Below are 54,469 nucleotides of genomic sequence, written 5' to 3'. Positions count from 1 at the left end.
GAGTTCTTCAACAACCTGGGCCAACAGGCCCTGCAGCAGGGCCAGCCGGGCCAGGCACGCCTGGCCTTCGAGCGTGGCGTGCAATACCTGCGCAAGCAGCCTGAGCCCAAACAGTATGAAGAGCAGCTGACCTACCTGGAAAAACTGCTGGCTCGAGCCAATGCCCAGGTGCTGGACCAGATGGAACCTGCCGAGAACGACGAGAACGCGCTGACCCAGGGGCTCAAGACCGACGAGGATGAGACCTGGAAGAAGAAGGCGATCTACGACTGATTGGTTGCCTGACATATCCTGGGGGCGCTTTGCGCCCCTTTCGCGACACAAGGCCGCTCCTACAGGGGATCGCGGTCGCCTGTGGAGCGGCCTTGTGTCGCGAAAGGGCTGCGAAGCAGCCCCCAGCGATCTTGATATAGAAAGGGGCCTTCGCAGGCCCCTTCTTCATTTCAGCAATTGGTCAACTCGAGGAACACCTCGACCAACCGCTCCAGCCCCGCCTGGTCGGCCGCGCTGAAGCGTGCCAGCTTCGGGCTGTCCAGATCGAGCACGGCGATCAACCGCCCCGCCTTGACCAACGGAATCACCAGCTCGCTGTTGGACGCGCTGTCACAGGCGATATGCCCGGCAAATGCATGCACATCCTCGACCCGCTGGGTTTCGCGCGTCGCCGCCGCCGTGCCACAAACGCCCCGACCGAACGGGATGCGCACGCAGGCTACCTGGCCCTGGAACGGGCCGAGCACCAGCTCTTCGTCGCGGTTGATATAGAAGCCAGCCCAGTTCAGGTCCTCGACCTGGTTGTAGAGAAAGGCCGAGAACTGCGCGGCATTGGCGATGAAGTCGCGCTCGTCGGCAAACAGCGCCTGTACTTGCGCGGCCAGCAGGTCGTAGCCATCGAGGCCCTGGCCACTGGCGTTGAGGTCGATCATTTATTTCTGCTCCAGCAATTGCAGCCCGACCCAGTAGCGGGCGAACTGATAGGCACAACGGCCATTACGGTTGCCACGGCCGGTGGCCCAGCGCACGGCGAGAATGTCCAGGGCTTCGTCACGCTGCCAGCGCAGGCCGGCAGTTCGCGCCAGCTGGCCGATCCAGTGCTCGACCACGTTGAGGAAGTGCTCCTGGGAGAACGGGTAGAACGACAGCCACAGGCCGAAACGATCGGACAGGGCGATCTTGTCTTCCACCGCCTCGTTGGGGTGCAGCTCGCCGTCGACCATCTTCCAGTTCTCGTTGTCGCTCTGTTTCTCCGGCACCAGGTGGCGGCGATTGGAGGTGGCGTACAGCAGCACGTTGTCCGGCGCCTGCTCCAGCGAGCCGTCGAGCACGCTCTTGAGCACCCGGTAGTCGCCCTCCCCGGCCTCGAACGACAGGTCGTCGCAGAACAGGATGAAGCGCTGCTCGAGCTTGTGCAGTTGCTCGACCACCCTTGGCAGGTCGGCCAAGTGGTCGCGCTCGATCTCGATCAGGCGCAGGCCCTCTGCGGCATGCTCGGCCAGCAGCGCGCGCACCAGCGACGACTTGCCGGTGCCGCGCGAGCCCCACAGCAACGCGTGGTTGGCAGGCATGCCGCTGATGAACTGGTGGGTGTTGCGGCCCAGTTGCTCGCGCTGCTGGTCGACGCCGATCAGGTCGGACAGGCGGATATCGAGGCTGACCTCCAGCGGCATCAGATAACCGCTGCGGCCGTCGCGCTGCCAGCGGGCGGCCAGGGTGCGAGTCCAGTCGATGTCCGGGCGCGGGGCCGGCAGCAGGGGTTCGAGGCGGGCGAGAACAGATTCGGCGCGGTCGAGAAAAGCGGTGAAGCGAGCGTCCATGATGGCTCCTAGCAAGTCAGGTTTCGATACCGTGCCGGCCCCTTCGTGGGTAAACCCGCTCCCACAGAGGGAGATCGACCTTGTGGGAGCGGGTTTACCCACGAAGGGGCCGGCACGGTCAGAAGCTGAATGTTCGACAGACCCGCCAGCAGCCAGGGCTGATCGGCTATGCTTGCGCAGCGCAGGAGCAAGTAACCGGCTTGGGACCCATGGATATAAAGTTCACCAATCGCCTGTCATACAAGCAAGCCCGGTTGACAGTCCTGGTCGGCTTCATCCTGGGAACATTGCTCAGTCTCATCCAGATCGGCATCGATTATGCCAGCGAAGACGCGTCCATCAACCGTGAAATTCAGGCGCTGTTGAAAATCAGCCACGACACGGCCTCGCGCATCGCCTACAACATCGACAGCGAACTGGCCCAGGAGCTCACCGGCGGGCTGCTGAAATCACCCGCCGTGATCCGCGCACGGCTGATCGACAACAACGACACGGTGCTGGCCGACATCCAGCGCCCACGCCAGGAAAGCCGCTACCGGCCGCTGTCGGACTTCCTGTTCGGCGAGCAGCGCCAGTTCCAGGACCGGCTGTTCCTGGCCCACATGCCCGAGGAATACCTCGGCACCCTCTACCTGGATGTCGACACCTTCGCCTTCGGCGGGCGCTTCCTCGACCGCGCCGGGGTGACCCTGGTCAACGGCTTCGCCCGCAGCCTGGTGCTCACCGGGATCCTCCTGGCGCTGTTCTACCTGATGCTGACCAAGCCGCTGGTGACGGTGATCGGCGCGCTCAGCGGCAACGACTCGCGTACCCCCAGGCAAAGCCGCGTGGACTGCCCCAAGGGCCATGAGCACGACGAAATTGGCGTGCTGGTGCGGGTCGCCAACCAACAGTTCGTCAGCATGGCCACCGAGATCCAGCAGCGACGCAGCGCGGAAAACCGCCTGACCCACTATCTCAACGAGCTGGAAGACATCGTCTCGGCCCGTACCGACGAGCTCAAGGCCAGCAACAGCCGCCTGAGCCTGTCCAACCAGGAGCTCGACGAGGCTCGCCAGCGTGCTCTGGACATGGCCCAGGCGCGGGCCGCCTTCCTGGCCAACATGAGCCACGAGATCCGCACGCCGCTCAACGGCATGCTCGGCATGATCGCCCTGGCCCTGGACAGCGGCCTGGCCGCCGAGCAGCGCCAGCAGCTGTCGATCGCCCACGACTCGGGCAAGGTACTGGTGGAACTGCTCAACGATATTCTCGACCTGTCCAAGTTCGACGCCGGGCAACTGGAGCTCGAACGCATCCCCTTCGATCTCGGGGCGATGGTCGAGGACACCGCCAACCTGCTCTCGCAGAACGCCGCGCCCAGCGTCGAGCTGACCTGCCTGATCGCCCCGGACTTTCCCAGCTCGGTGCTGGGCGACCCGACCCGGGTGCGACAGATCGTCAGCAACCTGCTGTCCAACGCGCTCAAGTTCACCCGCTTCGGTCGCGTCGATGTGCGCCTGACCACCATAGTCGGCGGCGTGCGCCTGGAAGTCTGCGACACCGGCATCGGCATTCCCGAGGAAGCCCAGGCGCGGATCTTCCAGCCGTTCACCCAGGCCGGCGCCGGCATCACCCGCCAATATGGCGGCACCGGCCTGGGCCTGGCCCTGACGCGCAACCTGTGCAAGGCCATGCAGGGGCACCTGAACATTCACTCCGAGACCGGTTTCGGCAGCCGCTTCAGCGCCGACCTGCCGCTCCCCGCGCACACCGAGGCGATCCCTCCCGCCCCCCTGTCCGGGCGCGTGGTGGCCCTGGGCAACCGTGGCAGCGGCCTGGCCGAGCTGCTGCGCGAGCTGTTGCCGCGCTGGGGGCTGGACTATGTTCGTCACGACACGGCCAACGAGATGGGCGACAGCCCCGTCGACCTGCTGATCACCGACGACCTGGATCATGTGCTGGACCTGCGTCCCGCCGTGCAGGCGCCGATCCTGCTGGTGACCGCCTACGGCAACTTCCTGCCCAGCGAACAGGCCATGGAACTGGCGCCGTTACAGCAACTGGCCCGCCCCCTGGCGCGCAACGCGCTGTACCAGACCCTGCGCCGCACCCTGCAGGGCGAACCCAGCATGCCGCTGCCCCATGAGGTGCCGGCAACGCCGGAGCGCCGCGCGCGGATACTGCTGGTCGAGGACAACCCGGTGAACCAACTGGTGGCCAAGGGCATGCTCGGCAAGCTCGGTTGCCAGGTGCAGGTGGCCGCCCATGGCGTGGAGGCCCTGGAGCTGCTCGAACAGGGCGCGTTCGACCTGGTGTTGATGGACTGCAACATGCCGGTGATGGACGGCTACGAGGCCAGCCGGCGCATCCGCCAGAGCGGGCGCTGGCCGGAGCTGCCGATCGTCGCGCTGACCGCCAACGCCATGCCCGAGGAACGCGAGCGCTGCCGCGCCGCGGGCATGAACGACTACCTGGCCAAGCCGTTTCGCCGCGAGGAGCTGCTGGCGCTGATCGATCACTGGGTGCCGGTCAGCGGCTGAGCAGCGGCTCGATCGCCGACTTCAGCGCCTCGGGCTTGGTGGTCGGGGCGAATCGGCTGACCTTGCCGCTGCGCGGGTCGACCAGAAACTTGGTGAAGTTCCACTTGATCTTCTGCGTCCCCAGCACGCCCGGCGCCCGGCGCTTGAGCTCGGCGAACAAGGGGTGGGCGCCGGGGCCGTTGACCTCGATCTTGCGAAACAGCGGAAAACTCACGCCGAAGTTGAGTTCGCAGAACTGCGCGATCTCCTTGGCATCGCCCGGTTCCTGCTTGCCGAACTGGTTGCAAGGGAAGCCCAGCACCACCAGGCCCTGGTCGCGGTAGTCCTGCCACAGGCGCTCGAGGCCCTTGTACTGCGGGGTGAAACCGCACTGGCTGGCGGTGTTGACCACCAGCAGCGCCTTGCCGGCGTAGTCGCCCAGCACTTTCTGCTCGCCACCCAGGGTGACGCAGGGGATGTCCAGCAATGCATCGGCCATGCTCGTGCTCCTTCAGTCGCGCGGTTTGAGGTCCAGGCACACCGAATTGATGCAATAGCGCAAGCCGGTCGGTGGCGGGCCGTCGGGGAACACGTGCCCCAGGTGGGCGTCGCATTGCGCGCAGGTGACTTCGGTGCGGATCATGCCGTGGGAGGTGTCGCGGATCTCGATCATCGCGGCCTCTTCGATCGGCTCGTAGAAGCTCGGCCAGCCGCAGCCGGAGTCGAACTTGGCCTTGGCGTCGAACAGCGCCAGGTCGCAGCAGATGCAGTGATAGATGCCGTCGCGGCGCTCGCCGTTGTACTTGCCGCTGAACGGCCGTTCGGTGCCCTTGAGCCGGCACACCTGGTACTGGGCCGGATCGAGCATCGCGCGCCATTCTTCCAGGGTTTTGTCGATCTTTTGCATGGTGGGACCTCGGCAGGCTGAATTTCACCTCGCGCTGTCTTTTCCCTGGCGCGGGTGGCACGTATATTAGTTGGCTTCGTGTGCAAGACAGCAAGTCTGGCACCCGCGCCGCGCCCTTTCAAACCTTTGCACGGCGGCGCAACGCGTATTCTCACTCGGGATCTCATCATGCAGTTCAGCAAATCGAACAAGCTCGCCAATGTCTGCTACGACATTCGCGGCCCAGTGCTCAAGCACGCCAAACGCCTGGAAGAGGAAGGCCACCGCATCCTCAAGCTGAACATCGGCAACCCGGCGCCGTTTGGTTTCGAGGCGCCGGACGAGATCCTGCAGGACGTGATTCGCAACCTGCCCACCGCACAGGGCTACAGCGATTCCAAGGGCCTGTTCAGCGCGCGCAAGGCGGTCATGCAGTATTGCCAGCAGAAGCAGATCGAAGGCGTCGGCATCGAGGACATCTACCTCGGCAACGGTGTGTCGGAACTGATCGTCATGTCGATGCAGGCACTGCTCAACAACGGCGACGAAGTGCTGATCCCGGCGCCCGACTACCCGCTGTGGACCGCCGCCGTGAGCCTGGCCGGCGGCAAGCCGGTGCACTACCTGTGCGACGAGCAGGCCGACTGGTTCCCGGACCTCGACGACATCAAGGCCAAGATCACCCCGAACACCAAGGCCCTGGTGATCATCAACCCGAACAACCCCACCGGCGCGGTGTACTCCAAAGAGCTGCTGCTGGGCATGCTGGAGCTGGCGCGCCAGCACAACCTGGTGGTGTTCTCCGACGAGATCTACGACAAGATTCTCTACGACGAGGCCGTGCACATCAGCACCGCGTCGCTGGCCCCGGACCTGCTGTGCCTGACCTTCAACGGCCTGTCCAAGTCCTACCGCGTGGCCGGTTTCCGCTCCGGCTGGCTGATCATCTCCGGGCCCAAGCACCATGCCCAGAGCTACATCGAAGGCATCGACATGCTGGCCAACATGCGCCTGTGCGCCAACGTGCCGGCCCAGCACGCGATCCAGACCGCCCTGGGCGGCTACCAGAGCATCAATGACCTGGTGCTGCCGCCCGGCCGCCTGCTGGAGCAGCGCAACCGCACCTACGAGCTGCTCAATTCGATCCCCGGGGTGAGCTGCGTCAAGCCCATGGGCGCGCTGTACGCCTTCCCCAAGATCGACCCGAAGGTCTGCCCGATCCACAACGACGAGAAGTTCGTGCTCGACCTGCTGCTGTCGGAGAAGCTGCTGATCGTCCAGGGCACCGCGTTCAACTGGCCGTGGCCGGACCATTTCCGCGTGGTGACGCTGCCGCGGGTGGATGACCTCGAGCAGGCCATCGGCCGGATCGGCAATTTCCTGCGGACCTATTCGCAGTAAGCGAAATCGCTATCGCGGGGCAAGCCCGCTCCCACGCTGTCCAGCGTGGGAGCGGGCTTGCCCCGCGATGCTTTTGCCTTACATCCTGCAACGCTCTCTCACAAAGCCCTCACGGCATCCTCTGCCATACTCCGCCGTACACAGTTTGAAATAGTCGCCCGGTTGAATAGCCGCGCCCTCCCCCTTATATACCCCGCAGTACGCAACGAACTTATCCGTCAGGAGAACGTAACAACCATGATGCGCATTCTGTTGTTTGTAGCCACCAACCTCGCGGTGGTGCTGGTTGCAAGCATTACCCTGAGCCTGTTCGGCTTCAACGGGTTCATGGCCGCCAACGGGGTCGACCTCGACCTCGGCAAGCTGCTGGTCTTCTGCGCCGTGTTCGGTTTCGCTGGCTCGCTGGTCTCGCTGTTCATCTCCAAGTGGATGGCGAAGATGACCACCGGCACCCAGATCATCACCCAGCCTCGCACCCGCCACGAGCAATGGCTGCTGCAGACGGTCGAGGAACTGTCCCGCGAAGCCGGCATCAAGATGCCCGAGGTGGGTATCTTCCCGGCCTACGAGGCCAACGCCTTCGCCACCGGCTGGAACCGCAACGACGCCCTGGTGGCGGTCTCGCAGGGCCTGCTCGAGCGCTTCTCGCCCGACGAGGTGCGCGCGGTGCTGGCCCACGAGATCGGCCATGTGGCCAACGGCGACATGGTCACCATGGCGCTGATGCAGGGCGTGGTGAACACCTTCGTGATGTTCTTCGCCCGCATCATCGGCAACTTCGTCGACCGGGCGATCTTCAAGAACGAAGAAGGCCACGGCATCGCCTACTTCATCACGACCATCGTCGCCGAGCTGGTCCTGGGCATCCTCGCCAGCATCATCGTCATGTGGTACTCGCGCCGCCGTGAGTTCCGCGCCGACGAAGCCGGCGCGCAACTGGCCGGCACCGGCGCGATGATCGGCGCCCTGCAGCGCCTGCGCTCGGAACAAGGCTTGCCGGTGCACATGCCCGACACCCTGAAGGCCTTCGGCATCAATGGCGGCCTCAAGCACGGCCTGGCCGGCCTGCTGATGAGCCACCCGCCGCTGGAAGAACGCATCGACGCACTGCGCCGTCGCGGCTGATCCTGGCAGCAACAAGAAAGGGCGACTTCGGTCGCCCTTTTGTTTGTCATGTCGCCACCCCCTGTAGGAGCGGCCTTGTGTCGCGAAAGGGCTGCGTAGCAGCCCCGGCAATTTCGATGGTGACTCAGAATCTGGGGCCGCTGCGCGCCCCTTTCCGACCGGTCCGACGCCTCGGCCGCTCCCACAGGGGACAGTTCCCAGCGCGACAGTGCCAGCTCAGCGTCCTAGCCGATAGACTCGCTCTACCAGGCTTTCAACACCAGCCTTCAAAAACTTCGGACTCTCGCCCAGAATCTCCCGCGCCTCCACCTCATCGACCCACCACCCGGCAAACCCAGCCCGCACTTCGGCGTCCGGCACCGAGAACGGCGGCCCGTCGATCAATCCCTGATCGTAATCCAGGGTCACCAGCAGCCCCCGACAGGCCGCCGGTAACTGCTCGCCCAACAACGCCATGTAGCGCTCGCGCATCGCCAGCGGCAAAGCGATCAGCGCCGCCCGGTCATATACCCCTGCGCAATCCGCCAGATCCTCGGCGCGCAGCGCGAACACGTCCCCGCACCACAGCTCCACCTCGTCGCTGCGCCACACCTCGAAGGCACCGTGCTGGGCAATCTGCGCCACCAGGCCATGTTCGGTGAAGAAGTCCGCCACCGCCCTGCGCGACAGCTCCACCCCCAGCACCCGATAGCCTTGGGCGGCCAGCCAGAGCAGGTCCAGGCTCTTGCCACACAGCGGCACCAGCACCTGCGAGCCCTGGGCCAGGCCCAGCGTCGGCCAGTGCGCCTGCAGGTACGGATTCACCTGGGGTTGGTGAAAGCCGATCTGGTTGTCCGCCCACCGCTTGTGCCAAAACGCTGGCTCCATGAACCCTCCCGCTTTTTCGATAAGTAGCTGTAAAAACTTATATTGGATCTCGATCGTAGGCTGATCGAAGATGGCAGCATCTTACCTGCCAGGACCCCGCCATGCTGCCCAGCCTGTTCATTTCCCACGGTTCGCCCATGCTCGCCCTGCAACCGGGCGCCAGCGGCCCGGCGCTGGCCGGGTTGGCCCGCGCCCTGCCCCGGCCGAAGGCGATCGTGCTGGTGTCGGCGCATTGGGAGAGCCGCGAGCTGCTGGTCATGGCCAATCCGCAGCCACGGACCTGGCATGACTTCCATGGCTTTCCTGCCGCGCTCTACGCCGTGCAGTACCCGGCACCTGGCGAACCGGCACTGGCCAGTCGCATTGCCGAGCGGCTGGGGGCCAAGCTGGATGACCAACGGCCATTCGATCACGGCGCCTGGGTACCGCTGTCACTGATGTACCCGCAGGCGGATATCCCGGTGATCCAGGTGTCGCTGCCCAGCCAGGCCGGCCCCGCCCTGCAACTGAAAGTCGGCCAGGCCCTGGCGGCGCTACGCGAGGAAGGTATCCTGCTGATCGGCTCGGGCAGCATCACCCACAACCTGGGTGAACTGGACTGGCATGCAGGAGCGGATGCGGTCGAGCCTTGGGCGCGGACTTTTCGTGACTGGGTAGTGGCACAACTGGGGGCCGATGACGAGGTCGCACTCGTGGACTATCGGCGACAGGCGCCGTTTGCGGCGCGCAATCATCCCAGCGATGAACATCTGCTGCCGTTGTTCTTTGCCATGGGGGCTGGCGGGCAGTTTGGCATCGTGCACCAGGGGTTCACGCTGGGGGCGTTGGGGATGGATATCTATCGGTTCGACTGACGGGCCTCTTCGCGGGTAAGCCCGCTCCCACAGGCTCCAGCCTGGCGCGACACCCGCGAAGAGCTCGGAACAGGCAAAAAAAATCCCCGACCAACAGGCCGGGGATTTTTCATTGCAGCGCCAGGATCAGTCCTCGCGGTAGCGGCGCAGCTTCAGCTGCTTGCCGGCAACGCGGGTGTCCTTGAGCTTGGTCAGCAGGCGCTCGAGGCCGTCTTCCGGCAGCTCGACCAGGCTGAAGCTGTCACGCACCTGAATGCGGCCGATGGCATCACGCGCCAGGCCACCTTCGTTGAGGATCGCGCCCAGCAGGTTCTTGGCGGCGATGCCATCACGGGCACCCAGGGCGGTACGGCAACGCACGCGGCCTTCGGCCAGCGGCATCGGCGCGCGGCGCTCGCGGTCACCACGGTCCGGACGCTCGCCGCGCTCGGTACGCTCACCACGCTCACGCGGGGCATAGGTCGGTACCAGCGGCTGCTCGCGCTCCACCGAAGCCAGATCCAGCGCCTGGCCGTTGGTGGCCTTGCGCAGCAGGGCCGCGGCCAGGGCACGCGGGGTGCAACCCAGGTCGGCGGTCAGACGGTCGAACAGCTCGCCGTGGCTGGCCTCGGACTCGGCCACCAGCGGCGCCAGGCTCTTGGTCAGCTTCTTGATGCGCGCATCCAGCACGGCTTGCGGGTTAGGCAGGCGAGCTTCAGCGACTTTCTGCCCGGTGACACGCTCGATCACCTGCAGCATGCGGCGCTCGCGCGGAGTGACCAGCAGCAGCGCGCGGCCATCGCGACCGGCACGGCCGGTACGGCCGATGCGGTGTACGTAGGACTCCGGGTCGTACGGCATGTCGACGTTGAACACGTGGGTGATGCGCGGCACGTCCAGGCCACGGGCAGCGACGTCGGTGGCGACGACGATGTCCAGGCGACCATCCTTGAGCGAGTCGATCACACGCTCACGCTGGTTCTGGGCGATGTCGCCGTTCAACGCGGCAGCCTTGTAGCCCTTGGCTTCCAGCGCGGCGGCCAGGTCCAGGGTGGCTTGCTTGGTACGCACGAAGGCGATCAGCGCGTCGAATTCCTCGACCTCCAGCAGACGCAGCACGGCCGGGATCTTCTGGTCGGCGTGGACCATCAGGTGGGCCTGGTCGATCGCGGTGACGGTCTGGGTCTTGCTCTGGATCTTGACGTGCTTGGGCTCGCGCAGATGACGCTCGGCGATCGAACGGATCGACGATGGCAGGGTGGCGGAGAACAGCACGGTCTGGCGCGACGCGGGGATGGCGTCGAAGATCACTTCGAGGTCGTCCATGAAGCCGAGCTTGAGCATCTCGTCCGCTTCGTCCAGTACCAGGTACTGCACGGTGGACAGGACTTTTTCGTCACGGCGCAGGTGGTCGCACAGACGACCAGGGGTGGCGACGACGATCTGTGCGCCATTGCGAATGGCACGCAGCTGTGGGCCCATCGGGGCACCACCGTACACGGCCACCACGTTAACGCCCGGCATCTGCTTGGCGTAGGTTTCGAAAGCGGTGGCTACTTGCAGCGCCAACTCACGGGTTGGCGCCAGGATCAGGGCTTGCGGTTCGCGCTTGCTCACGTCGATCTTGTTGAGGATCGGCAGGGCGAAGGCAGCGGTCTTGCCGGTGCCAGTCTGCGCCTGGCCGATCATGTCGTGACCGGCGAGGATGATCGGGATCGACTGTTGCTGGATGGCCGACGGCTCTTCATAGCCGGTGGCCAGGACGGCAGCAACGATGTTCGGATTGAGATCGAGAGCGGCGAATCCGCCGGTTTCCTGGGTCATGGGTCTGCCTCTAGGTGCATCCGCAAAGACCCATGCTCCAAAACTGCACATGCCTTGAAAGACCAGAAGGTCACCCAGGCAGCTTTGGCGGCGGGGATTTGCGAAAACGATTGAAAATGGGAACGTCTTGGGGAAGTCCGCCTAGCGGACGCGCAGCCGAAGCTGGATTCGGAGGATTTGCACCACCTGATTTTGAGGTCCGCTGAAAGACCGGCGCGTACTATACCCGAATTCGCCGAAAACCGTGAGAAATATTTCAGTGAAAAAGGCCAGTAAACAGCCATTATTTAGCATCGGCTGAAACGTTTCCTTCAGAGACCTTATCGCGGGGCAAGCCCGCTCCCACGAAGCCCGCTCACAGGGTGACAGGTTTCGTGGGAGCGGGCTTGCCCCGCGATGGCGTTCAACTGGCCGGGCGCACTGCGCTGATCAGGTACTCCAGCGAATACCCCAACCGCGGCGCCAGCGCCTCGGCCCGGGCGCGCAGGCCATCGATGTCCAGACGCTGCTCCAGGTCTGCCGGCACCAGCAGGATCACATTGCCCTCCTTCACCGGCAACTCCCAGTAGTGCCGGTGGTACAGCCCGCGCAGCAATGCCGCGCCCAACGGCCGGCCATCGTCGCCGGCCCACTGGTTGATCACCAGCCAGCCCCCGGGGTTGAGCTGCTTCTGGCAATTCTCCAGGAAGCCCCAGGCCAGGTGCGCGACACCCGGCCCATGATCGGTATAGAGGTCGACGAACAGCAGGTCGGTTTTCTCCGCCGTGGGCAGCAGCTCGATGGCATCGCCCACCCGCACGTACAGACGCGGATCGTCGTCCAGGCCCAGGTACTCCATGGCCAGGCGCGGCACGTCGGGACGCAGCTCGATGGCTTCGACATCCTCCAGGGGCAGGAACTTCAGGCAGGCCTGGGTCAAGGTGCCGGCGCCCAGACCGAGGAACAGCGCGCTCTCGGGCTGCTCATGGCACAGCGCGCCGACCAGCATGGCGCGGGTGTAGTCGTACTCCAGCCAGCTGGGATCGGCCATGAAGGTGCAGCTCTGCTCGATGGCGTCGCCGAACTCGAGGAAGCGGTAATCCTCCACCTCGTACACGCTGATGATGCCAAAGGCATCCTCGACCCGTGCCAGCAGCCGCTCTTCCCGCTCCGTCGCCATCCCACCACCGCCTGCGCAAAACGCGCATTGTCCGCCAATGCCGGTGGTGCAACAAGCACGCCGGCGGCTGTACCATGGCAGGTACGCCTGAACCCACAGAATAGATAGAGCCTGCGATGACCCAACCCTGGAGCCCCGACAGCTGGCGCGCCCTGCCGATCCAGCAACAACCCGTCTACCCTGACGCCGCGCACCTGGCCAAGGTCGAGCAGACGCTGGCCAGCTACCCGCCGCTGGTGTTCGCCGGCGAAGCGCGCGAACTGCGCCGGCAGTTCGCCGAGGTCACCCAGGGCCGGGCGTTCCTGCTCCAGGGCGGCGACTGCGCCGAGAGCTTCGCCGAGTTCTCGGCGGCGAAGATCCGCGACACCTTCAAGGTGCTGCTGCAGATGGCCATCGTCATGACCTTCGCCGCCGGCTGCCCGGTGGTCAAGGTCGGGCGCATGGCGGGACAGTTCGCCAAGCCACGCTCGGCCAATGACGAGACCATCGGCAATGTCACGCTGCCGGCGTACCGTGGCGACATCGTCAACGGCATCGGCTTCGACGCCGCCAGCCGCGCGCCCGATCCGGAGCGCCTGCTGCAGGCCTACCACCAGGCCACCGCCAGCCTCAACCTGCTGCGGGCCTTCGCCCAGGGCGGCTTCGCCGACCTGCACCAGGTGCACAAGTGGAACCTGGACTTCATCGCCAACTCGGCGCTGGCCGACAAGTACCATCAGTTGGCCAACCGCATCGACGAAACCTTGGCGTTCATGCGCGCCTGCGGCCTGGACAGCGCGCCACAGCTGCGCGAAACCAGTTTCTTCACCGCCCACGAAGCGCTGCTGCTCAACTACGAGCAAGCTTTCGTGCGCCGCGACAGCCTGACTGGCGACCACTACGACTGCTCGGCGCACATGCTGTGGATCGGCGATCGCACTCGCCAGCTGGACGGTGCCCACGTCGAGTTCCTGCGCGGCGTGCACAATCCGATCGGGGTCAAGGTCGGCCCGAGCATGAACCCCGAAGAGCTGATCCGCCTGATCGATGTGCTCAACCCGGACAACGACCCAGGTCGTCTCAACCTGATCGTGCGCATGGGCGCCGGCAAGGTCGGCGACCACCTGCCGGGGTTGATCCGTACCGTGCAGCGCGAGGGGCGCCAGGTGCTGTGGAGCTCCGACCCGATGCACGGCAACACCATCAAGGCCAGCAGCGGCTACAAGACCCGCGATTTCGCGCAGATCCTCGACGAGGTCAAGCAGTTCTTCCAGGTGCACCAGGCCGAAGGCAGCCATGCCGGCGGCATCCATATCGAGATGACCGGGCAGAACGTCACCGAGTGCATCGGCGGCGCCCGGCCGATCACCGAGGATGCCCTCTGCGACCGCTACCACACCCACTGTGACCCGCGCATGAACGCCGATCAGTCGCTGGAGCTGGCCTTCCTGATCGCCGAAACCCTCAAGCAGGTGCGCCGCTGAGCAACGCCTGACGCAACCGGCTGCCCTCGACACGGGGGCAGCCGAGCCGCACCCGCTCCAGGCCAAGCCAACCGGCCAGCGCGTGCAAAGCGGCTACCAGCGCCTGGTAACCCTCCTCCCCCAGCCCTGCTTCCTCTTCATGCACGGCATGCACCGCCAGGCATCCATGGGCGCGTTCGGCGCGCAGGTCCAGGCGCGCAACGATGCGGCCCTCGTACAGGAACGGCAGCACGTAGTAGCCATACACCCGTTTATGCGCCGGGGTGTAGATCTCCAGGCGATAGCGGAAATCGAACAAGCGCTCGGTACGGCTGCGCGCCCAGACCAGTGAATCGAACGGCGAGAGCAAGGCGCTGGCCTCGATTCGCCGGGGAATCCGTGGCGTGCCTGCTACATAGGCTGGCTGTTTCCAGCCTTGCACGGCGCAGACCTGCAAGCGCCCGTCCGCCAGCAGCTCGACCAGCGCGGCCTTGCTCTGTTGCGGCGCCAGGCGGAAGTAGTCGCGCAGGTCCTGCTCGGTGGCCACGCCCAACGCGCCGGCAGCGTGCAGCATCAGCCCCTGATGCGCCTCGGTTTCGCTGACCGGAGGCTGATCGAGAATGGCCGTCGGCAAGACCCGTTCAGGCAGGTCGTACAGACGCTCGAAACCACGACGCCCGGCCACCGTGACCTCGCCAGCGGCGAACAGCCATTCCAGCGCATGCTTTTCCTCGCTCCAGTCCCACCAGGGCCCGGCGCGCTCCTGCCGCGTGGACAGACTGCCCGCGCCCAAGGCACCCTGGTCGCGCACCGCCGCCAGCACCCGGTCGATCACCTCGCGCCGCTCGCGACCGAACGCAGCCAGTTGCCGATAGATGCCCTGGCCTTGCGTGGCGTGGGCCATGCGCCAACGCATCAGCGGATACAGCTCCAGCGGCAACAGGGATGCTTCGTGGCCCCAATACTCGAACACCCGGCGCTGACGGTTCTTGCCCCAGGCGAGCTGGTCGAGGGCGGCCTGCGGGTAGTTGCCCAGGCGGGAGAACAGCGGCAGATAGTGGGAGCGGACCAGGGCGTTGACCGAATCGATCTGCACCACGCCCAGGCGCTGGAGCATGCGGGTGAGGCTGGCCTGGCTCGGCGGCGCGGCGGGTGGCTTGCCGAAGCCCTGGGCGGACAAGGCCAGGCGGCGGGCCTGGGAAATGGACAGGTTGAGGGGCATAAGACGAGCTCCGTCTGGTGTTCAGACAGTAAAGACGCAATCGCGGGTCAAGCCCGCTCCCACGCACCATTACTTTCGTGGGAGCGGGCTTGACCCGCGATTGGAGTCCCCCTCATTTGCGCAACGGATCCTCCCAAAAATGCCGGTCGGCCTCCTGCTGGATATCCGCTCGCGACAGCCCCAGGTCGTGCAGCGTGGCATCGCTCAGGCGTGCCAGTTCCTCGCGCTGGCGGTGCAGTTCATACCAGCGCAACAGCACGCCACCGGCATCGTGCAGCCAGTGGTTCAGGGACGACACAGGCTGGTGAGCAACGTTGAAATGACCTTTCATCTTGACGCCCTCCTTGTGGATGGCTTCAGTTTCGACCCAGGCCTAAGATCAATCCAACGAATGTTTCTGATGCCATGCATCTCGGAGATTGATGCCATGTCCCAGTATCAGAGTCTCGATGCCGATGTGCTGCGCACCTTTGTCGCCATTGCCGAACAAGGCGGGTTCACCCGCGCCGGGGAAGTGGTCAATCGCACCCAGTCGGCGGTGAGCATGCAGATGAAGCGACTGGAGGAAGACATCCTGCAGCGCCAGCTGTTCGAACGCGACGGCCGCCAGGTGCGCCTGACCGCCGAGGGCCAGGTCTTGCTGGGCTATGCCCGACGTATCCTCAAGCTGCACGGCGAGGTGTTCAATACCCTGCGCATGCCGCACATGGTCGGAATGGTGCGCATCGGCACCCCGGACGACTACGCCATGCGCTACCTGCCGGGCATTCTCACCCGCTTCGCCCAGGCGTATCCGCTGATCCATGTCGAGGTGCATTGCGACTCGTCCAAGCAACTGATGCTGCGCCAGGACCTCGACCTGACCATCGTCACCCGCGAGCCGGGCAACGAGATCGGCCAGTTGCTGCGCCAGGAACGCCTGGTCTGGGCCGCGGCCAAGGGGTTCTGCCCCCACGAGCAGCAACCGATGCCGCTGGCGATGTTCAACGCCGACTGCTTCTGCCGGGTCTGGGCCTGCAACGCCCTGGAGCGCCAGGGTATCGAGTACCGCATCGCCTATACCAGCCCGAGCCTGGCGGCGATCTTCGCCATCGTCACCGCGGGCCTGGCGGTGACCGCGCAACTGCAGAGCCTGATCGGGGGTGAGCTGCGCATCCTCGACGAAGACGACGGCCTGCCGCAGTTGCACATGGCCAATGTGATGCTGCTGCGCAACGATCATCAGCACTCGCCGATCACCGACTGCATGGCCGAGTACATCGTCGAAGGGTTCAAATGAAGGATGGGATCCGGGGCTGCTACGCAGCCCCTACATACTAAAGCTCGAACCCAAGCATCACCGCACACACCACCAAAAACCCGCAGAACAGCGTGCGCAACACCTTCTCCGGCAACGCGTGGGCCAGCTTCACCCCCCAACTGATGCTCAGCAACCCACCCACTGCCAGCGGAACGCCAATGCTCCAGTCGACACTCTGGTGCACCCCATAGGTCACCAACGTCACCAGGGTACTGGGCGCCGCCAACGCCAGCGACAGTCCCTGGGCCACCACCTGGGTGGTGCCGAACACGGAGGTCAGTATCGGCGTGGCAACCACCGCTCCGCCTACGCCGAACAACCCGCCCATGGTCCCGGCGAAACCGCCCAGCACGCCCAGCCACGGCCATGGGTAGCGCAGCTGGTTGCTCGGTGGCCGCACCGGGAGGAACATCCGCGCCACGTTCCACACGGCCAGGATCACCAGGAAACCGACAAAGTACAGGCGCATCGACTTCGCATCGATGCCCACCGCCCAGATCGCGCCCAGCCAGGCAAACACAAAGCTGCACAGCGACAGCGGCAGCGCATGACGCAGCTCGATGCGGTTGCGCTGGTGATAGCGCCACAACGCCAGCAGCACGTTGGGCACCACCATCACCAACGCGGTGCCCTGGGCCAGCTGCTGGTCGAGGCCGAACAGCACGCCCAGCGCCGGAATGGCGATCAGCCCGCCGCCAATGCCGAACAGGCCGCCCAGGGTGCCCAGGGCCGCGCCCAACACGATGTACATCAACCACTCGATCATCCGGGCCTCGTTCGCCTGCATTGAGAAGATGAGCGGCATGCTACCCAGTCGCTGCTGGCGGGGAAACGCATAGCAGCGCACAATGGCTTTGCGCTATTCGCACAAGCAGAGATGCCATGAGCCCCGATGCCCTCACCGAACAACTGAGCCTGTTCCTCGACGTGCTGGAAACCGGCAGTTTCTCCGCGGCCGCCCGCCGCCATCCGCTGACCCCTTCGGCCGTGGCCCGACGCATCGACAACCTGGAAAGCGCGGTCGGCAGCCGTCTGTTCTCGCGCAGCACCCACGCCGTGCGCCCCACCTCGGCGGGCAACGCCTTCGCCGAACGGGCACGGCGCATCATCGAGGAACTGCGCCTGGCCCGCGCCGAAGCGGTGTCGTTGAGCAACGCGCCAGAAGGCCTGATCCGCATCGACGCCCCCGCCGCCTTTGGCCGTCGCCACCTGGCACCGGCCATTGCCGATTTCCTGGTCGCCTACCCCGGGCTCGATGTGCAGTTGCGCCTGATCGACAGCTTCGTCGACCTGCACGGCAGCCACCTGGGTGAAGTCGACCTGGTGCTGCGCGCCGGCCCCCTGGCCGATACTCGGCTGGTGGCCACGCCCCTGGCCTACATGGTGCGTATCGCCTGCGCCAGCCCGGCCTACCTGGCCAGCCGCGGAGTGCCGGACTGCCCCAGCCAGCTACCCGGGCATGATGGCCTCGACTGGGACGGACTGGCCCCGCCATTCGCCTGGCGCTTCGAGGTCCACGGGCAGACCCGCCTGTATCGACCGACACGCATCCGCATGGCCGCCAACAATGCCGAGACCCTGTTGTTCGGCGCCTTGGCCGGGCTGGGCGTGGCCCACCTGCCCACCTGGCTGATCAGCGATTACCTGCTGCGTGGCGAACTGGTCCCGTTGTTCTGCGACAACGGCCTGCCCGCGCCCGAGAGCAGCGGCGTCTATGCGCTGCGCCTGGCACATGAAACGAACTCTCGCAGCCGCTTGCTGCTCGAATTCCTCAAGAGCCGGTTCAGTCCGATCCCGCCTTGGGACCTGGCGCTGCGCAGCGAACTGCGCTGGCAATGAGCGCACCAAGCACTGGCGTGCTAGATTTTCACTCTCACCGATTCAAGGACCTGCATGAACGCCGACACCCAAGCCCCCTGCGACGAGCTGCTGCTGGACAACCAGGTCTGCTTCGCCCTGCACTCGACCTCGTTGCTGATGACCAAGGTCTACAAGCCCCTGCTTCAGGCCCTGGGCCTGACCTACCCGCAGTACCTGGCCATGCTCGTCTTGTGGGAGCAGGACGGCCTGACCGTGGGCGAGATCAGCCAGCGCCTGCTGACCGACCCCGGCTCGCTGACCCCGTTGCTCAAGCGCCTGGAAGGCGAAGGCCTGCTCAAGCGCAGCCGCAGCCGTGAAGACGAACGGGTTGTGCTGGTGCAACTGACCGACAAGGGGCGCGCCCTGCACGCCGAGGCCCGGCGCGTGCCGCAGTGCATCCTGCAGGCCAGCGGCCACAGCGCCGAGCAGCTGCGCAAGCTACAGGCCGACCTGCTCGCCCTGCGTACGCAGCTGCAAGAAAGCCTCTGACGACTAAGCTGTGAGATGGCCGTGCCGATGAATGGCCAAACATTTAACTTGCGCACTAAATAATTGCGCGCTAATTTAAACCCATACCCACTCAGCGCCGATGGCGCACAGCACCCAAGCGAGGCTCAAGATGCAAAAGGTCACTCCGCTGTACATCGCCGAAGCCACTTCCACTGGCGGCCGTGATGGCAAATCCCGCTCCAGCGACGGCAAGCTGGAGGTCAAGCTGAGCACCCCCAAGGAACTGGGTGGCGCGGGCGGTGACGGTACCAACCCTGAGCAGATGTTCGCCGCCGGCTACTCGGCCTGCTTCATCGGCGCGCTGAAGTTCGTCGCCGGGCAGGAGAAAAAAGCCCTGCCGGCGGACGCCTCGATCACCGCCAAGGTCGGCATCGGCCAGATCCCCGGTGGTTTCGGCCTGGACATCGACCTGCATATCAACCTGCCGGGCCTGGCCCAGGCCGACGCCGAAGGGCTGGTGGAAAAGGCGCACAAGGTCTGCCCTTACTCCAACGCCACCCGTGGCAATGTGGATGTGCGGTTGCATGTGACTGTCTGAGGACGCCATCGCGGGGCAAGCCCGCTCCCACGTGGGAGCGGGCTTGCCCCGCGATGAAGGCGACACGGTTTCACAGGCACAAAAAAACCCGGCCGAGGCCGGGTTCTTCGTGCTCATCACAAGAAGGATTACTTCTTGGAACGGCCCTTGAAGCTGTTGTCGCGAGTGTCGATGTCGATCCACTCGTCGATCTGGATGAAGTCGGCGACCGAGATCTCGGTACCGTTCTTCAGCTTGGCAGGCTTCATGACCTTGCCCGAGGTGTCGCCACGGGCGGCGTTCTCGGTGTAGACCACTTGACGGCTGATGGTGGTCGGCAGTTCGACCGATACCAGGCGGCCTTCGAAGAACACGGCTTCGCAGATGTCTTCCATGCCTTCTTCGATGTACGGCAGAACGGCGTCGATGTCTTCGGCGTTCAGTTCGTACATGGTGTAGTCGGTGGTGTCCATGAAGGTGTACGAGTCACCGCTGATGAACGACAGGGTCGCTTCTTTGCGATCCAGGATCACGTCGTCCAGCTTGTCGTCCGCACCGTATACGGTTTCGGTCTTGTAGCCGGTCAGCAGGTTCTTCAGCTTGGTCTTCATGATCGCGCTGTTACGGCCCGACTTGGTGAACTCAGCTTTCTGAACCAGCCACGGGTCGTTGTCGATCCGCAGTACGGTACCGGGTTTCAGTTCTTTACCAGTTTTCATTACGAAGTATCCGAATCTGGATGGATTTATAAAAATCGAGGCCGCGTATCATAGCGAATTTCGGTAAAACTGCACCAGCCTCGTGGCAAGGTCCGGCCGAGCGGCTTGGGCGGCCTGCCACTGGCAGGCGTGTTCGCGGACTTCGTCCCAGTGCGGTTGCAGCGCCCGCCAGGCCTGGCCCATCGGCTGATCCATGTTCCAGGCGCGCCACAACCCGGTCAGCGCCTGGCCAGCCGCATCCGACAGCCCGCGTCGATAAAGGGCGAGAAAGGCCTCGAGCTTTTCCCAGTGGGCGTTTTCTTCCTGGACATAGATGTGCCACAGCATCGGCACGCCGGCCCATTGCGCCCGCACGAAGGAGTCCTCGCCGCGCACGGCGTTGAAATCGCAGCTCCACAGCAGCCGGTCGTAGTCGTCCTGGCTGACGAAAGGCAGGACCTGCACGGTCAGGGCTCCACGCCGATGGAGCGCGCCCACGGGCAAGTCGCCCTCCCCCAGCCAATGGCCAAGGTCCCCCAGGATGCGCCCTTGCGGGACCAGCAGGTGAGTGGGCTGTGCGTCGCTGGCCAGCGCATCGAGCCAGTCACCCAGTTGCGGGTTCTCGTAGGCGAACAGAGAAACCAGTCGCGTACCGTCCGTGGGCTGGATGCCCAGCCCCGCCAGGAACCTCGCCCGCTCGCCCGGCGTGTGCCGGAACGCTTCGCTGCGTGGCAGCAGGGAAGCCTCACGCAGCAGACCACCGGTCTGCTGCGTGAAGCCGGGGAAGAAGAAGATCTTGCGCAGCCCATTGGCCTGAGGTGACGGCAACCCATGGCAACCCTCCACCCAATCTTCGGCGCTCAAATACTCGAGGTTCAACCACAATGGCGGCGTGGGTTGCTGGCTCATGGCCTCGACATAGCCTTGCGGCAGTTGACAGGCGAAGGCGCCCACCACCACCTGTGCCGGCTCCGCGCCCTGCCATTCGACGGGCCAGTGGCGCACCTCGACCCCCTGTTGCCACTGCCGCCCGACCTGGCTGTCCGCCTCGGGGCACAGGCGCACGAAGGCATGCAGGTCGTCCACCCACAGGCGTACCGCCAGGTCGTGCTCGCCCGCCAACTGACGGGCCAGGCGCCAGGTGACGCCAATGTCGCCATAGTTGTCGACGACCGTGCAGAAGATGTCCCAGGTGGTTTTCATCGCCACGTTCCGTTACCTGCGAAAAAGACCGCGAATTTTGCGGACAAACGCCCGCCAACAAAAGTGCAGCGCTGAAAAAATCCGCCGCGCCGTGCGAGAATGCCGCCATACGATACGCCTGCCAGGAGGCCAGCATGCCCCGCTCCCGCGAACTGAAGATTACCTTGAAGCCCATGCAGTTGATCCTGTGCGTGGCCTTCGGCCTGTGGCTCGGCGCGCTGGCCATCGCCGTGAGCCTGTGGCTGGCCCTGCGGTTGTGGCCGGATCAGGTGCAACCGCTGACCCAGGCCCTCGCGCCGACAACGCGCCAGCCTGCTCCGGCACAACCGGTCGATGCACAGGCACGGATGTTCGAGCAGTACAAGGAGATACTGCACAAGCAAGAGCTGCAACAGGCCGCCGATGCCGCCCAGGGCAACCCGCGCAACCTCGGCAGCCCCAAGTGCCAGTTCTGGCTGCAGCAGAACCGCACCGCGCCGACCGACAAGAGCCAGGCCAACGTGCTGGAGTTCTGCTACTGATCATGGACAAGGCCAGCCTGCTGCAACGCATCATCGCCACCCTCGAGCACGACATGGAGGTGTTGCGCCGCGCCGCGCAGACCGCCTACGAGGCCGCCACCGCCGAAGAGAACATCGCCGAGAACAAGTACGACACCCTAGGGCTGGAGGCGTCTTACCTGGCTACTGGGCAGGCCCGGCGCACGGCCGAGATCCGCCAGGCGCTGCTGACCTACCAGCAACTGGTGCTACGCGATTACGACCCGGCTCGGGGGATCCAGATCGGTTGCCTGGTGACCCTGGAAGATGAGGCGGGCCAGCGGCGCCGGCTGTTCCTCGGGCCGGAAGGTGCCGGGCTGAAGGTGGGTGAGGGAGATGGGCTGGTGACGGTGATCACCCCGCGTGCGCCGCTGGGGCAGCAACTGCTCGGCAAGCGGGTGGATGACGAAGTAGGCCTGGTGGTGGCTGGAGTGGCGCAGGTGCAGTTCATCATCGCTATCGCCTGAGCGAGCCTGTTTATTCAGCAGGCCCCTGTGGGAGCGGGTTTACCCGCGAATCAGGCAGGGCGGTGAAGGGCACCAGCTTCGCTGGTGTTCGCGGGTAAACCCGCTCCCACAGGGCTGGCACGTCTCTACAGGGCAGTGCAATGGGCATCAATGACATTGCAGCGCATCGAACCGCTGCGCCAACCCTTGCTCGGCGAACTGCTCGACCACGAAATCGATGAAGGCCCGGGTCTTGCCCGGCAGCAGCTTGTGCTCGGCGTAGTACAGGCTGATGTTGCCATCGTCCACGTACCAGTCGGGCAACACCCGGCACAGGCGCCCGGCGCTGAGGTATGGCACCGCGAACGGCAGGCTCACCAGCGCGATGCCCAGCCCCTGCTCGGCCACCGCGCACGCGGCGTCGGAGTCGCTCATGGTCATGCTCTGCGGCAGTTGCAGCGGGCATTGCTCCTGCCAGCGACTGGTCAGTGGCCAGGCGCGCACCCGACCGGTCTGCGGCGAGCGGATCAAAATGCCTGCATGGGCCTGCAACACCTGTGGATGATCGATCAGGGCGTGCCGCCGCAGATAGGCCGGCGCCGCTACCAGCACCCGGTGCGCGGGGGTCAGCTTGCGCGCCACCACGCCCAGCGGCAGCTCGAAGCCTCCGCCGATGGCGGCGTCGAAGCCCTGCCCGATCAGGTCGACCTGACGATTGTCGAAGTGCCAGTCCGGGGTGATCGCGGGGTAGCGACGCAGGAACTCACCCAGCAGCGGCAGCACATACAAGCGCCCGAACACCGTGCCCATGCTCACTCGCAGCAGACCCGCCGGTTGCCCCTCGGCACTGGCCAGGTTGGCCATGGCGTACTGGATGGTGCGCAGGCTGTCGCTGACCTCGCCGAGAAAACGCTGCCCGGCCTCGGTCAGGGTCAGCTTGCGCGTACTGCGCTGGAACAGCCGCACGCCCAGGCGCGCCTCCAGCTGAGCGACATTCTTGCCCACCGCCGCGGGTGTCAGGGACAGGCGCCGGGCCGCTTCGGCGAAACTGCCGACCTCGGCGCTGCGCACGAAACATTCAAGGCTGCTGAAAGATTCCATGGTATCGATTGCCAACCAAAGGTTTACTCTGCATATCGCGATTGCCATCTTATCAGCATGCAATCTTGGGCCGATACTGCGTCCATCCAAGGCATCCGGCCTTGCTTGAACGCAGGAGATCAGCATGTCCCAGGCATTCCCACTCACCGGCAAGGTGGCCCTGGTCCAGGGCGGTTCCCGAGGCATTGGCGCGGCCATCGTCCGCCGCCTGGCGCGCGAAGGCGCCAAGGTCGCCTTCACCTATGTCAGCTCGACCGCCACCGCCCAGACGCTGGCTGACGAGATCAACGGCAGTGGCGGCCAGGCCCTTGCCCTGCGCGCCGACAGCGCCGACAGCCACGCCGTGCAGCAGGCCGTGGCCGACACCGTGAAAGCCTTCGGCGGCCTCGATATCCTGGTGAACAATGCCGGCGTGCTGGCCGTGGCACCGGTCGCCGAGTTCGACCTGGCCGACTTCGACCGCTTGCTGGCGGTCAACGTCCGCAGCGTGTTCGTCGCCACCCAGGCCGCCGTGCGGCACATGGGCCAGGGCGGGCGGATCATCAACATCGGCAGCACCAACGCCGAACGCATGCCGTTCGCCGGTGGCGCGCCCTATGCCATGAGCAAGTCGGCCCTGGTCGGCTTGACCAAGGGCCTGGCGCGGGACCTGGGGCCGCAGGGGATCACCGTCAACAATGTGCAGCCGGGGCCGGTGGACACCGACATGAACCCGGCCAGCGGCGAGTTCGCCGAGAGTCTGATTCCGCTCATGGCCATCGGGCGTTATGGGCAGGCGGACGAGATCGCCAGTTTCGTCGCGTACCTGGCGGGGCCTGAAGCGGGGTACATCACCGGAGCGAGCCTGCTGGCCGATGGTGGGTTTGCGGCTTGATTCACCGCATACCCTGTAGGAGCGGCCTTGTGTCGCGAAAGGGCCGCGCAGCGGCCCCGGCGATCCATGCGTCAAAGCTGAGATCCTGGGGCTGCTGTGCAGCCCTTTCCGACCGGTCCGACGCCTCGGCAAGGCCGCTCCTACAGGGGAGCATCAGGTCGAAGGGAGGCTCTGCTCCATGACATCGAGAAAAGCTCGCGCTGCGGGCGTGGGGCTCGGCGACCAGACCGCGTACAGATGCCGTACCGGCGCATCCACCAGCGGCACCACCGCCACCCCTTGAAAGCCCCGGGCAATGCGCTCGGGCACCAACCCCAGCGCCATCGCGCGCTGAACGAACTTCTCCACCAGGCGGATATGACCGATCTCGAACTGCACCCGATGCCGCAACCCCGCCGCCTGGAACGCCTCGTCAGTCTGCCGGCGCGCCCCGGTACCCTCGGGAAAGTCCACCAGCACCTCGTCGGCCAGATCGGCCAGGGCCAGCTGCGCCCTGCCCGCCAACCGATGAGCGGGCGGCAGCACCGCCACCAGTTCCTCACGCGCCAACAGACGATGCTGCACGCCTTGCAGCACCTCGCCCTGCCACAAGCCGATGAAGCCCACGTCCAGGCGCCGTTCGCAGACGTCGGCCATCAACAGCTCGCTCTTGGCAGTCAACCAGCGCACATCCACATCCGGAAAGCGTTGATGAAACACCGCCAGCAGATCGACCAGGTCGAGCGCGGTGAGCGAACTGATCTCACCGATCGACAAGCGCCCACGGACCTGTCCGCAGGCCGCTGCCACATCCTCGGCCACTCGTCGCGTCGCCTCCAGCGCTGGCCGGGCGCTGAGCACGAACGCCTCGCCGGCCGGCGTCAGGCGCACGCGCCGCGAACTGCGCTCGAACAGGCTCACCCCCAGCTGCGCTTCGAGCCGCGCCACCTGGTGACTGAGCGCCGACTGCACCACATGGCAGCGCTCGGCGGCGCGGGTGAAACTGCCGGTATCGGCCACGGCAAGGGCGTATTCGAGCTGCTTGAGGTTCATCGATCCATCTGCTTTAGAGATTGATAAGTTGAAAACTATACATTGGCGTCATGCCAGACACTTCCTGATACTTGTCGTCATTCAACCTTGCCTGCAACGAGACAGCCCATGAACGCCCCGACCCTCGGTCGCGCCCTGATCCTGCTGATGGCCACCGCCACCGGCCTGGCCGTGGCCAGCAACTACTACGCGCAACCCTTGCTGCACAGCATCGCCCAGCAGTTCGGCCTGAGCACCGCCAGTGCCGGCACCATCGTCATCGCCGCCCAGCTCAGCTACGGCGCCGGGCTGCTATTGCTGGCGCCGCTGGGCGACCTGTTCGAACAGCGCCGGCTGATCGTGACCATGGTGCTGATCGCCACCGCGGGCCTGGTGATCAGCGCCTGCGCGCCGAGCCTGCCCTGGTTGATCTTCGGTACCGCCTTGACCGGACTGTTCTCGGTGGTGGCCCAGGTGCTCGTGCCGATGGCCGCCGCGCTCAGCCCGCCGGAGCAGCGCGGCCGGGCCGTGGGCACGTTGATGAGCGGCCTGCTGCTGGGCATCCTGCTGGCCCGCACCGCCGCCGGCTTCATGGCCGAGTTGGGGGGCTGGCGCAGCATCTACGTGCTGGCCGCAGTGCTGATGGCGATCACCGCCCTGGCCCTGTACCGCAACCTGCCGCGCCACCATAGCCATGCCGGGCTGACATACCCGGCGCTGATCGGCTCGGTGTTCCGCCTGTTCGTCGAGGAGCCGGTGCTGCGCCTGCGTTCGCTGCTGGGCTTGCTGGCCTTCAGCCTGTTCGCGCTGTTCTGGACGCCACTGGCGTTCCTGCTGAGCGACGCGCCCTATCACTACTCCGATGCGGTGATCGGCCTGTTCGGCCTGGCCGGGGCGGTTGGCGCGCTGGCCGCCAACTGGGCCGGGCGCCTGGCCGATCGCGGCAAGGGCCCGCTGGGGACCACGGTGGGACTGGTGGCGCTGCTGCTGTCGTGGTTGCCGCTGGGCTTCGCGCAGAGCTCGCTGCTGGCGCTGCTGGTGGGGGTGCTGCTGCTCGACCTGGCGGTGCAGTTGATCCATGTGAGCAACCAGAACGCGGTGATCGCGCTGCGGCCCGAGGCACGCACGCGGCTCAATGCCGGGTATATCACCTGTTACTTCATCGGCGGCGCGCTGGGGTCGTTGCTGGGAACGCAATTGTTCGAAGCGCATGGCTGGAACGGGATCGTGCTGGCCGGGCTGGTGATCGGCGTGCTGGCGCTGGTGGTATGGGGGTTGGCCGAGCGCCGGCGGGGTAAACTCCTGAGCGCCGGGATATCCCCCCTGTAGGAGCGACCGGTCCGACGCCTCGGCAAGGCCGCTCCTACAGGGATTTGTGTATACCTGGTCAGCCTGACTTGCCATCGATGAACGCTTCATCCACCCGCGCCAGCTGCGTCTCGCTCAGCACCCCGGCCTGGTAATGCAGCTTGATCCAGGCCAGCAGATAGTCGTAGCGCGCCTGGGCCAGGTCTCGGCGGGTGGTGGCCAGTTGCTGCTCGGCGTTGAGCACGTCCAGGTTCACCCGCTCGCCGCCCTGCACGCTCTTGCGCGTCGACACCACCAGCGCCTCGGCCGCCACCAGCGCCCGCTCGTAGGCGCGCAGGCGGCTGGCGCCGGATTGACAGGCGTTGTATTGCTTGCGCAGCTCGATCAGCGCACTGCGGGTATTGCCGTCGAGCTCGTACTCGGCTTGCTCCAGGTGCCGGCTGGCCTGGCGGGTCGAGGCCATCACCCCGCCCCCGGCGAAGATCGGCACGCTGACCTCGATCCCCACGGTGTTGGTGTCGTAGCGCTGGTTGTAGGTATTGCCGCTGTCCGACTCCTGGCGCCGCGAGGTGGCGAACGCCGTCACCTTGGGCAGGTGCCCGGCACGGTTGCGCTCCACTTCGTAGCGCGCCACTTCCAGCGCCTGGCGCGATGACGCCAACTGTGGGTTGTTGGCCAGCGCGCGTTCCTGCCAGGCTTCGTAGCCGCTGGGGTCGACCATCGGCAAGGCGAAGCCGACGCGCAGCGGCGCCAGTTCCTCGACCCGCACCGCCGGTTCGCCGATCAGCGCGCCCAGCTCGCGCAGGGCGGCATCCTGGTCGTTGCGCGCCTGGATCTCCTCGGCATCGGCCAGTTCATAGCGGGCCTGGGCTTCGAGGATATCGGTGCGCGTGCCTTCGCCGGCGTCGAACAGCCGCTGGTTCTGCTGGAACTGCTGACGATAAGCCTGCTTGCTGGCCACACTGATGGCGATCTGGTCCTGGGCGAACAGCGCCTGGGTGTAGCTGGTCATCACCCGCACCAGCAACTGCTGGCTCTGGTCACGAAAGCTTTCGTCGGCGAACAGCGCCTGGGCCACGCCCTTGCGATAGCTCGAGTAGGCTTCGTAGTCGAACAGCGGCTGCTGGAGGATGAAGGTCGAGCCCATGCTGTCGTAGTTGCGGTCCTCCTTCTGCCGCCGCGAATCCCCCAGGTAGCGCACCTCGGAATCGTTGCGCCCCTTGTTGTAGCTGTACGACAGGCTCGGCAGCAGGCCGGCGCGGCCGATGGCGCGATACTCCTGGCCGGCCTCGCGGGCCTTGAAGGCGGCGAGATAGGTCGGGTCACGGCGCAGGGCCTGCTCGTAGACCTGGAACGGCCCCATGGCCGCCTGGGTGGCTGTCGGCAGCCAGGCACAGGCGACCAGCAGCCCGATCAGTGGGTACTTCTTCACTGGGCGTCCTTATTGTTCGGTCAAGGCGGTGCCTGCACGGTCGAGCAGGGGCTTGAACAGGTAGTTGAGCAACGAACGCTCGCCGGTGCGCACGAACAGCTCGGCGGGCATGCCCGGGCGGATCACCAGCCCTTCGAGCCGCGCCAGCGCTTCTTCGCTGACGGTGCTGCGCAGCACGTAGTACGGCTGGCCGCTACGCTCGTCGATCAACTGGTCGGCCGACACCAGCGCCACCTCCCCGGTCACCCGTGGCGTGCGGTTCTGGTTGAAGGCGGTGAACAGGATGTCCACCGGCTGCTGCGGCGCCACCTTGTCCACCAGGTTCACCGGCAGGCGCCCTTCCACCTCCAGCGCAGTGCCCTGGGGCACGATTTCCAGCAGCGTGTCGCCAGCCCGCACCACGGCGCCCTCGGTATGCACGCCAAGGTTGACCGCCACGCCATCGGCCGGCGCCATGATCTCGCTGTGCTGCAGCTCGAAGTGCGCGGAGTTGAGCTGCTGCTCCAGGGTCGCGGCCTTGACCTGGGCTTCGGCCAGCTGGCTGCGCACCTCTTTCTGGTACTCCTCGCGGCGCTGCTGCAGGTTGAGCCGGGCTTCGACGATCACCTGCTCCAGGCGCGCGCTCTCGCCAGCGTTCTGCGCCAGGTCGCGCTGCACCTGCGACAGTTGCCGCTGGTATTCGAGCACGCGGTTGCGCGGGATGTAGCCGTCACCGGCCAACGGACGCAGGCTGTCGAGCTGCTCGCGCAGCGAATCGGCCTGGGCCTGCAGGTCGCCACGCGCCCGGCGCATGCCGGTCAACTGGGCCTGCGAGCCGTCGATGCTGGCGGCCAGGGCACCCTGCTCGCGGGCCTGGGCCTGGCGGCGGCTGTCGAACAGCTGCCGCTGGCCTTCGAGGATCAGCGTCAGGCGGGCATCGGCGTCTTCGAGCAGCTCGGCGGGAAAGCGCACCTGCCCCAGGTTGTCGCGCTCGCTCTGCCAACGGGCCAGGGCGGCGCGGGTCATGCGGTACTGCGCCTGCAGCGCCTCGACATCGGCCTGCACCTGGGTGCGGTCGAGGCGAAACAGCGGCTCGCCCTGGCGCACCTGCTGGCCTTCGCTGACCAGAATCCGGCTCACCACGCCGGCCGCCATGGACTGCACCGCCTTGCGCTTGCCCGACACCACCACGGTGCCTTGCACCGGCACGCCCTGGTCGAGCGGGGCGAAGCTGGCCCAGGCCATGAAGCCGCCGAAACCGACCAGGGTCAGCAGCCAGCCCAGGCGCACATGAAAACGTGCATCGCGCGTGTGCTGGCTCATGCGCCACCTCCGGCCTGCAGCGGACGTTGCGCCGGGGCCTGGCCCATGGCGTGGAGGATGTCGCGGGCCGGGCCGAAGCCCTGCATGCGCCCTTCGTTCATCACCAGCAGCTTGTCGGCCTGGGCCAGCGCCGCGCTGCGATGGGTCACCAGCACCACGGTGCGGCCCTGGGCCTTGAGCTGGACGATGGCACTGGCCAGCGCGGCCTCGCCGTGGCTGTCGAGGTTGGAGTTGGGTTCGTCGAGCACGATCAGCCGGGCATCGCCGTACAGGGCACGGGCCAGGGCGATGCGCTGCTTCTGGCCGCCGGAGAGGTCGACCCCCTCCTCGCCCAGGCGCGTGTCGTAGCCCTGGGGCAGGCGCAGGATCAGTTCATGCACGCCCGCCAGGCGGGCCGCCTCGACCACCTTGACGCCGTCCAGCTCGCCGAAACGGGCGATATTCTCGGCGATGCTGCCGCGCAGCAGTTCGATGTTCTGTGGCAGGTAGCCAATGTGCGGGCCAAGGGCATCGCGGTCCCACTGGCCAAGCTCGGCGCCGTCGAGGCGCACATGACCGCTGATCGTCGGCCACACGCCGACCAGCACCTTGGCCAGGGTCGACTTGCCCGAGCCGGAAGCGCCCAGCACGCCGAGCAGTTCGCCCGGCGCCAGGGCGAAATTCACCTGCTGCAGGGTGGCCAGGTTGCGCCCGGGCGGGCCGGCGCTGACCTGTTCCACCGCCAGTTGCCCGGTGGGCACCGGCAGCGGCATCGGCGTCGGCGGTTCGGGGTGCTCGCGCAGCAGGCCGTCCAGGCGCTGGTAGGCCAGCTGCGCGCCGCTCCACTGCTTCCACACCGCGATCAGCTGGTCGATCGGGGCAAGTACCCGGCCCATCAGGATGGAGCCGGCGATCATCATGCCCGGCGTCATCTGGCCCTCGATCACCAGCAGGGCGCCCAGCCCCAGCACCAGCGATTGCAGGCACAGGCGCAGGCCCTTGCTGGTGGCGGTGATCACCGCCGAAGTGTCGCTGGCCTTGTTCTGCAGGTCGAGGAAGCGCCCGTGCAGGGTGTACCAGCGCTGGCGCAGGGCGCCGAGCATGCCCATGGCCTGGATGCTCTCGGCGCTCTGCAGCTGGCTGCCGGCCAGTTGCGTCGATTGCTGCTGGAAGCCACTGGCCTCGGCCAACGTGGCGTGAGTGAGGCGTTCGTTGAGAATCGCCAGGACGATCAGCAGCAGCGCGCCGACCGTGGCCATCACCCCCAACCAGACGTTGAAGGCGAAGATCACCGCCAGGTAGATGGGAAACCAGGGCGCATCGAAGAAGGCGAACAGCGCGGGGCCGGTAATGAACTGGCGCAGCTGGGTCAGATCGCCCAGGGCCTGCCCGGCGGCGCCGTCGCGCTGGCGCAAGTTACGCTCGAAGGCGGCGCGATAGACCTTCAAGTTGAAACTTTTCTCCAACTGGTTGCCCACGCGAATGACAATGAAACTGCGGACCGCTTCGAGCCCGCCTATATATACGAAGAAGCCCACCACCATCAGCGTGAGCACCCACAAAGTTGTAGTGTTCTGCGAACTCAGTACACGGTCGTACACTTGAAGCATATAAATGGATGGCACCAGCATGAGCAAGTTGATCAATGCGGTGAAACAGCCAACACTGATCAACGTTGATTTATGTTCGCCGAGTGCCGCCCACAAAGGCGCCCCGGGCTTTTGGCTCGGTAGTTTCATGTTTCGCCCTGGCTCGCCCGGAACTTTCAAGTTCCGGGCAGGGATTATTTGTCGAGGCGCTCGAGCACCAGTTGCTTGCCGTCCGGAGTGGTCCAGGCGTAACGCTGGGCGCCTTCGCGGCTGAAGTGCACCACGCTGCTGCCGTCACCGCCCACCAGGGCCAGGGTGTCGGGGGTCACCAGCCAGCTGCCGGGGCGCAGGCCTATCAGGCCCTTGGCACAATCCAGATCACCTTCGATTTCGCCTTCCGTGGCGCCCAGACGCAGATCACAGGCCTGCGCTTGCTGCTGTTCGGGGTAAAGCTGCCAACGGCCGGCCAGTTGCGCGGCGTTGGGGAGTAACAGGCTGCTCGCCATGACTACCTCGATCATCGACATCAGGGAGATCGCGGCCAGCGCGATCGTTCGCACAGTTGCTTTCATTCATCGGCCTCGTCGGCAAAAGGGGCGACGCGCGAGCGCCGCCCCTCGTACATCAGACCACGATGTCGGTGACAGCGGCCTGGCCAACGGTGGTCACCAGGAAGTCAGCCGAGCTGTTTCCGGTGAAGTCGATGGACAGGCTGCCCAGGTTGGTGGCCTGGTCGTAGGTCAGCAGCGCCTCGCCGGCATGACCGGTGAAGGCGTTGACGAACTGCAGTGGCAGCTTGTTCACGGCGAACGCGGAGATGGCCGACAGATCGATCTTGTCCACACCCGAGGTGAAGTCCATGATCCGGTCCGGCGCCGCCTTGGTCGAGTCGCTGACGGCGGCGAACACGAAGGTGTCCGCGCCGCTGCCGCCCCACAGCTGGTCGGCGCCGCCGCCGCCGTAGATGATGTCGTTGCCGGCACCACCCTTGAGCACGTTGGCCAGCGCGTTGCCGATCAGCAGGTCGTTGCCCGAGCCGCCGATGGCGTTTTCGATGGTCACGCCCTTGGCGATGGAGACGTTGCCGACCATGCCGCCGACGTCGGAGAACGACGCTTCGTTGAGGTTGATCTTCTGGTTCTGGGTGAACCCGGAGAAGTCGAAGGTGTCGTTGCCGCCGCCGTCCCACACCGAGAACACCAGCTTCGACGAGGCCGAGGTGGCCGAGTAGAAGTCGCGATCAGCGGTGGAGTTGAAGCCGTAGGTGGTGTCGCTGGCACGGGTGGCGTAGTTGGCGCCGTAGAGCTTCTGGATCGCCAGGATGTCGTCCATCAGCGGGGCCGAGGCGTAGTACTGGCCACCGCCCTTGACGAAGTTCTGCCCGTTGTTGCTCTCGCTCCAGTAGCTCATGACGCTGTAACCACGGGTGTCCTGGGCGTAGTCGGCGTCACGGTAGGTCGGGTTGCCCTCGCCGGCGTTGTAGTCGCCGGGGTGGGACAGACCGAGTACGTGGCCGATTTCGTGGGTCAGGGTCTGACGTCCGTAGTTGCCGGTGCCCGGGTTGATGTTGACCTGGTAGCCGCTGTTGATCAGGTACCAGGATTCGCCTTTGTGCGAACCCGGCTGATCGAACGGCAGGTAGGCGAACGCGGCACCGCCATTGCTGGCGCTGAAGTTGCCGAAGGTCATGTGGCCGTCACCGCCCGAGGCGGATTCGGTGAAGGTGACCTTGGCCACGTCCGCCCAGGATTGCATGGAGAGCTTCGCCTGGGCTTTCTGCAGGTCGCTGAACTGGCTGAACGTGCCCAGTCCGCGGCTGTAGAAGTCGGAGGGTGCCTTGGTCAGGAAGGTGTAGGTGAGGCTGATGGTGCCGTCCTTGTTCAGATCCTTCCAGGCGGCGCCATCACGCAGCAGGTGGTCGGCGGCCTGGTCGACCGTGAACGACTTCTTGCCGTTGATGTTCGCGCCACCGCGATCGTACTGATGGGCAAAGCTATTGATCAGGCCGTAGGAAGAACTCGGACCGTTCGGTTGCAGCACGGAAGCGGCCGAAACAATAGCGTTTTCTTTGACTTTCGACATGCAGGTTACTTCCTTGTGTACAAAAAAGCAGTTGATGTCAGACAGGCGTCTCCCACCTGGCGAGAGCATCCTGTCACTCGCCCTTATGAGGCGCAAAAAAACTGACACAAACTGAAACTTATTGTCCAGCATTTTTTGACGCCATTTTTTCGTTTTCGAAAAAACGACTGCACCGCACTTATTTGCGCAAACTGAGATGGATCAGTGGCAACGGGCGAAACCATTAGTGCCAGTCATGACTGCCGAGTTTTATATATATCAACTCGAAGTTTAGTTATGAAAAAGCGACTGCCGGCTGTACTTGCCAAACCCCCTCTCGTTTTGGCCAGCGTGGCGCGACAACACGTCACATGACCCTCCGTCGCCTGGCCGTTGACTTGCCCTCGCCCCGGGCGCTCATTAGGCGTTGGTCAAAGCCCCTTCCTGACAGGACGACACGATGACAAGGCTCACGGTGCAATCCGGCGATTTCTTGCAAGGTGAAGGCGAGTATCGCAATGGAGCGCTCACACTCAAGACCCCACGCAGCCCCTCGCCCGGCGAGCGCATCTCGCTCACGCGCATCCAGGACCTGAAGCTGGCCAACCTCGAATCCACCCGCAGCCTCGGCGGTGCGCTGGGCTGGGGCGTGGCCGGCGCCCTGGTGGCCGGCCCGGTCGGCCTGCTCGCCGGCCTGTTGCTTGGCGGCAAGGAGGACGAGGTCACCTTCCTCGCCACCTTCAAGGATGGCCGCAAGCTGCTGGCCATCACCGACGGCAAGACCTGGTCGAAGATCGACGACAGCTGGCGCCGGCAGCAGCGACCGGCCGCGGCCTGAATCGGCGAGCGCGTCGTTCGTTCTGACAATAAGCCGGCTCTCAATGGAACTGCACATGACTTGCTGATTGGGCAGAACCTGTGGGAACGGCTTTAGCCGCGAACACCGGCGCGGCCGGTGCCACACACCACGTCGCTTGCTTCGCGGCTAAAGCCGCTCCCACAGGGTCCGCGCAGCCCGGAGGGCTGGGCGCTTGCCAGCAGGATTTGCGCTTGGCCTGCGACTGCCCTCACCTGAAACATCGAATCCCGCCCTTGGCAGCCTGCTAACATGGCGCCTTTTTGCCTGCCCGACAGCTGCCGAGCGATAACGGCGCGTCCGCTTTTCAAGGAGCCTTGCATGACCCCGCTTCGCCCCCGCCTACCTCTCGGGCTGCTCAGCCTGGGCCTGGCCCTGCACAGTGGCCAGGGCCTGGCCGACGACAGCGTGACCCTGGCCCCCGTGCGCATCTCGCAAGTCCAGGACGACACCGATTACCAGGCACGCGAGGCCCAGGTCGGCGGCCTGCACCGCGCGCCGCTGCTCGACACCCCCGCCTCGGTCAGCGTGTTCAGCCGCCAGTTGCTCGATGACCGCCAGGTGCGCAAGCTCAGCGAAGTGCTGCAAAGCGATGCCTCGGTGGGCGAGAGCTACGCACCGATCGGCTACTACGAGAACTTCAACGTGCGCGGCTTCGAGCTCAACGCCGCCAGCAGCTACCGGGTCAACGGCCAGACCATCGCCGGCGAGCAGAACGTGGCGCTGGAGAACAAGCAGCAGGTGGAGCTGCTCAAGGGCCTGTCGGGATTGCAGAGCGGCGTTTCGGAACCCGGCGGGCTGGTCAACTACGTGACCAAGCGCCCGCAGGACGTGCGCAGCATCAGTGTATCGAGCAACGAGCAGGGCGAGCGCTACCTGGCCACCGACCTGGGCGGCTGGTTCGGCGCCGAGCGCCAGTTCGGCCTGCGGGTGAACCTGGCCCATGAAGACATCCGCTCCTATGTCGACCATGCCGACGGCAAGCGCGACTTCGCCTCGCTGGCCCTGGACTGGCAGATCAACCCCAATGCCGTGCTGGAACTGGATGCCGAATACCAGCACCGCGAACAGTATTCGGTGCCGGGATATCAATTGCTCGGCGGCAGCCAACTGCCCCACGGCGTCGACCCCAAGGACCACCTGGCCTGGCAGTCATGGGCCAAGCCGGTGCAAAACGACTCGCTGAACCTGGGCGGACGCTTCAAGTACCAGTTCAACGACAACTGGAACGGCACCTTGAGCGCTTCGCGCAGCAAGGTGGTGATCGATGACTACAGTGCGTTCGCCTGGGGCTCGAGCGAGGGGGCCTTCTTCGGCGCCAACGGCGACTACGACATCTATGATTTCCGCAGCCCCGACGACACCCGCCGGATCGACGAAGCGCAGGCCATGGTCGATGGACGCTTCGATGCGCTGGGTGTCGGCCATGAGCTGACGGTTGGCGCCAGCGCCCAGCGTCGCACGCTCGATCAACGCCCGTACTACAACGAGTGGCTGGGCACCGGCAACATCCACACCGGCGCGCCCGCCCTGGAGCCCTCCGGCAGACCGATCGGCGCCAGCGAACGCCGCCTGGACAGCCGCCAGTACGGCCTGTTCGTCAGCGACCGCATCACTTTCAACGACAACTGGCAGACCGTGATCGGTGCCCGGGAAGTGCGCCTGGATGAGAAAACCTGGAAAGAGACCGGCGAGGCCGACCGTCACACCCGGCAATACCAGCTCCTGCCGAACGCCGCGTTGATCTATAAGCCACGCGCCGACACCACGCTCTACGCGAGCTACTCGAAAGGCCTGTCCGCAGGTGGCACGGCGCCCTGGTTCGCCAGCAACGCCTCGCAAATCCTCGCCCCGACCCTGTCGCGCCAGCTCGAAGTCGGCATCAAGCGCGACTGGCAGGACATGAGCTTCAGCGCCGCGCTGTTCCAGATCCGCCAGGCCTACCAGTACGCCCGCCCGGAAGGTGACGGCAGCTTCACCTACGTGCAGTCCGGCCAACAGAAGAACACCGGCCTCGAGCTGGGCGCCAGCGGCTGGGTGACCTCGAAGCTGCAGATCCAGGCCAGCGCCGCGGCGATCCGCGCGCGGGTGCAGAACAGCGACACCGACACCTACGAAGGCCACCAAGCGATCAACGTGCCGCGCCTGCGCGCCGCCGTGCAGGCCGACTACGCCCTGCCCATCCCCGGCCTGGCCCTGCTCGGCGGCGCCCGCTACAGCGCCAGCAAGTACGCGAGCCAGGCGGGCAATGTCGAGGTCGGTGGCTACACCGTGTTCGACATCGGCAGCCGCTACCGCACCGACATCGGCGGCTACGACACCGTGCTGCGCCTGAGCGTGGACAACGTCTTCGACAAGCGCTACTGGCGCGATGTGGGCGATTACCTGGGCGACAACTACCTGTTCCAGGGTGCGCCGCGCACCGCACGGCTCTCGGCCTCGGTCAGCTTCTGAGTCGCAGTCCCTGTGGGAGCGGGCTTGCCCGCTCCCACAGGGACTGCGTGTAATCAGGGCAAACAAAAAGCCCCCGAACCTTTCGATTCGGGGGCTTTTCGCAGAATGTGGCGGTGAAGAAGGGATTTGAACCCTTGATACGATTTCTCGTATACACACTTTCCAGGCGTGCTCCTTCGACCACTCGGACACTTCACCGTTTTCTCTTCAAGCCGTTCAGCCTGTCGAGGCGCGCTAATTTAGTGGATGCGTTTTTCTTTGGCAAGCATTTTTTTCAGAATTTTCATGCATTTAAGCCAACCGGCGGAAAAGTCCGGGTAATCAAGGCAATGCTGCCATTGTATCCAGCGCTTTTTCTCGCGCCCGCTACCCTGCCCTGCTGGCGCACGGCATGCAGCCTCGCCGCTGACTGATCAGTCAGCCTTGGCGCTTTACCTGGCCGAAATGGCTGGGTAACGTCGTCGCCACGCCATCCAAAGGACTCTGCCATGAGCGAGCTGATTACCTACCACGCCGAAGACGGCATCGCCACCCTGACCCTGAACAACGGCAAGGTCAACGCCATCTCCCCGGATGTCATCGCCGCGTTCAATGCCGCCCTGGACCGCGCCGTGGAAGACCGCGCCGTGGTGATCATCACCGGCCAGCCGGGCATTCTCTCCGGCGGCTACGATCTCAAGGTGATGACCGCCGGCCCCAAGGAGGCCGTCGGCCTGGTCACCGCCGGCTCCACCCTCGCCCGCCGCCTGCTGTCGCACCCGTTCCCGGTGATCGTCGCCTGCCCCGGCAACGCCGTGGCCAAGGGTGCGTTCCTGCTGCTCTCGGGCGACTACCGCATCGGCGTCGACGGCCCCTACAAGATCTGCCTGAACGAAGTGCAGATCGGCATGACCATGCACCACGCCGGCATCGAGCTGGCCCGTGATCGCCTCAGCCGCGCGGCGTTCCAGCGTTCGGTGAACAATGCCGAGATCTTCGACCCGCAAGGCGCCCGCGAAGCCGGCTTCCTCGACAAGGTGGTACCGGCCGAGCAGCTGCAAGAGGCCGCCCTGGCCGCTGCCCGCGAGCTGAAGAAACTGAACATGCTGGCGCACAAGAACACCAAGCTGAAGGTGCGCAAGGGTCTGCTGGAGACGCTGGACGAGGCGATCCTGCTGGACCAGAACCACCTGGGCTGATCTGCCGGCCCGCTGCAAGGGCCTTTGTTTGGGCGGCAAGCGCGCCCCCTGTGGGAGCGGGTTCACCCGCGAAACAAGCGACGCGCCGCCTGGCACCGGCTACGCCGGTGTTCGCGGCTAAAGCCGCTCCCACAGGTCCCTGCTAAATCAAACAGAACCCTGTTCGATCAGTAAGTCATGTGCAGTCCCATGGCAGCGGACTGCCTGATGTTTGTCGAGCATTTGCCCCAGACAGTGCACACCCGTACACTGCGCCGCGATCGTCCGGTGTGAGTCGTACCATGCTTTATATCCTGCGCATGCTCCTGTTGGCGCTGCACTTCCTGTTCGTGGGCATCGTCGGCCTGGTCATCGGCCTGCTGCGTCCGTTCAACCCCGACAACAGTCGCCTGTTCGCCCGCCTCTACAGCGTGCCCGCGGCCTGGTTCATGCGCATCAAGGTCAAGGCCGAGGTCGGCCCGCTGTGGGACCAGCCGCCCGGTTGCGTGATCGTCGCCAATCACCAGTCCAACTACGACCTGTTCATCCTCGGCCAGGTGGTACCACGACGCACCGTGGCCATCGGCAAGAAGAGCCTGGGCTGGATCCCGCTGTTCGGCCAGCTGTTCTGGCTGGGCGGCAATGTGCTGATCGATCGCCAGAACGCCTACCAGGCGCGCAAGGCAATGCAGGCCACCACCCGCACCCTGCGCGACGACACCTCTATCTGGATCTTCCCCGAAGGCACGCGCAACCCCGGCGAGCAGCTGCTGGCGTTCAAGAAGGGCGCGTTCCACATGGCCGTGGAGGCCGGGGTGCCGATCGTGCCGGTGTGCGTCAGCCGCTACTCCCGGCGCCTGAGCCTGAACAGCTGGCGCCAGCGCACGGTAATCGTGCGCTCGCTGCCGCCCATCGCTACCGCGGGTCTTTCCCAGCACGACTTGCCAGCGCTGATCGAGCAATGCCGCAGCCAGATGCAGCACTGCATTGACCATATGGAAAGCGAAGTGACGGGCCAATAGCCCGCCTCCCGCGCCTTTCTTGATGCCCGACGGTTGCCCTGCCTCGCGACACAGCCCAAGCTGTCTGCCATGTTCAACCGAATAAGCGGACAACCATGGGTCGAGTCGTCGCAGCGGCGGTCTACAGCGCCGGCAGGAAAGTCACCAACATCAACATCGACGAAGGTGCCGAATGGGCCCGCAAGCCCGGGCACTTCGTCTGGATCGGCCTGGAGGAGCCCAACGCCGAGGAGCTGGCCAACCTGCAGCGTCAGTTCGGCCTGCACGAGCTGGCCATCGAGGACGCCCTGGAAAAGCACAGCCGCCCCAAGCTGGAGACCTTCGGCGACGCGCTGTTCATCGTCACCTACTCCCCCGTGAGGCATCAGGGCCGGCTCGAGTTCATCGAGACGCACATCTTCGCCGGCAACGGCTACATCATCACCTGCCGCAACGGCCACTCGAAGTCCTACTCACTGGTGCGCCAGCGCTGCGAGGCCCGGCCACTGCTGCTCGAACATGGCGAAGACTTCGTGCTCTATGCCCTGCTCGACTTCGTCACCGAGAACTACCAACCCGTCAGCGAGGCCATCCACGGCGAGATCGAGGAGCTGGAACAGAGCGTGCTCAGCGGCTCGCTGCAGGAGGCCGACATCCAGCGCCTGCACAGCCTGCGGCGCGACATCCTGCGCCTGCGCCGCTACGTGGCGCCGATGGTGGAGGTCAGCGAGGAGCTGCAGCGCCTGAGCTTCCCGTTCATCGACAAGAACATGCGCCCGTACTTCCGTGACGTGCAGATCCACGTCACCCGGCAGATGGAAGACCTGGCCGGTATTCGCGACATCGCCAGCCAGACCATCGAGATCGGCATGCTGCTGGAGTCGTCACGCCAGAGCATCACCCAGCGCAAGTTCGCCGCCTGGGCGGCGATCCTGGCGTTTCCCACGGCGGTTGCCGGGATCTATGGGATGAACTTCCAGAACATGCCGGAGCTGGGCTGGCACTACGGTTACTTCGCCGTGCTGGGTGTCATCGGACTGGGGTGCTCGGGGTTGTACTACAGCTTCAAACGCTCGGGTTGGCTATAGCAGCGAACGCAGGTTTCGTGGGAGCGGGCTTGCCCGCTCCCACAGTGCTCAGGCAGCGCTGTCGCCGGCCTTGGCCGGCTGCTGCACGAAGCGCAGCATCCACTCGCCCACCAGATCGCCCTGGTGCTCGGTCGCCAGGCTGGCCACGGCCTTCTGGTACACCTCATCGCCCAGATACTGCTGGCGCGCGTCGAGCAGCGCCCGCGAGTAATCGTGGACGAACTCCGGGTGCCCCTGGAAGCACAGCACCTGATCGCGGATGTGATAGGCGGCGTTCGGGCAGAAATCGCTGGAGGCGATCACCGTGGCGCCCTCGGGCAGCTCGGTGACCTGGTCCTGGTGGCTGATCAGCAGGGTCAGCTCGCTCACCTCGGGGTCCATCCACGGTGCATGGGCCGCCAGGCGGTAGCGATGGATCCCCACGCCCCAGCCCTTGTCGGCACGCTCGGCCTTGCCGCCGAGGGTCAGTGCCAGCAACTGGTGGCCGAAACACACCCCCAGCAACTTCTCGCCACGCTCGTAAAGCTTGAGCAGGTAGGCCTTGAGCGTCTGGATCCACGGGTCGTCACCGAACGAATCGGCCTTGCTGCCGGTCACCAGGTACGCGTCGAAGCGTTCGCCGTCAGGGGGATAATCGCCGTTCATCACGTTGTACACGTCAAACTCGGCGGCGATCGGCTGGCGCGAAAACAGCTGCTCGAACATCCTGCCGTAGCCCTGATATTGCGCGACCAGTTCCGGTCGCAGGACATCGGTTTCGAGGATGCAGATGCGTAACGACATAGCGGTAGTCCTGAACGACATGTGGGTGGGATTTGCTGTAGAGACTGACGCGAAAGACCCGCACAAGCAAGTAGGATGTCCAGACGAACGGTAGGCCCTGTAACCCTTGGTAACCCTGGCCGCGCACTCGTCTAGCCTGAGCGTGCCAGCGCAGTGGCCAGTGGCCTTTGAACGATCGGAAATCAGCAGCTTCCCGGTTAGAACAAAGGGTTCTGAAACAAGGATGACGCGGCCCCTACTGTTGGTTGTATATCCAGAAACATGAGGAAAACACAGACGGCGCGCCAACGTGCCAACTGCGATCGACCCGACGCGAGACAGGGAAGCCAAGGGCTATTCAGGAATAACAACAAGAAGGCGGTCCGCCATGTTCAGACAATCGAAAGTACGCCAAGCGGGGCTCATCCTCTTCGCCACGACACTGCTGCTCATCCTGCCGAACCTCACGCGACTGTTCGGCTGACGCGGGCTGTGGCTATTTCCGGCAACGCACAGGTAATCTGCCAGCCTTGATGGCTGGAGGTTGCCCATGCGCCTGTGCATCACCCTACTCTGCCTGCTGTTTGCCTTGCCACTGGCGGCGGCGCAACTGACCCTCGAACTGGGCGGTGCCAGCCGCCACTGGAGCAGCGAGCAGTTGCTCCAGCACCCGCAGACCCGCGACATCACCGTGGCCCATGACGTCGCCTACAAGCGGGTCATGCACTACCGCGCGCTGCCTCTGGCCGTACTGCTGGAAGGCGTGAACTCCGGCGATCATCTGCAAGCCGTGGCCCTGGATGGCTTCGCCGCCGAGATGCCGGCAGGCCCCTTGTTGCAGCAGGGCCCGGCACAGGCCTGGCTGGCCATCGAGGACCCGACCCGCCCCTGGCCGGCACTGGGCCAGGACAAACCAAGCGCCGGACCGTTCTACCTGGTGTGGCAACGCCCCGAGGCCGGCGCGATCCGCCCGGAGCAATGGCCGTTCCAGATCGCCACGATCCGCCGTCTGGCGCCGGTGGCAACGCGCTTCCCCGCGCTGCTGCCCGACCCGAGCCTCGCCGAGCGCGACCCGGTGCGCCAAGGCTTTGCCCTGTTCCAGCAGAACTGCCTGGCCTGTCATCGCCTCAATGGCGCGGGCGATGCGCAGTTCGGCCCGGACTTGAACCTGCCGCACAACCCGACCGAGTACTTCCAGCCGGCATTCCTGCGCCAGTACATTCGCGATCCGCAAAGTCTGCGGCACTGGCCCCAGGCGAAAATGCCTGGTTTCCCTCCCCAGGTGCTGAACGAACGGGAACTCGACGCGCTGCTGGCCTACCTGAAGCACATGGCTGGGCGTAAACGGCAATGATGCGCTAGGCGATCGGCCGCTCCTGCTTGACGCCCCAGCCCTCGACCTCGCCACCATAGGGTGAAACGACCCGTTCGAACGCTTGCTCGAAGGCCCCGATACCACCGTGGGTGGCATACATGACCTTGCTCAGCTCCAGGTGCCAGGCGCCATCGTCACGCTCGCTCACCTGGGCACTGAGGGATTCGCCGCGAAACTGCCGCGCCGCCCGGCGGGCACCGACTTCATCTGGAAAGACGGCATAGAACTCGATGGGATGGATACGGGTGAAGTCGAAACCACCAGCTTTCATCTGGCGCAGGACACTGCTGCTGATATCGTCGTTCTGGCTGCTCATGAAACGTCCTCCTGCATAGCAATGGATAGACTTTCCGTGCACAACGCACCTGTCGGGCTCGAAGGGCCCGGCAGTACGAGCGGATTGCAAGACGCGAATGAAATGGACGCCGGCCCGCAGAGTAGACCGGCATCTGTTTGCAGCGTAGTGCCTGTACAGGCACTACGCCAGCGAGCGGCAGCCTAGGGCACCTGGCGAATGGTGGTGATGATCACGCCACTCTGTTCCTTGAGCCAGCGTGCCGTGGGGGAATAGCTGCGGTCCTGGAAGTCGTTGAGGTCCAGTTCGTCCATGAGCGGGAACAAACGGGAACGAATGGCGCGCGCTGCGTCTTCTTCGCTGGGGCGCTGCTCGGCATCGATCAGCAGTGTCTGCGGTTCGCCCTTCTGGTCGGCAAAGCTGATTTCCCACGCTTTCATCGATCAGTCCTCGCTGGCACAACGGTGAGTGAAAACTGCGTACTAGCTTGACCGCCGCACCGGGCCAAACGTTCAGCCGGGCACATGAAACCGCATGAAAAAAGCCCGCCGGTCGACGGCGGGCTTTCAGCGTTGCCAGGCGGACTTACTTCGGCGTGCCGTGAACCACGCCGGCAGTGTTGTCCAGCAGGCTCTTGGTCGCCGTCTGGATGTACGCCTCGAGCTTTTTCAACATCTCGGGCTGGTCGGGGCTCTCGATCAGCTCGGCCTTGAACTCACGGCCCAGCTGATAGCGATACATCCGTGGGGTCATGTCCTTGGCCTCGATGAGGATGCGATCGCCCTGCACCAGGCCGACGATCTGCTCGCTGCCCGACGGCTTGATCATGCCCACGCCCTGGTCGCCCTCAGGCAGGTTGAGCAGGTCGCGCCCCCAGCACTGGTGACGGGCCTGACCACCGAGGCGGCCCATGATGGTCGGCACGATGTCGACCTGGGTGCCCACGGTATGGTTGACCGCGCCGAACTTGTCCTGGATGCCCGGGGCGATCAGCAGCAGAGGCACGTTGAAGCGGCCCAGGTCCAGCTCGGTGACCTGCTGATGGTTGCCGAAACCGTGGTCGCCGACGATGACGAACAGGGTGTCCTTGAAGTAAGGCTCCTTGCGCGCTTTCTCGAAGAACTGGCCCAACGCCCAGTCGGAGTAGCGCATGGCGGTCAGGTGTTCGTCCAGGCGCCCCTGCCCGGTGACCTTCTCCACCGGCAGGTCCTTGGGCAAGGCATACGGCGTGTGGTTGGAGAGGGTCTGCAGCAACGCGTAGATCGGCTTCTTGCCGTCATGCTTGGCCAGCTCTTCGTTGCCGCGGTTGAACATGTCCTGGTCGGACACGCCCCAGGTCGGGTCGGAGAACACCGGGTCGACGAAGTCGTTGCGGCCGATGAAGGTGGTCATGCCCTGGTTGCCGAAGAACCCGGACTGGTTGTCCCAGGCGAAGTCGCCGTTGTAGACGTAGACATCGTCATAGTCGCGGGCACTGAGCAGCGCTGGCAGGCCGGACAGCTTGTGGCCGCCTTCGGGAGTCTGCATCAGGTACTCGAAGCCCGGCAGGTTGGGGAAGCAGGCCATGGTGGCGAACATGCCCTGGTGGGTATGGGTGCCGTTGGAGAAGAAGCGGTCGAACAGCAGACCCTCCTTGGCCAGCTTGTCGAAGTACGGGGTGATGTTGTTCGGGCTGCCCAGCGCGCCCACCGAGTGGCCGGCGAAGCTTTCCATGAGAATGACCACGACGTTCTTCACCGGCAGGGTGTTGGCCTGCGGCGGCACGAAATCGCGGCGGATCGCGGCCTCGTCGGCATCGACCAGGGTGTCGTTGGCGGTCAGCAGCTGGTCGCGCACGGTCTGGGTGGCCAGCGGCTGCTCGAGCACGGGCTTCCAGATATTGGCGCGGTCTTCGCCAAAGCGGCTCTTGGCGGCGTCGATCAGGGTCAGCGTGCCGTTCAGGCCCAGCTGGTTGACGAAGTTCGAGTCGGTGGTGAAGGCGTCACCCCAGCGCATGGGCGGGCCTTGGCGCAGGGTGCCGCGGGCGGCGACCACGGCCACCAGCAGCACGACCATGAACAGCGCCAGGCGGCCATACCACGGCGCCAGCTTGCCAGCGGCGGTGGACTGGACGCCTTGCTCGCCACGGGTCAAGCGGTCGATGCCCTTGAACAGCAGGCTCAGCAACCAGGTGCCGACCAGCCAGGCCAGCAGGTAGCGCACCACCGGGAAGCCGTACCAGAGCATGCTCATGACGGTCTTGGGGTCTTCCTTGATGTACTGGAACACCAGGCCGTTCAGCCGCTGGTGGAACTCGCGGTAGAAGTCCATCTCCATCAGGCCGAGGAACATCACCACGCTCGAGGCGATGGTCAGCCAGAACCGGAAGAAGCCTCGGCGGGCCATCAGCCAGGGGCTGAGCAGCGCCAGCAGCAGTGGGATGCTGATGTACACCACCACCCGAAGATCGAAACGCAAGCCGTTGAAGAAACCTTCGGCAACGGTCGAGGACGGCGTGTCGCCGATCATGTCGCTGTTGTAGACCAGCAGCGCCAGGCGCACCAGGCTGAGCATCAGCATGATCACCAGGCCACTGAGCAATGTGTAGGCCAGGTGGGATTTCAGGGTCGGCGAGAACGAGCCTCGCACGCCCTGTTGCTTCAAGGCGTCCGTGTTAGCCATGAATGGAGAGGTCCTAGGATTGCGGTTTGCGAAAAGGCGAAATCGCCGACAGCCTGGTGCTCGGCCCCTTGAACGCGAGGTGAGACCAAGGCCGCATTGTGCGGCGCGGATTTTCAAAAATCGAGTGTGAAAATTTTGTCGAGAGCAGGCTGCCCTTACAAAGTTACACAGTTGCGATGGCAGCCCTCAGATCCGCACATTGCCCCGAGGCCCGGCGATTGCCCAGATGATCAGCCCCAGCACCGGCAGCAGGATGATCAGCAGGATCCACAGGACCTTGATGCCGACCTCGGCGCCGCTCTTGAGCACATTGAGAACCGCCCAGATGTCCAGGGCGAGAATGATCAGGCCGACCAGGCCATTGAAGGTGGAACCCATGCCGCCACTCCCATCGATGTGTGCATGCGGCCAAGCATAGCTGCCTATGGCGGCGATAGAAGGGAATCCTTGGTCGGCATGGCAGGTCACTGGCTAGACTGGCTCCATTCACTGCCTCGAGGTCCGCATGCCCCCCGCCCGCACCCACAGCTCCGCCCCCGCCCCTGTCCCCATGCTCGATGCCTGGCGCCAACAGGCGTTGAATACCCCCTGGCTGAGCGCCGGCCTGGCATTGAGCCTGCTGGCCATTGCCGCCCTGCTGCTGGCCAGCGTCTGGAACGCGGTCAACGGCGACCACGCCGACAACCTGCACCTGGCCCTGCTCGGCGGCCTCTCCGGCTTCGGCGCTACCGCGCTGGGCGCTGTGCTGGCGGTGATCCTGCGCGACGTCAACGCCCGCACCCAGGACGTCATGCTCGGCTTTGCCGCCGGCATGATGCTCGCCGCCAGTTCGTTTTCGCTGATCCTGCCCGGCCTGGACGCGGCCCGGGAAATCACCGGCAACGGCCCGGCGGCGGCCTTCACCGTGGTGCTGGGCATGGGCCTGGGCGTACTGCTGATGCTCGGCCTCGACCGCTTCACCCCGCACGAACATGAAAGCACCGGCCCCTGCGGCCCGGAAGCCGAACGCATCAGCCGGGTCTGGCTGTTCGTGCTGGCCATCACCTTGCACAACCTGCCCGAAGGCATGGCCATCGGCGTGAGCTTCGCCAATGGCGACCTGAACATCGGCCTGCCGCTGACCAGCGCCATCGCGATCCAGGATATTCCCGAAGGTCTGGCGGTGGCCCTGGCCCTGCGCGCCACGGGGCTGTCGAATTTCAAGGCGGCGCTGGTGGCGATCGGCTCGGGGCTGATGGAGCCCCTGGGCGCGGTGATCGGCCTGGGGATTTCCAGCGGCTTCGCCCTGGCCTACCCGATCAGCATGGGCCTGGCGGCGGGGGCGATGATCTTCGTGGTGTCTCACGAGGTGATCCCGGAGACCCATCGCAATGGGCACCAGACCGCGGCGACATTGGGGCTGATGGGCGGGTTCGCGGTGATGATGTTTCTCGATACCGCGCTGGGTTGAGGCACACATTCTCAGGCCATCCGCAATTCCTGTAGGAGCGGCCTTGTGTCGCGAAAGGGCTGCGAAGCAGCCCCGGCGATATCAGCTTGATACACGAAACCTGGGGGCGCTTCGCCCCCCTTTCGCGACACAAGGCCGCTCCTACAGGGGATCGGTAAATCCCGATATCCTGCGTGTACTCAGACGTGCACCGCCACCTTCAAGGCCTCCAGCGCCGGTTCCACCTTGATGCCAACGACCGCACCCAGCTCCAGCACGCGCGCCAGGTCGTTCTGCCCCACCATCACCATCTGCAGCTCGTCATCGAGCAACTGGCTGAAATTCAGCAGCACGTAGCCACCGGCCTCCTTGTTCAACGCGCCCATCTGCACCTGGATGCGGTTGAGCGCGGTCAGCGCCTCGGTGCGCGCCAGCTGCTTGGGCTTGAGGGTGAACGGTACGCTCTTGTCGAACGAGTCGCTGATCTGCTGAAACAGATCCTGGTAACTGTCGGCCTGGAACAGCACGGTATCCGGCAGGCTGCCGACCACCACCCATTCACCCAACGGGAACGGGAAACTGTCGTCATAGTTGATATCGGGGTTGGTGGCGAGGAAGGCGTCGGGATCGGCGTAGGCCTGGGCAGCCTCGCCGGCGATGCGCTCGATATCTTCATCGCGCATGCAGCCGGCGCCGATGAGGCTGATGAGTTCGAGCAACTGGTCTTTCATGGGGGGCCCTGCGGGTTGGCGTAAAAGGCGCCAAGGATAGCCGCAAATGCCCCCGGACGGTTAGCCGGCCAGCGCCTCCAGGCGCGCGGCAGCGTCTACGGCGCCCATGGTGCGAGCGGCCATCAGCGCGGTAGTGCCCGCCGCGTCGCGATGCGCCGGGTCAGCGCCCTGGGCCAGCAGAAAGTCGATGATCTCCAGGCGATTGAACATCGCCGCCAGCATCAACGCGGTACGGCCATCGGCAGCGGCGGCATCCACTGGCACGCCCTGGGCCAGCAGCAGGCGGATCATCGCCAGGTCGCCCTTGAACGCTGCGCCGGCGATGGGCAACTGACCGTTGGCGTTGGCGATCAACGGGTCGGCGCCATGGGCCAGCAGGGTTCTTACCGCCTCGTGATGGCCGTGGTAACTGGCCAGCATCAGCAGGGTATCGCCCTTGTGATTGCGCAGATCGACAGGCAGGCCAGCGTCCAGCAGGCGTGCGAGCATCGGTGCATCGCCGCGCCGGGCGCGCTCGAACACTTCTTCGGCGAAGGCGGCGTGCTCTTCGTCGGTCATGGTGGTGGGTTGTTGATCGGACATCGGGAACCTCCTGGCATTTGCGTGGGGCCAAGTGTTGGTCAGGCAGCGCCGGCGGGTCAAAGGTTCAGATTCTATAGGCTGCAGAGACGCAGCCTATCACCGTGCAAATTGCACTGTGCAAAATGCACGACCTTGCAGAATGCAAGGCCATGGCACACGAAATAAACATTAACTTATTGATTTATAAGTAATTTTTAAAAAATAGAGCGTGGCACGATCACTGCACCTATCCACTCACGTCTGCCCACCCAACAGTCAGGAGTTGATATGGACCTCATCCAGGAAAAATTCGCCTCGGTGTTCTCTGCCTACCAAGTGGCTACCCAGGCACGTCCAGACGGCGGCGTCCTGCTGACCCTGCGCGCCGCCGATGGCGTGGTGACCCGCCGTGTGCTGTCCTATGCGCAGCTGCACAGCGCCGAGCAGCTGTCCTGGGCGATCAGCGCCATTCGCCGCGACCTGGCGGGCGAAGCCAGTGAGTTGCCGACGATCTCGATGCTGCAGAGCCAACAGCGGTTCGCCCTGCCCACCTATCGCTGATCGCGCGAACCGTTCCCTTCAGAACGCATCCAGCCCGGCGAACTGCCGGGCCGTGGCATCGCCGGTAAAGCGTGGCTGCACGCCTTGCTCGCTGGCGAACAGGCGCAAGGCCAGGCAAAACGGGTTTTCGCCCAGGTCGAGCCAACGCCGCGTACCCGCCGGCACCACCAGCACATCGTCCTTTTCGCAGAGCACGGCGTAGACAAAGCCTCCCAGCCGCAAGCTGACCTGGCCGCGCCCGCTGATCAGGGCAAACACCTCTTCCCCCTCATGCACATGCTCGTCGCGCAGATCGACCTGGCTCGAGTCGACGCCGTCCCGGCTGAACACGGCGAAGGTGACGCTACCGTGCGCGGTCATCAACTGGTCCAGCGGCTGGCGGCAGGCCGCGAGCACCTCATCCTGGCCGCTGCCGGGACGCAGGTGCGCGCCGGACTGCCAGCGGGCCAAGCGCACGCCCTGCTCGGCCAGGGTCGCGGCGATATCGTCGTGGTGGGTCAGCACCTTGTTCGGCAGTTCCGGGCTGGACGGGTCGAAAACACTGAGCATGCTCATCAGGGGGCGTTCCTGCTTTCTTTGAGACGGAGGGCAATGATAACGGCTGCCGCAAGCGCTGCGACGCTGGCCATACCAAAGGTGAAGTGCGGGCCCAGCAGTTTCCAGCTGTAGCCCGAGTACAGGGCGCCCAGCGCCCCACCGGTACCTGACAGCGCAGCGTACAACGCCTGGCCCTGGCCCTGCTGGCGGGCGCCGAAGCTAGCCTGCACGAAGGCGATGCTGGCGGCGTGGAAGCAGCCGAAGGTCGCCGCGTGCAGCACCTGGGCCAGCACCAGCACCGCCGGTATGTCCGCCAGGTTGCCCAGCAGCAGCCAGCGCAAGGCTGCGAGCAGGAAGCTCGCCAACAGAACCCGGCGTACCGAAAAGCGCGCGAAGATCCGGCTCATGGCCATGAACACCAGCACTTCGGCCACCACGCCCAGCGCCCACAGCAGGCCGATGGCGCCGCGGCTGTAGCCCAGGTGTTCCAGGTGCAGGGTCAGGAAGGTGTAGTAGGGCCCGTGGCTGAGCTGCATCAACGCCACGCAGCCATAGAACGCCAGCACCCCCGGCGCCATCACCTGCTTGAGGAAGCCTTCGGCACCGCGCCGCTCGGCATGCTCCACCGGTTGCGCGTTGGGCACCCACAGGCTGGCGGCAACGATGCCAGCCATGATGATCACCAGCGCCACCGGGTAAATGTCCAGGCTCAGCCATTCGAACAGGCGCCCCAGCCCGACCACGGCGAGGATGAAGCCGATCGAACCCCACAGGCGGACCTGGCTGTAGCGCGCCGTCTGGCCGTGCAGGTGGGCCAGGGTGATCACCTCGAACTGCGGCAGCACCGCGTGCCAGAAGAACGCGTGCAGCGCCATCACCAGCGCCAGCCAGGCGTAGCTCTTGCCAAGGAAGATCAGCGAGAAGGTAACCAGGGTCGACAGCGCACCCAGGCGCACGATCAGCAGGCGCTGGCCGCTGCGATCACCCAGCCAGCCCCACAGGTTCGGCGCGAGGCAGCGCATCAGCATGGGGATGGCCACCAGCTCGCCGATGCGCGCCGGGGAGAAGCCCAGGTGATCGAAGTACAGGGCCAGGAACGGCGCGGTGGCACCGAGCAGGGCGAAGTAGCAGAGGTAGAAGCTGGACAGACGCCAGTATGGAATGGGGGGCATGGGGTGGCCTTGTGGGGACCTGCTCCGGCCTCTTCGCGGGTAAACCCGCTCCCACAAGGAGCATCGCTATACCTGTGGGAGCGGGTTTACCCGCGAAGAGGCCGGGACTGAAGAATCAGAGCTGGCCCAGCACCGGGGTACCGACCTTGACCTCGGCATTCTGCGCCCGATGGCGCAGCAGGTGATCCATCAGCACGATGGCCATCATCGCCTCGGCGATCGGCGTGGCGCGGATGCCGACGCACGGGTCGTGACGACCCTTGGTGATCACCTCGACCGGATTGCCGTCGACGTCGATCGAACGGCCCGGGGTGGTGATGCTGGACGTCGGCTTGAGCGCCAGGTGGGCGACGATCGGCTGGCCGGAGGAGATGCCGCCGAGAATGCCGCCGGCGTTGTTGCTCAGGAAGCCCTCGGGCGTCATCTCGTCACGGTGCTCGGTGCCGCGCTGGGCAACGCTGGCGAAGCCGGCGCCGATCTCCACGCCCTTGACCGCGTTGATGCTCATCAAGGCGTGGGCGAGTTCGGCGTCGAGACGGTCGAAGATCGGCTCGCCCAGGCCTGGCATCACGCCTTCGGCGACCACGGTGATCTTCGCCCCCACCGAATCCTGGTCGCGGCGCAGCTGGTCCATGTAGGCCTCGAGCTCCGGCACCTTGTCCGGGTCAGGGCAGAAGAAGGCGTTGTGCTCCACCGATTCCCAGGTCTTGAACGGAATCTCGATCGGTCCGAGCTGGCTCATGTAGCCGCGCACGCGGATGCCCTGGGTGGCCAGGTACTTCTTGGCGATGGCACCGGCCGCCACGCGCATGGCGGTCTCGCGCGCCGAGCTGCGGCCACCGCCACGGTAGTCGCGGATGCCGTACTTGTGGTGGTAGGTGTAGTCGGCGTGGGCCGGGCGGAACAGGTCCTTGATCGCCGAGTAGTCCTTGGACTTCTGGTCGGTGTTGCGGATCAGCAGGCCGATCGAGCAGCCGGTGGTGCGCCCTTCGAAGACCCCGGAGAGGATCTCCACCTCGTCCGGCTCCTGGCGCTGGGTGGTGTGCCGGCTGGTGCCGGGCTTGCGCCGGTCGAGGTCGTGCTGCAGGTCGGCCAGGGTGATTTCCAGGCCGGGCGGGCAGCCGTCGACAATGGCGACCAACGCCGGGCCATGGCTCTCGCCTGCGGTGGTGACAGTGAACAGCTTGCCGTAGGTATTGCCGGACATGGACGCTCCGCGAATCAGCCTGAATGGGTAGGAGGTGGCCAGTATACGGAAAAGACAAGGGGATGGGTTGCCCATGCCGGCCTCTGTGGAGCGGGTTTACCCGCGAACGGGCCAGCACGGGAAAGCAGCCATGCGAACCTTCGTCCTGCCACGATGTCTCAATGACACCTTTCCATGTAGTTCCCTCCATGAAGTCGCGTCTCGCCGCCCTCCTCCTGCTGCTGTTCGCCGGCCTCGCCCAGGCCGCCGCGCCCACCGTGCTGCAGCGCCCCATCGACCTGGACACCGGCCAGGGCGTGCTGCACGGCAGCCTGCTGTTGCCCCAGCAGGCCACCCCGCCGCCGGTGGTGCTGATCATCGCCGGCTCCGGCCCGACCGACCGCGACGGCAACAACCCCGCCTCCGGGCGTATCGACAACCTCAAGCGCCTGGCCCTGCTGCTGGCCAACGAGCACATCGCCAGCGTGCGCTTCGACAAGCGAGGCGTGGCGGCCAGCCAGCCGGCCACGCCCGACGAGCGCAATCTCAGCGTCGAGCGCTACGTCGCCGATGTGGTCGCCTGGGGCCGCGCGCTCAGGCAGGATCCGCGCTTCGGCCCACTGATCCTGGTCGGTCACAGCGAAGGCGCGCTGATTGCCAGCCTCGCCGCCGAGCAGGCCGGCGCCAGCGCGGTGATCACCCTGGCCGGCAGCGGCCGTCCGGTGGCGGATGTGCTGCGCGAGCAACTGGCCCAGCGCCTGCCGCCGCCGCAGCTGGCCGGCGGCGTGGCGCTGATCGACCGCCTGCAGGCCGGGCAGACCAGCCTCGATGTGCCCGCGCCGCTGCGCCAGGTATTCCGCCCCAGCGTGCAGCCCTACCTGATCACCTTGCTGCGCCAGGACCCAGCTGCCGCCTTCGCTCACCTCAAGGTTCCCGCGCTGATCGTGCAGGGACGCAACGATGTGCAGGTGGAGGTGGCCGACGCCGAGCGCCTGAAGGCCGCCAAGCCCGACGCGCAACTGGCGCTGATCGACGGCATGAACCATATGCTGCGCATCAGCCCACGGGACATGAGCCAGCAGCGTGACAGTTACCGCAACCCTGAACTGCCCCTGGCCCGCGAGCTGGGCGAGCGGATCGTCACCTTCATCCATGGACTGCCGTCGGCCTGACGGCAGCACTCAGGTCTTTTCGCCAGCTGCCGATAACGCGGCAAGAAGGCCGTGATCGACGGGAGTCGCTCACGCTGCCGCCGTGGACCTGAGGATGAGCCTGATGACCGATGCCCCCGCCGCCGAGGCGACCGAAGAAGAAGACGTTCCGCAAAGCGCGCCACTACCCTGGGCGGAGCTTGCCGTCGAACACTTCCAACTGCTGCGCCTGGCGCCCCTTCCCACCGATCGCAACAGCGGCGCCCGGCCGCTGCGCTTCGTCCAGTTCGGCTACGCCGAGCGTCACGACAAGGCCCACAGCCTGCTGTGCATGGAAATCCGCCTGCCCGGGCAGAAGGTGCGCAAGGAACAGAACCAGCTGGACATCCGCGTCGATCACGAACAACGCCTGGTGCGCATCGGCGACCCCGCCGGCCTGCAGGTCGAGCCGCTGAACCGCGGCATCGGCCGCTTCCTGCTGGCCCAGGCCGTGCAATGGCTGCAGCAGCGCTGCTCGCACTATCGGGTCGAGGGCATGAGCCTGCCGAACAAGGACGCCCTGAACGAAGACACCCGTCTGCGCCGCGACCATGTGCTGGCCAGCGCCGGCCTGGCGGTGGAATACACCGACGGCCAGTTGCTCAAGGGGCGCCTGGTGGAAACGGCGGTGGGCCAGCTCAAGGGCGGCTGGAATACCGAGAAGCTCCAGCGCGTGGACATCATCGAGGCCGCTGGCATGCTGCAGCAGGCCGAGCAGAACCTGATGGAGAAGGAAGCCCAGCTGCGCGAGCGTGACGAGCGGGTGGCCAAGTACCGCCGCGAGGACGGTGGGCTGCGTTTCACCATCACCTGCCTGGTCGCGTTCGCGGTGTTCCAGGCCGGGCTGCTGATCTGGATCGCCACCCGCTGACATCACCATCGCGGGACAAGCCCGCTCCCACGGAGGTTGCCTTCCCCCCGTGGGAGCGGGCTTGCCCCGCGACAGGGCGTACCGTCAGACCCGCGCCTTGAACAGTTCCTGATGCTGCCGGCACTGCTCGGCCGTGAGCATGAACACGCCGTGCCCGCCGCGCTCGAACTCCAGCCAGGTGAAATCCACCTCGGGATAGAGCGACTCCACATGCACCTGGCTGTTGCCCACCTCGACGATCATCAACCCCTTTTCGCTCAGGTGGTCGGCCGCTTCGGCGAGCATGCGCCGCACCAGGTCCAAGCCATCGTTGCCGCAGGCCAGGCCCAGCTCGGGCTCATGGTGGTACTCCGCCGGCATGTCGCCGAAGTCCTCGGCATCGACATACGGCGGGTTGGACAGGATCAGGTCGAAACGCTGCCCTGGCAGCCCACCGAAACCATCGCCCTGCACCGTGTACACCCGTGCGTCCAGGCCATGGCGCTCGATGTTCTGGTTGGCCACCTCCAGCGCATCGAAGGACAGGTCGGCCAGCACCACCTCGGCCTCCTGGAATACGTCGGCGGCGACGATACCGATGCAGCCGGAGCCGGTGCACAGGTCGAGGATGCGCGCAGGCTCCGCCGCCAGCCACGGCTCGAAGCGCTTTTCGATCAACTCGCCGATCGGCGAGCGCGGCACCAGCACACGCTCGTCGACGATGAACGACATGCCGCAGAACCAGGCCTCGCCCAGCAGGTACGCGGTGGGCACTCGCTCCTCGATGCGGCGCTTGAGCAGATGCTGCAGGCGTACCCGCTCGTCGTCCTCGAGCGCGCAATCCAGGTAGCTGTCGGCCACCTCCCAGGGCAGGTGCACCGCGCCCAGCACCAGCAGGCGGGCCTCGTCCCAGGCATTGTCGGCGCCATGGCCGAAGAACAGCTCGTGCTCATGGAAGCGGCTGACCGCCCAGCGGATATGGTCGCGCAGGGTGCGCAGGCGGGATGTGATCACGGGGTACTCCTTTTCAGACAGGACAAAAGTCTAACAGCCCGCACCGCACAAATGTGCCCGACGATGGCCGAATGGATAGCCACAGGCCAGTAACCACGCCACTTGCACTGTCAACCATTCACATTGGCGTCTCGGCAGGGGAGAATAGGCGCACAAAAGCCCTATCCAAGGAGCCCTTGATGTCCGTTCCAACCACGATGTTCCGCCTCACTGGCCGCGACTACCCGCCGGCCAAGCTGGGCCAAGCCAGCCTGATCGTCATCGACGCGCAGAAGGAGTACCTGAGCGGTCCGCTGGCGTTGTCGGGCATGGACGAGGCCGTGGCGAACATTGCCAGGTTGCTCGACGCCGCCCGCAAGGCCGGCCGTCCGATCATCCACGTCCGCCACCTCGGCACCGTTGGCGGGCGCTTCGACCCCCAGGGCCCGGCAGGCGAGTTCATCCCAGGCCTGGAGCCGCGCGACGGTGAGATCGTCATCGAAAAGCGCATGCCCAATGCCTTCAAGAACACCAAGCTGCACGAGACCCTGCAGGCGCTCGGCCACCTCGACCTGATCGTCTGCGGCTTCATGAGTCATTCCAGCGTCAGCACCACGGTACGCCGCGCCAAGGACTATGGTTATCGCTGCACCCTGGTGCAGGACGCGTCGGCAACCCGTGACCTGGCCCTGAAGGACACCGTGATTCCCGCCGCGCAGATCCACCAGTGCGAAATGGCCGTGATGGCCGACAACTTCGCCTGCGTCGCCCCCACCGCCAGCCTGGTCTGAGCCGCGACCGCCCGG

Annotated in this window: 53 protein-coding genes, 1 tRNA gene and 2 pseudogenes (1 of these 56 running past the window's edge); 25 read left to right on the top strand and 31 right to left on the bottom strand. The window is 65.3% G+C overall.

Annotated elements, in window-relative coordinates:
* Nucleotides 1–273 carry the final stretch of a hypothetical protein gene (locus tag ACYUME_RS07665; protein WP_279887206.1) on the top strand. Its footprint begins 495 nt before the window's first position, so 273 of the gene's 768 nt are visible here — the last part of the coding sequence; its start codon lies off the left edge, out of view; its stop codon occupies nt 271–273.
* A 170-nt stretch (nt 274–443) separates the two neighbouring features.
* On the opposite strand, the gene ACYUME_RS07660 is transcribed toward ACYUME_RS07665, so the two are convergent.
* Both ACYUME_RS07660 and ACYUME_RS07655 read right to left on the bottom strand, forming a co-directional pair.
* Nucleotides 444–926: a GAF domain-containing protein gene (locus ACYUME_RS07660; protein WP_460418479.1), complete on the bottom strand. Its 483-nt coding sequence runs from the start codon at nt 924–926 to the stop codon at nt 444–446.
* The gene (locus ACYUME_RS07655) at nt 927–1,814 is read right to left on the bottom strand and encodes an ATP-binding protein (protein WP_279887210.1); all 888 of its coding nucleotides are present in this window, start codon (nt 1,812–1,814) and stop codon (nt 927–929) included.
* Nucleotides 1,815–1,982: 168 nt separating this feature from the next.
* Here ACYUME_RS07655 and ACYUME_RS07650 point away from each other — a divergent pair.
* Nucleotides 1,983–4,336: pseudogene (locus ACYUME_RS07650) on the top strand (response regulator).
* Here the strand turns inward: ACYUME_RS07650 and ACYUME_RS07645 are convergent.
* Both ACYUME_RS07645 and msrB read right to left on the bottom strand, forming a co-directional pair.
* Nucleotides 4,326–4,814 carry a glutathione peroxidase gene (locus tag ACYUME_RS07645; RefSeq protein ID WP_279887214.1) on the bottom strand — a complete coding sequence of 163 codons (489 nt, stop codon included), beginning with the start codon at nt 4,812–4,814 and terminating at the stop codon, nt 4,326–4,328. The pseudogene ACYUME_RS07650 and the gene ACYUME_RS07645 overlap by 11 nt on opposite strands.
* 12 nt (nt 4,815–4,826) lie before the next feature.
* Nucleotides 4,827–5,222: a peptide-methionine (R)-S-oxide reductase MsrB gene (gene msrB, locus ACYUME_RS07640; protein WP_460418478.1), complete on the bottom strand. Its 396-nt coding sequence runs from the start codon at nt 5,220–5,222 to the stop codon at nt 4,827–4,829.
* Nucleotides 5,223–5,390: 168 nt separating this feature from the next.
* On the opposite strand from msrB, the gene ACYUME_RS07635 reads away from it, so the two are divergent.
* The gene (locus ACYUME_RS07635; RefSeq protein ID WP_011532857.1) at nt 5,391–6,602 is read left to right on the top strand and encodes a pyridoxal phosphate-dependent aminotransferase; all 1,212 of its coding nucleotides are present in this window, start codon (nt 5,391–5,393) and stop codon (nt 6,600–6,602) included.
* A gap of 237 nt (nt 6,603–6,839) precedes the next feature.
* Nucleotides 6,840–7,727, top strand: a complete 888-nt coding sequence (htpX, locus tag ACYUME_RS07630; protein ID WP_279887220.1) for a protease HtpX — start codon at nt 6,840–6,842, stop codon at nt 7,725–7,727.
* A gap of 216 nt (nt 7,728–7,943) precedes the next feature.
* On the opposite strand, the gene ACYUME_RS07625 is transcribed toward htpX, so the two are convergent.
* The gene (locus tag ACYUME_RS07625) at nt 7,944–8,594 is read right to left on the bottom strand and encodes a thiopurine S-methyltransferase (RefSeq protein ID WP_460418477.1); all 651 of its coding nucleotides are present in this window, start codon (nt 8,592–8,594) and stop codon (nt 7,944–7,946) included.
* Nucleotides 8,595–8,695: 101 nt separating this feature from the next.
* Here ACYUME_RS07625 and ACYUME_RS07620 point away from each other — a divergent pair, with 101 nt between their 5' ends.
* Nucleotides 8,696–9,448 (top strand): DODA-type extradiol aromatic ring-opening family dioxygenase, encoded by a 753-nt coding sequence (locus tag ACYUME_RS07620; protein WP_460418476.1) that lies wholly within the window; start codon nt 8,696–8,698, stop codon nt 9,446–9,448.
* A 126-nt stretch (nt 9,449–9,574) separates the two neighbouring features.
* Here the strand turns inward: ACYUME_RS07620 and ACYUME_RS07615 are convergent.
* Both ACYUME_RS07615 and ACYUME_RS07610 read right to left on the bottom strand, forming a co-directional pair.
* Nucleotides 9,575–11,285 (bottom strand): annotated as a pseudogene (locus ACYUME_RS07615) (DEAD/DEAH box helicase).
* 369 nt (nt 11,286–11,654) lie between these two features.
* Nucleotides 11,655–12,410, bottom strand: coding sequence for a spermidine synthase (locus tag ACYUME_RS07610; protein WP_460418475.1), 756 nt, complete (start codon nt 12,408–12,410; stop codon nt 11,655–11,657).
* A gap of 116 nt (nt 12,411–12,526) precedes the next feature.
* Between ACYUME_RS07610 and ACYUME_RS07605 the strand changes: the two genes are divergently transcribed.
* A complete protein-coding gene (locus ACYUME_RS07605) occupies nt 12,527–13,873 on the top strand; it encodes a class II 3-deoxy-7-phosphoheptulonate synthase (RefSeq protein WP_460418474.1) in 1,347 nt (448 codons plus the stop codon).
* Here ACYUME_RS07605 and ACYUME_RS07600 read toward each other — a convergent pair.
* Together ACYUME_RS07600 and ACYUME_RS07595 are read right to left on the bottom strand one after the other, a co-directional pair.
* Nucleotides 13,854–15,074, bottom strand: a complete 1,221-nt coding sequence (locus ACYUME_RS07600) for a winged helix-turn-helix domain-containing protein (RefSeq protein ID WP_460418473.1) — start codon at nt 15,072–15,074, stop codon at nt 13,854–13,856. The genes ACYUME_RS07605 and ACYUME_RS07600 overlap by 20 nt on opposite strands.
* Nucleotides 15,075–15,186: 112 nt before the next feature.
* Complete coding sequence (locus ACYUME_RS07595; protein ID WP_279887232.1) at nt 15,187–15,405, bottom strand: DUF1127 domain-containing protein; 219 nt, start codon at nt 15,403–15,405, stop codon at nt 15,187–15,189.
* A gap of 96 nt (nt 15,406–15,501) precedes the next feature.
* Here ACYUME_RS07595 and ACYUME_RS07590 point away from each other — a divergent pair, with 96 nt between their 5' ends.
* Nucleotides 15,502–16,353, top strand: coding sequence for a LysR substrate-binding domain-containing protein (locus ACYUME_RS07590; RefSeq protein ID WP_279887234.1), 852 nt, complete (start codon nt 15,502–15,504; stop codon nt 16,351–16,353).
* Between the two features lie 37 nt (nt 16,354–16,390).
* Here the strand turns inward: ACYUME_RS07590 and ACYUME_RS07585 are convergent, their stop codons facing one another.
* Nucleotides 16,391–17,140, bottom strand: coding sequence for a sulfite exporter TauE/SafE family protein (locus ACYUME_RS07585; protein ID WP_279887236.1), 750 nt, complete (start codon nt 17,138–17,140; stop codon nt 16,391–16,393).
* A gap of 116 nt (nt 17,141–17,256) precedes the next feature.
* Between ACYUME_RS07585 and ACYUME_RS07580 the strand changes: the two genes are divergently transcribed.
* The 3 genes from ACYUME_RS07580 (at nt 17,257) to ACYUME_RS07570 (ending at nt 19,282) form a co-directional block, all read left to right on the top strand.
* Complete coding sequence (locus ACYUME_RS07580) at nt 17,257–18,213, top strand: LysR family transcriptional regulator (RefSeq protein WP_460418472.1); 957 nt, start codon at nt 17,257–17,259, stop codon at nt 18,211–18,213.
* Between the two features lie 54 nt (nt 18,214–18,267).
* Entirely contained in the window at nt 18,268–18,723 is a 456-nt protein-coding gene (locus ACYUME_RS07575; protein WP_279887240.1) for a MarR family winged helix-turn-helix transcriptional regulator, read from the top strand.
* 130 nt (nt 18,724–18,853) lie between these two features.
* A complete protein-coding gene (locus tag ACYUME_RS07570) occupies nt 18,854–19,282 on the top strand; it encodes an organic hydroperoxide resistance protein (protein WP_023632623.1) in 429 nt (142 codons plus the stop codon).
* 128 nt (nt 19,283–19,410) lie between these two features.
* Here ACYUME_RS07570 and efp read toward each other — a convergent pair whose 3' ends face one another.
* Entirely contained in the window at nt 19,411–19,980 is a 570-nt protein-coding gene (gene efp / locus ACYUME_RS07565) for an elongation factor P (protein ID WP_060483780.1), read from the bottom strand.
* Between the two features lie 48 nt (nt 19,981–20,028).
* Complete coding sequence (gene earP, locus ACYUME_RS07560; RefSeq protein ID WP_460418471.1) at nt 20,029–21,162, bottom strand: elongation factor P maturation arginine rhamnosyltransferase EarP; 1,134 nt, start codon at nt 21,160–21,162, stop codon at nt 20,029–20,031.
* A 134-nt stretch (nt 21,163–21,296) separates the two neighbouring features.
* On the opposite strand from earP, the gene ACYUME_RS07555 reads away from it, so the two are divergent.
* Entirely contained in the window at nt 21,297–21,683 is a 387-nt protein-coding gene (locus ACYUME_RS07555) for a hypothetical protein (protein ID WP_279888900.1), read from the top strand.
* 2 nt (nt 21,684–21,685) lie between these two features.
* The gene (locus tag ACYUME_RS07550; RefSeq protein ID WP_279888902.1) at nt 21,686–22,168 is read left to right on the top strand and encodes a GreA/GreB family elongation factor; all 483 of its coding nucleotides are present in this window, start codon (nt 21,686–21,688) and stop codon (nt 22,166–22,168) included.
* A gap of 147 nt (nt 22,169–22,315) precedes the next feature.
* On the opposite strand, the gene ACYUME_RS07545 is transcribed toward ACYUME_RS07550, so the two are convergent.
* Nucleotides 22,316–23,248, bottom strand: a complete 933-nt coding sequence (locus tag ACYUME_RS07545; protein ID WP_279888903.1) for a LysR family transcriptional regulator — start codon at nt 23,246–23,248, stop codon at nt 22,316–22,318.
* A gap of 124 nt (nt 23,249–23,372) precedes the next feature.
* On the opposite strand from ACYUME_RS07545, the gene ACYUME_RS07540 reads away from it, so the two are divergent.
* On the top strand, nt 23,373–24,122 hold the full coding sequence (locus ACYUME_RS07540; RefSeq protein ID WP_460418470.1) for a 3-oxoacyl-ACP reductase family protein: 750 nt from the start codon (nt 23,373–23,375) through the stop codon (nt 24,120–24,122).
* Between the two features lie 153 nt (nt 24,123–24,275).
* Here ACYUME_RS07540 and ACYUME_RS07535 read toward each other — a convergent pair whose 3' ends face one another.
* Nucleotides 24,276–25,154: a LysR family transcriptional regulator gene (locus ACYUME_RS07535; protein WP_279889007.1), complete on the bottom strand. Its 879-nt coding sequence runs from the start codon at nt 25,152–25,154 to the stop codon at nt 24,276–24,278.
* Between the two features lie 108 nt (nt 25,155–25,262).
* On the opposite strand from ACYUME_RS07535, the gene ACYUME_RS07530 reads away from it, so the two are divergent.
* Nucleotides 25,263–26,462 carry an MFS transporter gene (locus ACYUME_RS07530; protein WP_460418469.1) on the top strand — a complete coding sequence of 400 codons (1,200 nt, stop codon included), beginning with the start codon at nt 25,263–25,265 and terminating at the stop codon, nt 26,460–26,462.
* A 58-nt stretch (nt 26,463–26,520) separates the two neighbouring features.
* Here the strand turns inward: ACYUME_RS07530 and ACYUME_RS07525 are convergent, their stop codons facing one another.
* Genes ACYUME_RS07525 through ACYUME_RS07505 form a run of 5 tightly spaced genes read right to left on the bottom strand, consistent with a single transcriptional unit; the run spans nt 26,521 to nt 32,825 of the window.
* Nucleotides 26,521–27,873 carry a TolC family outer membrane protein gene (locus tag ACYUME_RS07525; protein ID WP_460418468.1) on the bottom strand — a complete coding sequence of 451 codons (1,353 nt, stop codon included), beginning with the start codon at nt 27,871–27,873 and terminating at the stop codon, nt 26,521–26,523.
* Between the two features lie 9 nt (nt 27,874–27,882).
* Nucleotides 27,883–29,175, bottom strand: coding sequence for an HlyD family type I secretion periplasmic adaptor subunit (locus ACYUME_RS07520; RefSeq protein WP_460418467.1), 1,293 nt, complete (start codon nt 29,173–29,175; stop codon nt 27,883–27,885).
* Nucleotides 29,172–30,893: a type I secretion system permease/ATPase gene (locus tag ACYUME_RS07515; protein WP_460418466.1), complete on the bottom strand. Its 1,722-nt coding sequence runs from the start codon at nt 30,891–30,893 to the stop codon at nt 29,172–29,174. The genes ACYUME_RS07520 and ACYUME_RS07515 overlap by 4 nt, the downstream gene beginning before the upstream one ends.
* Nucleotides 30,894–30,937: 44 nt before the next feature.
* Complete coding sequence (locus tag ACYUME_RS07510) at nt 30,938–31,315, bottom strand: AprI/Inh family metalloprotease inhibitor (protein ID WP_460418465.1); 378 nt, start codon at nt 31,313–31,315, stop codon at nt 30,938–30,940.
* 52 nt (nt 31,316–31,367) lie between these two features.
* Nucleotides 31,368–32,825 carry a serralysin family metalloprotease gene (locus ACYUME_RS07505; protein ID WP_279886182.1) on the bottom strand — a complete coding sequence of 486 codons (1,458 nt, stop codon included), beginning with the start codon at nt 32,823–32,825 and terminating at the stop codon, nt 31,368–31,370.
* Between the two features lie 439 nt (nt 32,826–33,264).
* Here ACYUME_RS07505 and ACYUME_RS07500 point away from each other — a divergent pair, with 439 nt between their 5' ends.
* Both ACYUME_RS07500 and ACYUME_RS07495 read left to right on the top strand, forming a co-directional pair.
* On the top strand, nt 33,265–33,642 hold the full coding sequence (locus ACYUME_RS07500; protein WP_460418464.1) for a hypothetical protein: 378 nt from the start codon (nt 33,265–33,267) through the stop codon (nt 33,640–33,642).
* A gap of 339 nt (nt 33,643–33,981) precedes the next feature.
* Nucleotides 33,982–36,114: a TonB-dependent siderophore receptor gene (locus ACYUME_RS07495; protein WP_460418463.1), complete on the top strand. Its 2,133-nt coding sequence runs from the start codon at nt 33,982–33,984 to the stop codon at nt 36,112–36,114.
* Nucleotides 36,115–36,222: 108 nt separating this feature from the next.
* Here the strand turns inward: ACYUME_RS07495 and ACYUME_RS07490 are convergent.
* Nucleotides 36,223–36,312: transfer RNA gene (locus ACYUME_RS07490), tRNA-Ser, on the bottom strand.
* Nucleotides 36,313–36,602: 290 nt separating this feature from the next.
* On the opposite strand from ACYUME_RS07490, the gene ACYUME_RS07485 reads away from it, so the two are divergent.
* The 3 genes from ACYUME_RS07485 to ACYUME_RS07475 all read left to right on the top strand — a co-directional run bounded on the left by ACYUME_RS07485 (nt 36,603) and on the right by ACYUME_RS07475 (nt 39,360).
* Nucleotides 36,603–37,292 (top strand): crotonase/enoyl-CoA hydratase family protein, encoded by a 690-nt coding sequence (locus ACYUME_RS07485; protein ID WP_279886190.1) that lies wholly within the window; start codon nt 36,603–36,605, stop codon nt 37,290–37,292.
* 281 nt (nt 37,293–37,573) lie between these two features.
* Nucleotides 37,574–38,293 (top strand): lysophospholipid acyltransferase family protein, encoded by a 720-nt coding sequence (locus tag ACYUME_RS07480; protein WP_279886193.1) that lies wholly within the window; start codon nt 37,574–37,576, stop codon nt 38,291–38,293.
* Between the two features lie 95 nt (nt 38,294–38,388).
* A complete protein-coding gene (locus ACYUME_RS07475) occupies nt 38,389–39,360 on the top strand; it encodes a magnesium and cobalt transport protein CorA (RefSeq protein ID WP_279886196.1) in 972 nt (323 codons plus the stop codon).
* 48 nt (nt 39,361–39,408) lie between these two features.
* Here ACYUME_RS07475 and ACYUME_RS07470 read toward each other — a convergent pair whose 3' ends face one another.
* The gene (locus ACYUME_RS07470) at nt 39,409–40,143 is read right to left on the bottom strand and encodes an amidotransferase (protein ID WP_460418462.1); all 735 of its coding nucleotides are present in this window, start codon (nt 40,141–40,143) and stop codon (nt 39,409–39,411) included.
* Between the two features lie 529 nt (nt 40,144–40,672).
* Between ACYUME_RS07470 and ACYUME_RS07465 the strand changes: the two genes are divergently transcribed.
* Entirely contained in the window at nt 40,673–41,476 is an 804-nt protein-coding gene (locus ACYUME_RS07465) for a c-type cytochrome (RefSeq protein WP_460418461.1), read from the top strand.
* A gap of 4 nt (nt 41,477–41,480) precedes the next feature.
* Here the strand turns inward: ACYUME_RS07465 and ACYUME_RS07460 are convergent, their stop codons facing one another.
* From ACYUME_RS07460 to ACYUME_RS07445, 4 genes are all read right to left on the bottom strand, one after another.
* Complete coding sequence (locus tag ACYUME_RS07460) at nt 41,481–41,813, bottom strand: ribonuclease E inhibitor RraB (protein WP_279886205.1); 333 nt, start codon at nt 41,811–41,813, stop codon at nt 41,481–41,483.
* Nucleotides 41,814–41,995: 182 nt separating this feature from the next.
* Nucleotides 41,996–42,232: a hypothetical protein gene (locus ACYUME_RS07455; protein WP_279886207.1), complete on the bottom strand. Its 237-nt coding sequence runs from the start codon at nt 42,230–42,232 to the stop codon at nt 41,996–41,998.
* A 145-nt stretch (nt 42,233–42,377) separates the two neighbouring features.
* A complete protein-coding gene (locus tag ACYUME_RS07450) occupies nt 42,378–44,453 on the bottom strand; it encodes an LTA synthase family protein (protein ID WP_460418460.1) in 2,076 nt (691 codons plus the stop codon).
* A gap of 186 nt (nt 44,454–44,639) precedes the next feature.
* Nucleotides 44,640–44,831, bottom strand: coding sequence for a PLDc N-terminal domain-containing protein (locus tag ACYUME_RS07445; RefSeq protein WP_279886213.1), 192 nt, complete (start codon nt 44,829–44,831; stop codon nt 44,640–44,642).
* A gap of 127 nt (nt 44,832–44,958) precedes the next feature.
* Here ACYUME_RS07445 and ACYUME_RS07440 point away from each other — a divergent pair, with 127 nt between their 5' ends.
* The gene (locus ACYUME_RS07440) at nt 44,959–45,903 is read left to right on the top strand and encodes a ZIP family metal transporter (protein WP_460418459.1); all 945 of its coding nucleotides are present in this window, start codon (nt 44,959–44,961) and stop codon (nt 45,901–45,903) included.
* Between the two features lie 179 nt (nt 45,904–46,082).
* Here ACYUME_RS07440 and ACYUME_RS07435 read toward each other — a convergent pair whose 3' ends face one another.
* Together ACYUME_RS07435 and ACYUME_RS07430 are read right to left on the bottom strand one after the other, a co-directional pair.
* On the bottom strand, nt 46,083–46,613 hold the full coding sequence (locus ACYUME_RS07435; RefSeq protein WP_460418458.1) for a hypothetical protein: 531 nt from the start codon (nt 46,611–46,613) through the stop codon (nt 46,083–46,085).
* 60 nt (nt 46,614–46,673) lie between these two features.
* Entirely contained in the window at nt 46,674–47,195 is a 522-nt protein-coding gene (locus ACYUME_RS07430) for an ankyrin repeat domain-containing protein (RefSeq protein WP_279886173.1), read from the bottom strand.
* 267 nt (nt 47,196–47,462) lie between these two features.
* Between ACYUME_RS07430 and ACYUME_RS07425 the strand changes: the two genes are divergently transcribed.
* Nucleotides 47,463–47,735, top strand: a complete 273-nt coding sequence (locus tag ACYUME_RS07425; RefSeq protein ID WP_279886171.1) for a DUF3509 domain-containing protein — start codon at nt 47,463–47,465, stop codon at nt 47,733–47,735.
* 18 nt (nt 47,736–47,753) lie between these two features.
* On the opposite strand, the gene ACYUME_RS07420 is transcribed toward ACYUME_RS07425, so the two are convergent.
* From ACYUME_RS07420 to aroC, 3 genes are all read right to left on the bottom strand, one after another.
* Nucleotides 47,754–48,290: an oxidase gene (locus tag ACYUME_RS07420; RefSeq protein WP_460418457.1), complete on the bottom strand. Its 537-nt coding sequence runs from the start codon at nt 48,288–48,290 to the stop codon at nt 47,754–47,756.
* Complete coding sequence (locus tag ACYUME_RS07415; protein WP_460418456.1) at nt 48,290–49,444, bottom strand: MFS transporter; 1,155 nt, start codon at nt 49,442–49,444, stop codon at nt 48,290–48,292. Before ACYUME_RS07415 ends, ACYUME_RS07420 begins: the two co-directional genes overlap by 1 nt.
* 115 nt (nt 49,445–49,559) lie before the next feature.
* Nucleotides 49,560–50,651 carry a chorismate synthase gene (gene aroC, locus ACYUME_RS07410; protein ID WP_460418455.1) on the bottom strand — a complete coding sequence of 364 codons (1,092 nt, stop codon included), beginning with the start codon at nt 50,649–50,651 and terminating at the stop codon, nt 49,560–49,562.
* 188 nt (nt 50,652–50,839) lie between these two features.
* Between aroC and ACYUME_RS07405 the strand changes: the two genes are divergently transcribed.
* Nucleotides 50,840–51,802, top strand: a complete 963-nt coding sequence (locus ACYUME_RS07405; protein WP_460418454.1) for an alpha/beta hydrolase — start codon at nt 50,840–50,842, stop codon at nt 51,800–51,802.
* Between the two features lie 103 nt (nt 51,803–51,905).
* The gene (locus ACYUME_RS07400) at nt 51,906–52,691 is read left to right on the top strand and encodes a hypothetical protein (RefSeq protein WP_460418453.1); all 786 of its coding nucleotides are present in this window, start codon (nt 51,906–51,908) and stop codon (nt 52,689–52,691) included.
* An 84-nt stretch (nt 52,692–52,775) separates the two neighbouring features.
* Here the strand turns inward: ACYUME_RS07400 and prmB are convergent, their stop codons facing one another.
* On the bottom strand, nt 52,776–53,684 hold the full coding sequence (gene prmB, locus ACYUME_RS07395; RefSeq protein WP_279886161.1) for a 50S ribosomal protein L3 N(5)-glutamine methyltransferase: 909 nt from the start codon (nt 53,682–53,684) through the stop codon (nt 52,776–52,778).
* Between the two features lie 179 nt (nt 53,685–53,863).
* Here prmB and ACYUME_RS07390 point away from each other — a divergent pair, with 179 nt between their 5' ends.
* The gene (locus tag ACYUME_RS07390; protein ID WP_279886160.1) at nt 53,864–54,454 is read left to right on the top strand and encodes a cysteine hydrolase family protein; all 591 of its coding nucleotides are present in this window, start codon (nt 53,864–53,866) and stop codon (nt 54,452–54,454) included.
* Nucleotides 54,455–54,469: the final 15 nt, after the last annotated feature.

It is taken from the genome of Pseudomonas sp. microsymbiont 2, from assembly GCF_054788395.1.
The sequence above is the reverse complement of the archived record's forward strand: the minus strand, read 5'-3'. Positions and strand labels throughout refer to the sequence as shown.

What these genes read in the sequence shown, in the direction of transcription:
- ACYUME_RS07485 (WP_279886190.1), top strand. Translation starts at nt 36,603, where the DNA reads ATGAGCGAGCTGATTACCTACCACGCCGAAGACGGCATCGCCACCCTG.
- ACYUME_RS07660 (WP_460418479.1), bottom strand. Translation starts at nt 926, where the DNA reads ATGATCGACCTCAACGCCAGTGGCCAGGGCCTCGATGGCTACGACCTG.
- ACYUME_RS07400 (WP_460418453.1), top strand. Translation starts at nt 51,906, where the DNA reads ATGACCGATGCCCCCGCCGCCGAGGCGACCGAAGAAGAAGACGTTCCG.
- ACYUME_RS07405 (WP_460418454.1), top strand. Translation starts at nt 50,840, where the DNA reads ATGAAGTCGCGTCTCGCCGCCCTCCTCCTGCTGCTGTTCGCCGGCCTC.
- ACYUME_RS07540 (WP_460418470.1), top strand. Translation starts at nt 23,373, where the DNA reads ATGTCCCAGGCATTCCCACTCACCGGCAAGGTGGCCCTGGTCCAGGGC.
- ACYUME_RS07550 (WP_279888902.1), top strand. Translation starts at nt 21,686, where the DNA reads ATGGACAAGGCCAGCCTGCTGCAACGCATCATCGCCACCCTCGAGCAC.
- ACYUME_RS07595 (WP_279887232.1), bottom strand. Translation starts at nt 15,405, where the DNA reads ATGAAAGGTCATTTCAACGTTGCTCACCAGCCTGTGTCGTCCCTGAAC.
- ACYUME_RS07515 (WP_460418466.1), bottom strand. Translation starts at nt 30,893, where the DNA reads ATGAAACTACCGAGCCAAAAGCCCGGGGCGCCTTTGTGGGCGGCACTC.
- aroC (WP_460418455.1), bottom strand. Translation starts at nt 50,651, where the DNA reads ATGTCCGGCAATACCTACGGCAAGCTGTTCACTGTCACCACCGCAGGC.
- ACYUME_RS07580 (WP_460418472.1), top strand. Translation starts at nt 17,257, where the DNA reads ATGAGCCCCGATGCCCTCACCGAACAACTGAGCCTGTTCCTCGACGTG.
- ACYUME_RS07610 (WP_460418475.1), bottom strand. Translation starts at nt 12,410, where the DNA reads ATGGCGACGGAGCGGGAAGAGCGGCTGCTGGCACGGGTCGAGGATGCC.
- ACYUME_RS07510 (WP_460418465.1), bottom strand. Translation starts at nt 31,315, where the DNA reads ATGAAAGCAACTGTGCGAACGATCGCGCTGGCCGCGATCTCCCTGATG.
- ACYUME_RS07465 (WP_460418461.1), top strand. Translation starts at nt 40,673, where the DNA reads ATGCGCCTGTGCATCACCCTACTCTGCCTGCTGTTTGCCTTGCCACTG.
- ACYUME_RS07505 (WP_279886182.1), bottom strand. Translation starts at nt 32,825, where the DNA reads ATGTCGAAAGTCAAAGAAAACGCTATTGTTTCGGCCGCTTCCGTGCTG.
- ACYUME_RS07585 (WP_279887236.1), bottom strand. Translation starts at nt 17,140, where the DNA reads ATGATCGAGTGGTTGATGTACATCGTGTTGGGCGCGGCCCTGGGCACC.
- ACYUME_RS07430 (WP_279886173.1), bottom strand. Translation starts at nt 47,195, where the DNA reads ATGTCCGATCAACAACCCACCACCATGACCGACGAAGAGCACGCCGCC.
- htpX (WP_279887220.1), top strand. Translation starts at nt 6,840, where the DNA reads ATGATGCGCATTCTGTTGTTTGTAGCCACCAACCTCGCGGTGGTGCTG.
- ACYUME_RS07455 (WP_279886207.1), bottom strand. Translation starts at nt 42,232, where the DNA reads ATGAAAGCGTGGGAAATCAGCTTTGCCGACCAGAAGGGCGAACCGCAG.
- msrB (WP_460418478.1), bottom strand. Translation starts at nt 5,222, where the DNA reads ATGCAAAAGATCGACAAAACCCTGGAAGAATGGCGCGCGATGCTCGAT.
- ACYUME_RS07445 (WP_279886213.1), bottom strand. Translation starts at nt 44,831, where the DNA reads ATGGGTTCCACCTTCAATGGCCTGGTCGGCCTGATCATTCTCGCCCTG.
- ACYUME_RS07460 (WP_279886205.1), bottom strand. Translation starts at nt 41,813, where the DNA reads ATGAGCAGCCAGAACGACGATATCAGCAGCAGTGTCCTGCGCCAGATG.
- ACYUME_RS07425 (WP_279886171.1), top strand. Translation starts at nt 47,463, where the DNA reads ATGGACCTCATCCAGGAAAAATTCGCCTCGGTGTTCTCTGCCTACCAA.
- ACYUME_RS07545 (WP_279888903.1), bottom strand. Translation starts at nt 23,248, where the DNA reads ATGGAATCTTTCAGCAGCCTTGAATGTTTCGTGCGCAGCGCCGAGGTC.
- ACYUME_RS07620 (WP_460418476.1), top strand. Translation starts at nt 8,696, where the DNA reads ATGCTGCCCAGCCTGTTCATTTCCCACGGTTCGCCCATGCTCGCCCTG.
- ACYUME_RS07645 (WP_279887214.1), bottom strand. Translation starts at nt 4,814, where the DNA reads ATGGCCGATGCATTGCTGGACATCCCCTGCGTCACCCTGGGTGGCGAG.
- ACYUME_RS07535 (WP_279889007.1), bottom strand. Translation starts at nt 25,154, where the DNA reads ATGAACCTCAAGCAGCTCGAATACGCCCTTGCCGTGGCCGATACCGGC.
- ACYUME_RS07555 (WP_279888900.1), top strand. Translation starts at nt 21,297, where the DNA reads ATGCCCCGCTCCCGCGAACTGAAGATTACCTTGAAGCCCATGCAGTTG.
- ACYUME_RS07475 (WP_279886196.1), top strand. Translation starts at nt 38,389, where the DNA reads ATGGGTCGAGTCGTCGCAGCGGCGGTCTACAGCGCCGGCAGGAAAGTC.
- ACYUME_RS07600 (WP_460418473.1), bottom strand. Translation starts at nt 15,074, where the DNA reads ATGCCCCTCAACCTGTCCATTTCCCAGGCCCGCCGCCTGGCCTTGTCC.
- ACYUME_RS07420 (WP_460418457.1), bottom strand. Translation starts at nt 48,290, where the DNA reads ATGAGCATGCTCAGTGTTTTCGACCCGTCCAGCCCGGAACTGCCGAAC.
- ACYUME_RS07390 (WP_279886160.1), top strand. Translation starts at nt 53,864, where the DNA reads ATGTCCGTTCCAACCACGATGTTCCGCCTCACTGGCCGCGACTACCCG.
- ACYUME_RS07495 (WP_460418463.1), top strand. Translation starts at nt 33,982, where the DNA reads ATGACCCCGCTTCGCCCCCGCCTACCTCTCGGGCTGCTCAGCCTGGGC.
- ACYUME_RS07450 (WP_460418460.1), bottom strand. Translation starts at nt 44,453, where the DNA reads ATGGCTAACACGGACGCCTTGAAGCAACAGGGCGTGCGAGGCTCGTTC.
- ACYUME_RS07415 (WP_460418456.1), bottom strand. Translation starts at nt 49,444, where the DNA reads ATGCCCCCCATTCCATACTGGCGTCTGTCCAGCTTCTACCTCTGCTAC.
- ACYUME_RS07440 (WP_460418459.1), top strand. Translation starts at nt 44,959, where the DNA reads ATGCCCCCCGCCCGCACCCACAGCTCCGCCCCCGCCCCTGTCCCCATG.
- ACYUME_RS07570 (WP_023632623.1), top strand. Translation starts at nt 18,854, where the DNA reads ATGCAAAAGGTCACTCCGCTGTACATCGCCGAAGCCACTTCCACTGGC.
- ACYUME_RS07470 (WP_460418462.1), bottom strand. Translation starts at nt 40,143, where the DNA reads ATGTCGTTACGCATCTGCATCCTCGAAACCGATGTCCTGCGACCGGAA.
- ACYUME_RS07575 (WP_279887240.1), top strand. Translation starts at nt 18,268, where the DNA reads ATGAACGCCGACACCCAAGCCCCCTGCGACGAGCTGCTGCTGGACAAC.
- ACYUME_RS07605 (WP_460418474.1), top strand. Translation starts at nt 12,527, where the DNA reads ATGACCCAACCCTGGAGCCCCGACAGCTGGCGCGCCCTGCCGATCCAG.
- ACYUME_RS07520 (WP_460418467.1), bottom strand. Translation starts at nt 29,175, where the DNA reads ATGAGCCAGCACACGCGCGATGCACGTTTTCATGTGCGCCTGGGCTGG.
- efp (WP_060483780.1), bottom strand. Translation starts at nt 19,980, where the DNA reads ATGAAAACTGGTAAAGAACTGAAACCCGGTACCGTACTGCGGATCGAC.
- ACYUME_RS07590 (WP_279887234.1), top strand. Translation starts at nt 15,502, where the DNA reads ATGTCCCAGTATCAGAGTCTCGATGCCGATGTGCTGCGCACCTTTGTC.
- ACYUME_RS07530 (WP_460418469.1), top strand. Translation starts at nt 25,263, where the DNA reads ATGAACGCCCCGACCCTCGGTCGCGCCCTGATCCTGCTGATGGCCACC.
- earP (WP_460418471.1), bottom strand. Translation starts at nt 21,162, where the DNA reads ATGAAAACCACCTGGGACATCTTCTGCACGGTCGTCGACAACTATGGC.
- ACYUME_RS07625 (WP_460418477.1), bottom strand. Translation starts at nt 8,594, where the DNA reads ATGGAGCCAGCGTTTTGGCACAAGCGGTGGGCGGACAACCAGATCGGC.
- ACYUME_RS07635 (WP_011532857.1), top strand. Translation starts at nt 5,391, where the DNA reads ATGCAGTTCAGCAAATCGAACAAGCTCGCCAATGTCTGCTACGACATT.
- ACYUME_RS07655 (WP_279887210.1), bottom strand. Translation starts at nt 1,814, where the DNA reads ATGGACGCTCGCTTCACCGCTTTTCTCGACCGCGCCGAATCTGTTCTC.
- ACYUME_RS07480 (WP_279886193.1), top strand. Translation starts at nt 37,574, where the DNA reads ATGCTTTATATCCTGCGCATGCTCCTGTTGGCGCTGCACTTCCTGTTC.
- ACYUME_RS07435 (WP_460418458.1), bottom strand. Translation starts at nt 46,613, where the DNA reads ATGAAAGACCAGTTGCTCGAACTCATCAGCCTCATCGGCGCCGGCTGC.
- ACYUME_RS07500 (WP_460418464.1), top strand. Translation starts at nt 33,265, where the DNA reads ATGACAAGGCTCACGGTGCAATCCGGCGATTTCTTGCAAGGTGAAGGC.